Annotated in this window: 53 protein-coding genes (2 of these 53 cut by a window edge); 28 read left to right on the top strand and 25 right to left on the bottom strand. The window is 62.0% G+C overall.

The features are described from left to right. Positions 1–32: the final stretch of a TonB-dependent receptor gene (locus tag HKD31_RS06660; protein WP_194265339.1), read on the top strand. Its footprint begins 2,623 nt before the window's first position; only the last 32 of its 2,655 coding nucleotides appear in the window; the start codon falls outside the window, past its left edge; its stop codon occupies positions 30–32. A gap of 6 nt (positions 33–38) precedes the next feature. Here HKD31_RS06660 and alr read toward each other — a convergent pair whose 3' ends face one another. Continuing rightward, entirely contained in the window at positions 39–1,142 is a 1,104-nt protein-coding gene (gene alr / locus HKD31_RS06665; RefSeq protein WP_194265340.1) for an alanine racemase, read from the bottom strand. A gap of 296 nt (positions 1,143–1,438) precedes the next feature. Between alr and HKD31_RS06670 the strand changes: the two genes are divergently transcribed. The 5 genes from HKD31_RS06670 to spt all read left to right on the top strand — a co-directional run bounded on the left by HKD31_RS06670 (position 1,439) and on the right by spt (position 7,246). Beyond that, positions 1,439–2,749, top strand: a complete 1,311-nt coding sequence (locus HKD31_RS06670; protein WP_228120313.1) for a lipopolysaccharide biosynthesis protein — start codon at positions 1,439–1,441, stop codon at positions 2,747–2,749. Beyond that, a complete protein-coding gene (locus HKD31_RS06675) occupies positions 2,746–3,876 on the top strand; it encodes a hypothetical protein (RefSeq protein ID WP_062496722.1) in 1,131 nt (376 codons plus the stop codon). The genes HKD31_RS06670 and HKD31_RS06675 overlap by 4 nt, the downstream gene beginning before the upstream one ends. Then, on the top strand, positions 3,876–5,687 hold the full coding sequence (locus HKD31_RS06680) for a fatty acyl-AMP ligase (RefSeq protein ID WP_194265342.1): 1,812 nt from the start codon (positions 3,876–3,878) through the stop codon (positions 5,685–5,687). The genes HKD31_RS06675 and HKD31_RS06680 overlap by 1 nt, the downstream gene beginning before the upstream one ends. Positions 5,688–5,801: 114 nt before the next feature. After that, entirely contained in the window at positions 5,802–6,056 is a 255-nt protein-coding gene (locus HKD31_RS06685; protein WP_011253570.1) for an acyl carrier protein, read from the top strand. Next, a complete protein-coding gene (spt, locus tag HKD31_RS06690; protein WP_062496726.1) occupies positions 6,053–7,246 on the top strand; it encodes a serine palmitoyltransferase in 1,194 nt (397 codons plus the stop codon). The genes HKD31_RS06685 and spt overlap by 4 nt, the downstream gene beginning before the upstream one ends. A gap of 40 nt (positions 7,247–7,286) precedes the next feature. Here spt and HKD31_RS06695 read toward each other — a convergent pair whose 3' ends face one another. Together HKD31_RS06695 and HKD31_RS06700 are read right to left on the bottom strand one after the other, a co-directional pair. Beyond that, positions 7,287–8,225, bottom strand: a complete 939-nt coding sequence (locus HKD31_RS06695; protein ID WP_194265343.1) for a hypothetical protein — start codon at positions 8,223–8,225, stop codon at positions 7,287–7,289. Beyond that, positions 8,218–9,165 carry a diacylglycerol kinase family protein gene (locus HKD31_RS06700; RefSeq protein WP_194265344.1) on the bottom strand — a complete coding sequence of 316 codons (948 nt, stop codon included), beginning with the start codon at positions 9,163–9,165 and terminating at the stop codon, positions 8,218–8,220. The genes HKD31_RS06695 and HKD31_RS06700 overlap by 8 nt, the downstream gene beginning before the upstream one ends. Positions 9,166–9,304: 139 nt before the next feature. Here HKD31_RS06700 and HKD31_RS06705 point away from each other — a divergent pair, with 139 nt between their 5' ends. The 6 genes from HKD31_RS06705 to HKD31_RS06730 are packed head-to-tail and all read left to right on the top strand — an operon-like array spanning position 9,305 to position 15,113. Next, the gene (locus tag HKD31_RS06705) at positions 9,305–10,225 is read left to right on the top strand and encodes a metallophosphoesterase family protein (protein ID WP_194265345.1); all 921 of its coding nucleotides are present in this window, start codon (positions 9,305–9,307) and stop codon (positions 10,223–10,225) included. Continuing rightward, positions 10,222–11,376, top strand: a complete 1,155-nt coding sequence (locus tag HKD31_RS06710; RefSeq protein WP_194265346.1) for an LptF/LptG family permease — start codon at positions 10,222–10,224, stop codon at positions 11,374–11,376. The genes HKD31_RS06705 and HKD31_RS06710 overlap by 4 nt, the downstream gene beginning before the upstream one ends. Then, on the top strand, positions 11,373–12,482 hold the full coding sequence (locus tag HKD31_RS06715; RefSeq protein ID WP_228120316.1) for an LptF/LptG family permease: 1,110 nt from the start codon (positions 11,373–11,375) through the stop codon (positions 12,480–12,482). The genes HKD31_RS06710 and HKD31_RS06715 overlap by 4 nt, the downstream gene beginning before the upstream one ends. Continuing rightward, positions 12,479–13,294 carry a sterol desaturase family protein gene (locus HKD31_RS06720; protein ID WP_041112243.1) on the top strand — a complete coding sequence of 272 codons (816 nt, stop codon included), beginning with the start codon at positions 12,479–12,481 and terminating at the stop codon, positions 13,292–13,294. Before HKD31_RS06715 ends, HKD31_RS06720 begins: the two co-directional genes overlap by 4 nt. Continuing rightward, positions 13,291–14,046, top strand: coding sequence for a nucleotidyltransferase family protein (locus HKD31_RS06725; RefSeq protein WP_194265348.1), 756 nt, complete (start codon positions 13,291–13,293; stop codon positions 14,044–14,046). The genes HKD31_RS06720 and HKD31_RS06725 overlap by 4 nt, the downstream gene beginning before the upstream one ends. Then, positions 14,043–15,113, top strand: a complete 1,071-nt coding sequence (locus HKD31_RS06730; RefSeq protein ID WP_194265349.1) for a glycosyltransferase — start codon at positions 14,043–14,045, stop codon at positions 15,111–15,113. Before HKD31_RS06725 ends, HKD31_RS06730 begins: the two co-directional genes overlap by 4 nt. A gap of 21 nt (positions 15,114–15,134) precedes the next feature. Here the strand turns inward: HKD31_RS06730 and HKD31_RS06735 are convergent, their stop codons facing one another. Then, positions 15,135–16,025: a glucosamine inositolphosphorylceramide transferase family protein gene (locus tag HKD31_RS06735; protein WP_194265350.1), complete on the bottom strand. Its 891-nt coding sequence runs from the start codon at positions 16,023–16,025 to the stop codon at positions 15,135–15,137. A gap of 82 nt (positions 16,026–16,107) precedes the next feature. On the opposite strand from HKD31_RS06735, the gene HKD31_RS06740 reads away from it, so the two are divergent. From HKD31_RS06740 to HKD31_RS06750, 3 genes are all read left to right on the top strand, one after another. Continuing rightward, a complete protein-coding gene (locus HKD31_RS06740; protein WP_194265351.1) occupies positions 16,108–16,647 on the top strand; it encodes an MmcB family DNA repair protein in 540 nt (179 codons plus the stop codon). A gap of 9 nt (positions 16,648–16,656) precedes the next feature. Continuing rightward, entirely contained in the window at positions 16,657–17,445 is a 789-nt protein-coding gene (locus tag HKD31_RS06745; protein ID WP_194265352.1) for an inositol monophosphatase family protein, read from the top strand. An 88-nt stretch (positions 17,446–17,533) separates the two neighbouring features. Then, positions 17,534–18,412, top strand: coding sequence for a lipid-binding SYLF domain-containing protein (locus HKD31_RS06750; RefSeq protein ID WP_194265353.1), 879 nt, complete (start codon positions 17,534–17,536; stop codon positions 18,410–18,412). Positions 18,413–18,446: 34 nt separating this feature from the next. Here the strand turns inward: HKD31_RS06750 and mltG are convergent, their stop codons facing one another. The 7 genes from mltG to HKD31_RS06785 form a co-directional block, all read right to left on the bottom strand. After that, on the bottom strand, positions 18,447–19,496 hold the full coding sequence (mltG, locus tag HKD31_RS06755; RefSeq protein ID WP_194265354.1) for an endolytic transglycosylase MltG: 1,050 nt from the start codon (positions 19,494–19,496) through the stop codon (positions 18,447–18,449). A 17-nt stretch (positions 19,497–19,513) separates the two neighbouring features. Beyond that, a complete protein-coding gene (fabF, locus tag HKD31_RS06760) occupies positions 19,514–20,800 on the bottom strand; it encodes a beta-ketoacyl-ACP synthase II (RefSeq protein ID WP_194265355.1) in 1,287 nt (428 codons plus the stop codon). Between the two features lie 124 nt (positions 20,801–20,924). Continuing rightward, positions 20,925–21,164, bottom strand: coding sequence for an acyl carrier protein (locus tag HKD31_RS06765; RefSeq protein WP_011253554.1), 240 nt, complete (start codon positions 21,162–21,164; stop codon positions 20,925–20,927). Positions 21,165–21,386: 222 nt separating this feature from the next. Then, positions 21,387–22,127 carry a 3-oxoacyl-[acyl-carrier-protein] reductase gene (fabG, locus tag HKD31_RS06770; protein ID WP_062496756.1) on the bottom strand — a complete coding sequence of 247 codons (741 nt, stop codon included), beginning with the start codon at positions 22,125–22,127 and terminating at the stop codon, positions 21,387–21,389. Between the two features lie 12 nt (positions 22,128–22,139). After that, a complete protein-coding gene (fabD, locus tag HKD31_RS06775; RefSeq protein WP_194265356.1) occupies positions 22,140–23,084 on the bottom strand; it encodes an ACP S-malonyltransferase in 945 nt (314 codons plus the stop codon). A gap of 72 nt (positions 23,085–23,156) precedes the next feature. Beyond that, on the bottom strand, positions 23,157–23,903 hold the full coding sequence (locus tag HKD31_RS06780; RefSeq protein WP_062496758.1) for a hypothetical protein: 747 nt from the start codon (positions 23,901–23,903) through the stop codon (positions 23,157–23,159). 41 nt (positions 23,904–23,944) lie between these two features. Then, entirely contained in the window at positions 23,945–24,823 is an 879-nt protein-coding gene (locus HKD31_RS06785; RefSeq protein ID WP_194265357.1) for a class I SAM-dependent methyltransferase, read from the bottom strand. 248 nt (positions 24,824–25,071) lie between these two features. Between HKD31_RS06785 and HKD31_RS06790 the strand changes: the two genes are divergently transcribed. Next, a complete protein-coding gene (locus HKD31_RS06790) occupies positions 25,072–25,851 on the top strand; it encodes an acetoin reductase (RefSeq protein ID WP_194265358.1) in 780 nt (259 codons plus the stop codon). Positions 25,852–25,893: 42 nt separating this feature from the next. On the opposite strand, the gene HKD31_RS06795 is transcribed toward HKD31_RS06790, so the two are convergent. From HKD31_RS06795 to HKD31_RS06810, 4 genes are all read right to left on the bottom strand, one after another. After that, positions 25,894–26,619 (bottom strand): glycine betaine ABC transporter substrate-binding protein, encoded by a 726-nt coding sequence (locus HKD31_RS06795; RefSeq protein WP_194265359.1) that lies wholly within the window; start codon positions 26,617–26,619, stop codon positions 25,894–25,896. Between the two features lie 75 nt (positions 26,620–26,694). Then, positions 26,695–28,791 carry a M13 family metallopeptidase gene (locus HKD31_RS06800; RefSeq protein ID WP_194265360.1) on the bottom strand — a complete coding sequence of 699 codons (2,097 nt, stop codon included), beginning with the start codon at positions 28,789–28,791 and terminating at the stop codon, positions 26,695–26,697. Between the two features lie 71 nt (positions 28,792–28,862). After that, entirely contained in the window at positions 28,863–29,498 is a 636-nt protein-coding gene (locus HKD31_RS06805; RefSeq protein WP_194265361.1) for a Dabb family protein, read from the bottom strand. Between the two features lie 99 nt (positions 29,499–29,597). Further along, positions 29,598–30,419 (bottom strand): acyl-ACP desaturase, encoded by an 822-nt coding sequence (locus HKD31_RS06810; protein ID WP_194265362.1) that lies wholly within the window; start codon positions 30,417–30,419, stop codon positions 29,598–29,600. A gap of 103 nt (positions 30,420–30,522) precedes the next feature. Here HKD31_RS06810 and bioB point away from each other — a divergent pair, with 103 nt between their 5' ends. The 4 genes from bioB to HKD31_RS06830 all read left to right on the top strand — a co-directional run bounded on the left by bioB (position 30,523) and on the right by HKD31_RS06830 (position 35,286). After that, complete coding sequence (bioB, locus tag HKD31_RS06815) at positions 30,523–31,563, top strand: biotin synthase BioB (RefSeq protein WP_194265363.1); 1,041 nt, start codon at positions 30,523–30,525, stop codon at positions 31,561–31,563. Between the two features lie 123 nt (positions 31,564–31,686). After that, positions 31,687–32,988 (top strand): Hsp70 family protein, encoded by a 1,302-nt coding sequence (locus HKD31_RS06820; protein WP_194265364.1) that lies wholly within the window; start codon positions 31,687–31,689, stop codon positions 32,986–32,988. 275 nt (positions 32,989–33,263) lie between these two features. Beyond that, on the top strand, positions 33,264–34,847 hold the full coding sequence (locus tag HKD31_RS06825) for a carbohydrate porin (protein ID WP_194266170.1): 1,584 nt from the start codon (positions 33,264–33,266) through the stop codon (positions 34,845–34,847). Positions 34,848–35,004: 157 nt separating this feature from the next. Next, entirely contained in the window at positions 35,005–35,286 is a 282-nt protein-coding gene (locus tag HKD31_RS06830; protein ID WP_228120317.1) for a hypothetical protein, read from the top strand. 59 nt (positions 35,287–35,345) lie between these two features. Here the strand turns inward: HKD31_RS06830 and HKD31_RS06835 are convergent, their stop codons facing one another. From HKD31_RS06835 to HKD31_RS06855, 5 genes are read right to left on the bottom strand one after another with little or no spacing between them, the layout of a single operon-like run. After that, the gene (locus tag HKD31_RS06835; protein WP_194264809.1) at positions 35,346–36,248 is read right to left on the bottom strand and encodes a tetratricopeptide repeat protein; all 903 of its coding nucleotides are present in this window, start codon (positions 36,246–36,248) and stop codon (positions 35,346–35,348) included. Continuing rightward, positions 36,245–37,201 (bottom strand): MlaD family protein, encoded by a 957-nt coding sequence (locus HKD31_RS06840; protein ID WP_011253539.1) that lies wholly within the window; start codon positions 37,199–37,201, stop codon positions 36,245–36,247. Before HKD31_RS06840 ends, HKD31_RS06835 begins: the two co-directional genes overlap by 4 nt. Beyond that, a complete protein-coding gene (locus HKD31_RS06845; RefSeq protein ID WP_062496774.1) occupies positions 37,201–37,920 on the bottom strand; it encodes a P-loop NTPase family protein in 720 nt (239 codons plus the stop codon). Before HKD31_RS06845 ends, HKD31_RS06840 begins: the two co-directional genes overlap by 1 nt. Beyond that, on the bottom strand, positions 37,913–38,737 hold the full coding sequence (locus tag HKD31_RS06850; protein WP_062496776.1) for an MlaE family ABC transporter permease: 825 nt from the start codon (positions 38,735–38,737) through the stop codon (positions 37,913–37,915). The genes HKD31_RS06845 and HKD31_RS06850 overlap by 8 nt, the downstream gene beginning before the upstream one ends. Next, complete coding sequence (locus tag HKD31_RS06855) at positions 38,734–41,052, bottom strand: cache domain-containing protein (RefSeq protein WP_194264808.1); 2,319 nt, start codon at positions 41,050–41,052, stop codon at positions 38,734–38,736. Before HKD31_RS06855 ends, HKD31_RS06850 begins: the two co-directional genes overlap by 4 nt. Positions 41,053–41,328: 276 nt before the next feature. Here HKD31_RS06855 and ygfZ point away from each other — a divergent pair, with 276 nt between their 5' ends. Together ygfZ and hisI are read left to right on the top strand one after the other, a co-directional pair. Further along, the gene (gene ygfZ, locus HKD31_RS06860) at positions 41,329–42,141 is read left to right on the top strand and encodes a CAF17-like 4Fe-4S cluster assembly/insertion protein YgfZ (protein WP_194264807.1); all 813 of its coding nucleotides are present in this window, start codon (positions 41,329–41,331) and stop codon (positions 42,139–42,141) included. Beyond that, the gene (gene hisI, locus HKD31_RS06865) at positions 42,138–42,548 is read left to right on the top strand and encodes a phosphoribosyl-AMP cyclohydrolase (protein ID WP_024716786.1); all 411 of its coding nucleotides are present in this window, start codon (positions 42,138–42,140) and stop codon (positions 42,546–42,548) included. Before ygfZ ends, hisI begins: the two co-directional genes overlap by 4 nt. On the opposite strand, the gene HKD31_RS06870 is transcribed toward hisI, so the two are convergent. The 3 genes from HKD31_RS06870 to HKD31_RS06880 are packed head-to-tail and all read right to left on the bottom strand — an operon-like array spanning position 42,536 to position 45,263. Further along, positions 42,536–43,300, bottom strand: a complete 765-nt coding sequence (locus HKD31_RS06870) for a ribonuclease T2 family protein (RefSeq protein ID WP_194264806.1) — start codon at positions 43,298–43,300, stop codon at positions 42,536–42,538. The genes hisI and HKD31_RS06870 overlap by 13 nt on opposite strands. Then, a complete protein-coding gene (gene fghA / locus HKD31_RS06875; protein ID WP_338085546.1) occupies positions 43,297–44,145 on the bottom strand; it encodes an S-formylglutathione hydrolase in 849 nt (282 codons plus the stop codon). Before fghA ends, HKD31_RS06870 begins: the two co-directional genes overlap by 4 nt. 2 nt (positions 44,146–44,147) lie before the next feature. After that, positions 44,148–45,263 (bottom strand): S-(hydroxymethyl)glutathione dehydrogenase/class III alcohol dehydrogenase, encoded by a 1,116-nt coding sequence (locus HKD31_RS06880; protein WP_194264805.1) that lies wholly within the window; start codon positions 45,261–45,263, stop codon positions 44,148–44,150. Positions 45,264–45,443: 180 nt separating this feature from the next. On the opposite strand from HKD31_RS06880, the gene HKD31_RS06885 reads away from it, so the two are divergent. The 5 genes from HKD31_RS06885 to HKD31_RS06905 all read left to right on the top strand — a co-directional run bounded on the left by HKD31_RS06885 (position 45,444) and on the right by HKD31_RS06905 (position 49,982). Beyond that, complete coding sequence (locus HKD31_RS06885; RefSeq protein WP_194264804.1) at positions 45,444–46,319, top strand: bestrophin family protein; 876 nt, start codon at positions 45,444–45,446, stop codon at positions 46,317–46,319. 76 nt (positions 46,320–46,395) lie between these two features. Further along, entirely contained in the window at positions 46,396–46,983 is a 588-nt protein-coding gene (locus tag HKD31_RS06890; protein ID WP_024716784.1) for a CarD family transcriptional regulator, read from the top strand. 173 nt (positions 46,984–47,156) lie between these two features. Continuing rightward, positions 47,157–47,957: an SDR family NAD(P)-dependent oxidoreductase gene (locus HKD31_RS06895; protein ID WP_062496788.1), complete on the top strand. Its 801-nt coding sequence runs from the start codon at positions 47,157–47,159 to the stop codon at positions 47,955–47,957. Between the two features lie 6 nt (positions 47,958–47,963). Then, positions 47,964–48,344 carry a response regulator gene (locus tag HKD31_RS06900; RefSeq protein ID WP_062496790.1) on the top strand — a complete coding sequence of 127 codons (381 nt, stop codon included), beginning with the start codon at positions 47,964–47,966 and terminating at the stop codon, positions 48,342–48,344. A 9-nt stretch (positions 48,345–48,353) separates the two neighbouring features. After that, on the top strand, positions 48,354–49,982 hold the full coding sequence (locus HKD31_RS06905) for a tetratricopeptide repeat protein (RefSeq protein ID WP_194264803.1): 1,629 nt from the start codon (positions 48,354–48,356) through the stop codon (positions 49,980–49,982). 3 nt (positions 49,983–49,985) lie between these two features. On the opposite strand, the gene HKD31_RS06910 is transcribed toward HKD31_RS06905, so the two are convergent. Continuing rightward, entirely contained in the window at positions 49,986–54,131 is a 4,146-nt protein-coding gene (locus tag HKD31_RS06910; protein ID WP_194264802.1) for a translocation/assembly module TamB domain-containing protein, read from the bottom strand. Further along, entirely contained in the window at positions 54,131–56,296 is a 2,166-nt protein-coding gene (locus HKD31_RS06915) for an autotransporter assembly complex protein TamA (protein ID WP_228120318.1), read from the bottom strand. Before HKD31_RS06915 ends, HKD31_RS06910 begins: the two co-directional genes overlap by 1 nt. Positions 56,297–56,588: 292 nt before the next feature. Here HKD31_RS06915 and HKD31_RS06920 point away from each other — a divergent pair, with 292 nt between their 5' ends. Continuing rightward, positions 56,589–57,052, top strand: the 5' end (the start) of a protein-coding gene (locus HKD31_RS06920; RefSeq protein WP_194264800.1) for a lysophospholipid acyltransferase family protein. 493 nt of this gene lie beyond the right edge of the window; the window shows 464 of its 957 coding nt (coding positions 1–464); it begins with the start codon at positions 56,589–56,591; its stop codon lies off the right edge, out of view.

Below are 57,052 nucleotides of genomic sequence, written 5' to 3' on the forward strand. Positions count from 1 at the left end.
CCATCTCGTTTTCCATCCGCAAATCGGTTTGACCCGGCTCAGCCACCCGACACATAGACGCGGTGGAAACGGCTTCCCAACGCCGTCAGGACCTCGTAGCCGATCGTCCCTGCCGAGCGCGCCAGCGCATCCACATCCTGCGCCGGCCCCAGCACCGACAGCACGTCCCCCGCTTTCAGACCGGCAGGCGCATCGGTCAGATCAACGGAAATACTGTCCATCGAAACACGTCCGATGACCGGAAGCCGGGTCTGCCCATACCAGACAGCACCCCGCCCCGCCTGGGCCCGGAAGAACCCGTCCGCATAGCCAAGCCCCAGCGTGGCGATCCGTGTGGGCCTCGTGGCTGTCCAGCCCAGCCCGTACCCGACGCGGTCTCCAGCCTGCACCGTCCGGATCTGCACGATCCGCGCATCGAGCGAAACGACAGGCTTCAGGGCGCGGCTCCCTTCGAAAGGCGCGATCCCATAAAGGGCGGCACCCGGACGGATCAGTTCAAAATGGTAGTCCGGGCCAAGGAAAATCCCCGAAGAGGCCGCTAGGGACCGGGGCACGCCCGGAAAGCCGGCGGCCATTTCCACGAAGCGCTTCCGCTGCATCCCGTTGGCGGGATTGTCCGGCGTATCCGCGCAGGCCAGATGGCTCATCACCAGTTGCAGGTTCAGCCCCTCAAAAACCGGACGATCCTGAAGGTCCTCGGCAGTCAGGCCAAACCGGGACATCCCCGTATCGAACTGGAGCGCTGCGGGAAAGGCACAGCCCTTTTCCCCGCAGAGCCGCTGCCAGCTTCGAACCTGTTCAAGATCGTTGAGGACGGGAATCAGGCCATGGGCCTGCATGCTGCCTTCACAGCCGGGCATGAAACCGTGCAGCACGAAAATGCGGGCTTCGGGAAGGGTGACTCGCAGGGCGATCCCTTCGTCAAGATGTGCGACAAAGAATGTCTTTGCGCCGCGGGCCACAAGAACGGGAGCCACCCGATCCGTCCCCAGTCCATAGGCATCGGCTTTGACGACGGCCGCACATTCCGCGCCGGCGCCAAGAGCGGCAACGAGATCGTAATTCCCGGCGATAGCCTGTAGACTGACGCCCAGCCAGGCTCCGGCCCGTGCAGATGCTTCGTTCTGAAAAACTGTTTGCATGTGGCTGCCCAAAAGACTGCAATGCTTTCTTATGGCACTCCAGTCTCATGAAGCAACGGCACGGCCCTCTTTTCACACCGGGCTTTTCACATCAGGAATTCTGCGCAACAAGACGCCATGCACTGCATGCGAATGCAATCTTCAGTCACAAAAAGTGAGTTCAGATTTCCGGGGAAACGCCTATTTCTGGTGCCCAACGGAGTTAACGGCAAGACTGTCACGAAAGTTTCCATAAATTGATGTCAGACGACTCATCGTCTTCTCAGGCTGTAAGACCAGGTGGTGTCCAGCGTGTCATGAGCAATCTGGGCGTTCTTCTGGGAGGACGCGCAGTCAATGCCCCGCTGAGCCTCATCCATATCTGGATGGCGACCCACCTGCTGGGGAGCTACAGCTTCGGACTCGTCGCGATGATGTATGCCTTCGCGCGAACGATGGGCGACATCGTGGATTTCCAGTCCTGGCAGACCGTTCTGCATTATGGCCTGCGTCCCCTGACGCAGGGCGACCGTCGGGGTTTCCAGAAAATCGTCTCCTTCAGTCTGCTGCTGGACAGCTTCGGCGGTCTGCTGGGTTTTGGCGGGGGCGTCCTCATCAGCCTTCTGGCCATGAATCTTCTGGGCTGGCCGCCTGAGATCCACGTCATCGGCGTCGTCTACTGCATCTCCATCCTTTTCATGGCATCCGCCACTGCAACGGGCCTTCTGAGGGTTTTCGACCGGTACGACCTGCTGGCCGTACAGGGCACCGTGGCCACCATCGTCCGCGTGATTGGTACGGCTTCGATGGCTCTGGGCTGGGCGTCGGTAACGGCGCTTGCCAGTGTCTGGATGGCCGCAGAAGTGACGGCCTGGGGTACGATCTTTTTCATGGCGACCCGCGAGATGTATCGCCGGGACCTGATCCGTGGCCTCTTCCATGAAATGCGCGGCATCCTGCCCGAGATCCTGAGCGGACAGTTTTTCCGCACCTATCCGGGGATCTGGCGTTTCGCGCTGAACACGAACCTCAATTCCACGCTCGCCCTCGCCTTCGGCCATATCGGCACCCTCGTGGTCGGCGCCTTCGTCGGCCCGACGAGCGCCGGCTACTACCGGATTGCAAGCCAGATCGCGGCCGGGATCGCCAAGCCCGCGACCCTGATCCAGACGACCGTCTATCCCGAAATGGCCCGGCTGTGGCGCGACAGGGCCATGAACCGGCTGTATCGCCTGACGGGTCAGATTGCCCTGATGGCTGGCGGAATCGGAACGGCCCTGCTCCTGCTCACGCTGTTCGCCGGACGTCCGCTCCTGCAGCTCTATATCGGCCACAAGGGGGCGACAGAAGCCCTTCCCGTCACGCTGTGGCTGCTGGCCGCTGAAGTAGTCACCGTCTGGGGCCTGCCGCTGGAGCCGCTGCTGTTCACGACGAACCGCTCCGGCGCCGCGATCGGTGCCCGTATTCTGGAATGTACCTTCTTCCTCCCGGCCCTGGTAATGATGGTTCGTCATTACGGGCTGAGCGGCGTCGGGCCGGCGACATTATGTGGCGTCACCCTTCTGATCACGATCCAGCTTGTCTTCGTGATCCGCACGGCCCGCAGTCCGCAGGGGCTTGCGGCATGAAGGTGGCATTCCCTCTCATCGGCCAGCGTCACCAGACCCTGCACGCCCTGCCCATCGCGCTGGAAGTTTCCGCGCGCCATCCGGACGTTGCGGTCCATGTCTCGTGCCTGACCGTGAGCCATCTCGAACTGGCACGCTCGCTGGCGACGCTCTATCCGGAAGCCCGGGTGCAATTCGATCTGCTCCCGATCTCCCCCAAGCTCCGCCGCCGGATCGAACTGCACGGGCTTCGGGTGGTGGATCGTCTGATCGGGCTTTTCGCCTCCAGGCATTATTTCCGGACCTTCGATGCGATCATCGTGCCGGAAGCGACGTCCCTGCAGCTCCGCCACATGGGCGTGCGGCGTCCGAAAATGATCTGGACGGGCCATGGCGCCGGTGACCGCGCGATCGGCTTTGCCCGGCATCTCGGAAAGTTCGACTTCCTGCTGGTTCCCGGACGCAAGGTGGAGCAGCGCATGCTGGAAAAGGGCATCATCCGCCCCGGCGCCTATCATCGCGGCACCTACGCCAAGTTTGATCTCGTGCGACGCATGGATGCGAAACGGCCGAAACTCTTCAACAACAACCGGCCGACGATCCTGTATAATCCGCATTTCCTGCGCCGCCTGTCCTCATGGCCGGAAATGGGGCATCAGATCCTGCAGTTCTTTGCCACGCAGGATCGCTACAACCTTGTTTTCGCACCGCATTTCCGTCTCTTCGACAATCATCGCGAAGAGGGGGAAGCCCTGAGGCGCCAGTATGGGCATCTGTCGCACATGCTGATCGACCCGGGAAGCCACCGGAGCATCGACATGACCTATACGATGGGGGCAGACCTCTATCTGGGGGATGTCAGCAGCCAGGTGGCCGAGTTCATGATCCGCCCGCGCCCTTGTCTCTTTCTCAACGCCCACCATGTCAAATGGCATGGAAATCCGGACTACCAGTTCTGGACGCTGGGGCCAGTGACGGAAAATGTATCGGATCTGGGCTCCAAGATAGAGAATGCTTTCGAAACGCATCCTCGTTTTCTTGAGGCACAGCGCCAATATGTATTAGAGACATTCGAAACACTGGGCGATGAGCCCACTGCTCCCGCTGCCGCGGATGCAATTGTCGATTTTCTGAAAAGGGCTGCCTGATGTCAGGTAATCCAAACGGAGCTAGTCCAGGTTTGACCGAGGCCAACCAGAACCCAACCGCCAATCCCGTTCCGACGCCAAGCCGTTCCGGCCTGGAAAGACGTTACGGAGATTTCCCCAGCTTTGCGGCCGCCCTTGATTACGCGGCCCAGGGCGAGAGCGGATTCAACATCTATTCCGGCCGGGGGCAGCTTCTCGAGGCATTGCCATACCGTCTGCTGCGCGAGCAGGCCCGTTCCATGGCCTGCCGCCTACTGGGTCTTGGTCTGGTCCCGGGCGATCGCGTCGCGATCGTGGCGGAAAGCGATGGTGACTTCGCCCGGATCTTCTTCGGCTGCCAGTATGCAGGCCTGGTCCCGGCGCCGCTCCCCCTGCCGGTCGCCTTCGGCGGACGCGAGGGTTATGTGACGACGCTGCGCGGCATGATCCAGAGCGCCGCAGCCCGCGCCGTTGTGGTGCCTGACGTGATCGGAAGCTGGACGGCGGATATTGTGGATGGCCTCGACCTGGTCTTCGGCGGCTCGCCCGCTGACTTGTACCGTCACGCCGAAGCCCGTGTCGAACTGCCGGAAATTGCCCCGACAGCCCTGTCCTATCTCCAGTTTTCCTCGGGGAGCACACGCTTTCCGATGGGCGTTTCGGTCACGCAGGCGGCCGGCATGGCCAATGCCCGCGCCATCGCCCACGACGGTCTTCACGTCTACCCGGCCGAAGACCCGCGCGATGACCGCTGCGTCTCCTGGCTGCCGCTCTATCATGACATGGGGCTGGTCGGCTTCTTCCTGACGCCCCTGACGTGCCAGCTTTCCGTCGATCTGCTGCCCACCCGCGAATTCGCGCGTCGTCCGCATGTCTGGCTGGACCTGATTTCCCGCAACCGCGGCACGATCGCCTACAGCCCGTCCTTCGGGTACGAACTCTGCGCCCGCCGCAGCGGTCAGGCCGATCTGGACCTGTCGTGCTGGCGCATTGCCGGCATTGGCGGTGACATGATCCGCCATCATATCCTCGAAGGCTTTGCCGAGCGTTTCGCCTCCAACGGCTTCCGGGCCACCTCTTTCGTCGCGAGTTACGGCATGGCTGAGGCAACACTCGCCATCAGCTTCGCCCCGCTCAACACCGGCATCCAGACCGACACGATCGATCTGCGCCGCTTGGAGAAGGACGGTATTGCCGAGCCTTCCAACGATCCGTCCCATCCGCTGCGGACCTTTGTCCTGTGCGGCGAGGCCCTTCCCGATCATCAGATCGAAGTCCGCGACGCCGCAGGACATGATCTGGCGGACCGGCAGGTTGGCACCGTTTACGTGCGTGGACCGAGTCTCATGTGCGGCTATTTCCGCCGTCCCGATGAGACCGAAGCCGTCCTCGATGCGGATGGCTGGCTGAACACGGGTGATCTTGGCTATCACCTCAATGGCCAGATCGTCGTCACCGGCCGCGCTAAGGACCTGATCATCATCAACGGCCGCAATATCTGGCCGCAGGATCTGGAATGGTCCGCCGAAAGCGAGATCCCCACCCTGCGGTCGCGTGACGTGGCCGTCTTCTCCGTGGATGGCGACGAAGGCGAGAAGATCGTGGCACTCGTCCAGTGCCGCGCGACCGAGGATGAGAGCCGCAACCAGCTCCGCGACGAGGTCACGAGTCTGTTCCGCCGCCAGCACGGCGTGGATGTCGACGTCATTCTTGTGCCGCCGCGCACGCTTCCCCAGACCTCGTCCGGCAAGCTGACCCGCGCAAAGGCCAAGACCATGCTGCTCTCCGGTCAGTTCGAACAGCAGCCAGAAACCACGTCTTCGGTCGCCTGATCCCGAACCGGCTCCATCTGCCCTGCTGCCTGAAAAGGCAAAGGGGTGGCGAAAGGGGCCGGTTTGGAGCATAAGGCTTGCCCAAGATTGCATAGACACCGAGAGTTGAAGTCCATGACTGACAGCGTCGCCGGTATTTCCGGAATGATCATTGAGAAACTGCTTGCTAATCCGAAAGTTCCCCGGGACATCGATGGCAACAGCAAGATTGTCGAAGACCTGGCCTTTGACAGCCTGGCCGTCATGAACTTCGTCATGGAAATCGAAGACGAACTCGACGTCTCCGTCCCGCTCGACAAGCTGGCCGATATCCGCACTATCAACGACCTTGCCGGCTGCCTGCACACGCTGAAGGTCGCCCACGCGTGACCGATATTTTCGCCAAGCACCAGGGGCTGCGCGAAGCCTATGAGGGCCTGACCGCAGCGTCGCCCCGGAACCCGTTCGAGGTCGTAATCGAGCGGCCGATCTCCGCAAGTGTCGGGATTATCGAAGGGCGCGAAACGCTGCTGTTCGGGACCAACAACTATCTTGGTCTCAGCCAGTCGAAGAAAGCCATCGAAGCAGCCGTGGAAACGGCCGAGACGATGGGCGTCGGCACGACGGGCTCCCGCATTGCGAACGGGACCTTCGGTCTGCACCGCAAGCTGGAGGCAAAGCTCGCCGAGTTCTTCCGCCGCAAGCACTGCATGGTGTTCTCGACCGGCTATCAGGCCAATCTGGGCACGATCTCAGCTCTGGTGAACAAGGACGACGTCCTGCTGCTCGATGCGGACAGCCATGCCAGCATCTATGACGGCGCCAAGCTGTCCGGCGCACAGGTCATCCGCTTCCGCCACAACGATCCGGTCGATCTGGAAAAGCGTCTGGCACGCCTGAAGGACCACACGGGTGCCAAGCTCATCATCGCCGAGGGCATCTACTCCATGACGGGCAATGTCGCCCCGCTGGACAAGTTCGTCGACATCAAGACGCGCCACGGCGCGTATCTGATGGCTGACGAAGCCCATTCATTCGGTGTTCTGGGTGCGCATGGCCGTGGCGTTGCGGAAATGCAGGGCTGCGAGGACGGGATCGACTTCGTGGTCGGGACCTTCTCCAAGTCCCTCGGAACCGTGGGCGGCTACTGCGTCACGAACCATGACGGCGTGGACCTGATGCGTCTGTGCTCGCGTCCCTACATGTTCACGGCGTCCCTGCCCCCGGAAATCATCGCAGCCACCATGGCGGCGCTTGAAGACATGCAGGCCCGCCCAGAACTGCGGACAAAGCTTCAGGAAAACGCAGCCCGCCTGCATGCGGGGCTCCAGAAGGTCGGCCTCAAGACGGGCGAGCACGTCTCCCCGGTGGTCGCCGTGACGCTGGAGACCGTGGATCAGGCCGTGGGTTTCTGGAACGCGCTGCTGGAAAACGGGGTCTATGTGAATCTCTCTCTCCCCCCGGCCACGCCTGACAACCGGCCGCTGCTTCGCTGCTCGGTCATGGCAGCCCATTCCCCCGAGGAAATTGACCGCGCCGTTGCAGTCTTCGGCGAAGTCGCCAGACATTTCGGGCTGTAATCCATAAAAAAGGGGGATCCACCGGATCCCCCTTTTTGATTCAGGCTTTCGAACGCGCCAGAAGTCCCCGCGCGCGCCACAGAAGCCGGGGCAGCATCACAAGCGGATGCCGGCTCTCGAAGGGCGAGAGCTGCATGTCAAAACCCGTATGGCGCTGGATCTTCCAGGCCAGATAGGACGCGCCGTTTTCAAACGTAAAGGCGGCCTTCAGCAGTCTGGCCACATTGCGTGGCCGTCCGGATGTCTGGATCAGCGCCCAGCGACGGGCCGCTTTCCGACGAAGCTCCTCGTGAATGACGGGTTCAAGCCTGTCGCCATGAGCCGAGAACTGAAGATGTCCCCGCGCCCACCCCAGCGTCAGCAGGGCAGCGTAACGTGCCTCCTGTCCTTCCAGAATACTGTTGCCCCGGCCCTTTTTCTCGACCCGAAGCTCGGACGCATAGGTATGGGCAAAAAGAGTCTGCCAGAACTCCACCGCCGTCATGGACGCCTGACCCAGAAGCGCCGCCCAGCAGGCCGCCGTCGTCACACAGCCCGCGATCAGTGACAGAATGGCATCCGCGCTTTGCGGATCCCGCACCCAGACCAGCCGCACGGGCTGACAGAACCGCGCCCAGATTGTTGTGTCGAGCGCGCCGAGCCCCGTTCGGGCTTCGAACTGCGCCTGTGACAGTACTGCGATCTTTGCTCTCAGAACCTGGCCGTCATGACGGAATTCGGAATAACGGACATTGGGCGGCAGGACGAGATTACCGGTCCGGGCCACCAGTCCGCCCGCAAAGCCCGCGGCGTTTTCGGTAATGATGTAGAAGTCGAGAATACCGTCCGGATCAGCTTTACGCAGGAGCGAGCCGTAGAACAGCACCCCCAGGGGCAGAACGGGACAGGCACGGGCCAGCGCATCGGCAAAAGCGCCCACGCCTGGATCGACCGGCGTCGTCAGTTCGCCGATCAGGCGCTGTTCGAGCGCATCAGGCATGAAGGAACCGGAAGCGCGATGCCTGCTCCAGACGCAGGACACCGCCCGGCGCCGCGCTGAAGACCTCGCCATCGAGCACGAAATCGCTTTCCGTCACCAGCGTCATGTCGTCCGTCCGGCCACTGACATAATCCGGGTGACGACGCAGCCAACGCGGTGCACGTCCGCACAGAAGGGCGACTGTCGCCCGGAGCAGACTGTCCGGCCAGGCGCTTACATCCAGATAACGCAGCCCTTCGACATTGGGCTCTGCATCCCAGAAGGGCCAGATCCCGCGGGACAGGCGCGAAAGCCCTGTCGTCAGGAACATGAAGCTCTGTCCGTCATAGACATGGCCGCCGGTCTCGATCCTCAGCGGATCACCCCGGAGCCACTCCTCGCGGCTTTTGCGAAACATGAGGCTGACGAATGTCGAGAGCAGCGTGATGCCGACCGCAAGATCATGGGGCGCGAAACGCAGGACGGTCGGCGAATGGGCAATCCGGACGGCGCGTGCATATCCCGCGCAGCCCCCGAACAGGCCAAGCACGGGCATCCGGTCGGTTCCGGGCCAGGACAGGCGGATCGGGGTTCGCACGCTGGAGCGCAGGCCGCCCTGCCGCAGACGCTGGATCGCCTCCATCCCGCGCAGGCCGAAACCGACATCCCCGGCAATAAGGTTCGTGTTGCCAGACGCCAGGACCACGATATCCGGGAGCCTGTCCGCAGGATAAGCGCGCGCGATGGCGGTCAGGGCCGTGCTGACCGTCCCGTCGCCGCCATCGATGAGGATGGTGTCGATCCCACGCTCACAAAGCTGGCGGACATGTTCGGTTGTCCCCTCCCGACTATCTGAAGGCACGAAATCCTTCCCCAGAAGGGCCTGGGCCTCGACAGCAAAACTGGAACCGTTCCGGCGGTTTTTCCGGCTACGGGCATTATGGATCAAGGCAATGCGCACTAGGTGAGGCAATCTTCGTATGGCGTTCGGCTATGCGGGCGGGTCTAGCACGGCTATGATGGAACTGCCAGAACATGGCATCCCGGCACGCCCGGATGCCGGCTTCTGACGTGGATACTGACAAGGCCCTTTTCTGATCATGACCCCTGACCTGCCCGCAGATCCCCTCTCGTCGCGGCAAACGTCCCCTGTCACCCCCACTGTCACACTGGCCCATATTTCGGACCCGCACCTGCCCCCGCCCCCGGTTCACTGGCGTGAGGCGCTCAACAAGCGCGCCCTGAGCCTTCTGTCATGGAAGAAGCACCGCCGGTACGTCCATCTCGAACAGACCTGCACAGCCCTGGTAAAAGATATCGGGCGCTCGGACGTGGACACCATCCTCGTCAGCGGGGACCTGACCAATTTCGGAACGCCCGACGAGTTTGCCGCGGCTGCACGCTGGCTCGATGCCCTGCCGGCTCCTGCGCTCGTGATTCCCGGCAATCATGACTGCATGGTCCGCCAGCCGGCCTCGGCCGGTCTGCACCAGTGGGAACGCTGGTCCGCGCGGCAATATCCGTATGTCCGCATCCAGAACGGGGTTGCGATCGTCGGCGTCAATTCCAGCATTCCGACAGCGCCTTTCATGGCATGCGGGCGGGTCGGCCGCAGGCAGCGGGACCGGCTTGAGGCGCTTCTGGAAGAGCTGGGCAAAGAGGGGTTGTGCCGGGTCGTGATGATCCATCATCCGCCCCGGCGTGGACTCGTACCCTGGCGCAAATCCCTGCTCGATCACCGTGAAGTCGCCGCTGTTTTCAGGCGGGCTGGCGCGGAGATCGTGCTGCACGGGCACTCCCATAACGCAACGCTGACCCATATCGCCGGAACCGACATTCCACTTCTCGGCGTGGCGTCCGCCTCCCTGACGGATGAACGCCCACACCGGCAGGCCTGCTGGAATCACCTGAGCATCCACCCATATAGGAAGGGCTGGACAATCACTCTGGCACGTCACCGGCTCGATGGCTCCGTCAGTGAACGGGCGTCATGGAACCGTTCGGGAAGGACAGAGGCGTGAAACAGCGGGCCAACATTCTGGACCGTTATCTGCTGACGCAGATGGCGCCACCATTCGCCATTGCGCTTCTGGCAATGCTGGTCGCGCTGCTGCTGGAACGCCTGCTGTCTCTGTTCGACTATCTGGCTTCGGCCGGAAGTTCGCTTGGAACATGTATCGCGCTCCTGACGGATCTTCTGCCCCATTACTTCGGCATTGCCCTGCCCGCGGCGCTGTGTATCGCGGTGTTCCTCACCATCCGGGGCATGAGCGACAACAACGAGATCGACGCGCTTCAGGCCGGGCGGGTCTCGCTGATGCGAATCAGTCGCCCTTTCATGATCGTAGGGCTGCTTCTCGGGGCGGCGAGCGTGTTCCTGTACGGCTATATCCAGCCCGTGGCCCGCTATGACTATCGCGCGGGCTTCTATTTTGCCGAGCATACCGGCTGGGCCCCGCATCTTCAGGCGGGAATGTTCGCCTCCACGTCCAGCAAGGCCGTCATGACGGCCGACAGTGTCAGCCATGCCGGCACCCGCCTCAGACGGGTCTTCATCCGGGAAGTGAATGCCAACGGCGTGGCTCACATCATCACGGCCCGGACCGGCGCGCTGACCATTTCGGAAAAGACCCGCAGTACGCGCCTCGACCTGTGGAACGGGGAAATCGTGGATGATCCGTTCCAGGCCACCAAACCCCACAAACCGACTGTGACCCATTTCGAACATGTCGTCCGCGTTATCGACCGACCGAACAAGGAAACCTCTTTCCGCTCCCGCGGGACCGACGAGCGCGAACTGACCCTGTTCGAACTGGCGCATGACCTGCGTTATGGCCTGCCCGGCATCGAATACCGCACACTCCGGGCGGAAATGGATTTCCGTATGGCCCGCGCCATCGCCATCCCGTTCATTCCGCCGCTGGCGGTCGCGCTGGCCATCAGCGCCCGGCGGAGAAAATCCGTCTGGGGACTGATTGCGGTGGCCGTGATCCTGATCGGCTTCGACCAGACGCTCATGTTCGGCCACAGCCTCGCCTCGACCGGACGTCTTCCGATCTGGCTGGCGATCTGGGTACCGGAACTGCTGTTCTGCGTGGGCTGTCTGGCAGCCCTGCTGCGCCGTTCCCGAGGGTCATGGCGGCGACGCAAGCTCACAAGGGCACCAGCATGAGCGACTCCACACCTGCCATGCCCCGCCATGTCCTGATCAAGGCACTCAACCGCGCCCTTCTGGGGCGGTTCGCGCTGTGCGGGGCCGTCCTCGTCTCGCTGCTGGAAATCCTGGCTCTTCTTGAAAAGACGACGCCGATCCTGAACCGGCATCTCGGCTTTCGCGGTATCCTGACCTTCGCCTTCCTGCACCTGCCTGCCCTGAGCATCGACATCCTGCCGCTCGCCTTCATGGTGGGCACGCTGTTCCTGCTCACGCAGATGACCCTGTCGAGCGAAATCTCGGCCCTGCGGGCAGCCGGGCTTTCAACGCCCGCGTTGTACCGTCTTCTCCTGCCCGCAGTGCTGATCGCGGGGATCGGGGGAACCTGCGCCCAGTACTGGCTGGTCCCGGTCTGCGAGAACGCTCTCACGACATGGTGGAACCGCACGGACCCGCTCGCGGGGCAGGACGGGCAACCCGAGGACAATATCCTGTGGTTCCGCGCAGGCCCCACGCTGGTCCGGATCGGGCAGATCGCCCAGGGCGGCACGTTCCTGCGGGACGTGACGATCTATCACCGGGACAGCACGGGCCTACTGACCGGCACCGAACACACGAATGTCCTGACTTACCGTGACGGGCAGTGGCATCCCGATGGCGCGCAGGATCTTTCCCTGACCAATGACAAGTCGTTCGTAAATGTTACAAAGGGCGACAGCACCTTCGTCATTCCGGCCACACCCTCGGTCATCATGACGCTCTCGCAGAACGGAGCGACCGTCACGCCAGCGCAGGTCAGCGCCATTCTTCACAAGGGCGCACCCGCAAGTCTACCCCGGGCCACGTATCGTATGGCCCTCTTCAGCGGGATGATTTTACCTGTCGAAATTGCAGTAATGCTTCTATTGACGCTCCCGGTGATCTATATCCCTCCGCGTGCAGGACTTCGAAATCCACTGCCAGTTTATGTTCTGGCCGCTGGAATGGGTTTCGTCATCCTGCAGGGAATGATTTCCGCACTCGGAAACGCGGGAACGCTGCCAGCACCGCTGGCCGTCAGCGTCGGACCGCTCCTGGGGACCCTTCTCGGGCTGACCTGGCTTTTGCGGATGGAGGAACGATGAGCAACTTCAAGGCGCCCTGGCGCAACATGTCCGCCATCAGGACGGGTCGCAGCTTCGATCTGGGAAAGATGAACCTCCCGCAGCTGTGGTTCGCCTATCTGACCTATCCGACGATCCTGCTCTATTTCGCGCTGATCGCTGTGTCCGCCTGGGCCGCCCTGCATTTCTCGACTGCGCTGTGGGCGACGCTCATTCCCGTTCCCGTCGTGATCGTGGTCTATCCGCTGGCCTGGTATGCGATCCACCGCTTCATCCTTCACGGGCGCTGGCTGTACCGCAACCACTGGACCGCTTCGCTGTGGAAGCGCATCCATTTCGACCATCATCAGGACCCGCATCTGCTGGACGTGCTGTTCGGCTCCCCGCTGAACACGGTGCCGACCATGGCGATCATCACAATGCCCATCGGCGGACTGATCGCGGGATGGAGCGGTGCGTTCTGTGCGCTTTCGACAGCGCTGGTCATGACCTGCATCTACGAATTCTTCCACTGCATCCAGCATCTGGCCTACAAGCCGCGCTGGAAATGGGTGGCGGACATCAAGCAGCTTCACGTCCTGCACCATTTCCACGATGAGGACGGCAATTACGGCATCACGAACTACGTGCCAGACCGCCTGTTCAGCAGTTTCTACCGTGAGGCCCGTGACCGGCCCCGCAGCAAGCACGTCTTCAACCTCGGTTACGATATCGAGGAAGCCCATCGTTATCCGTGGGTCATGGATCTGACGGGCTCTCCCCCGCGAGACCGTCCCGACGGCGCACGTCCGGCCTCCGCCCGCGCGGCAGCAGACCGTAACCGCGCGGCATGACGCTTCCGGTTCTGGTTCTCGCCGGGTCCCGGGACGGCGAGAACGATGTACTTGCGAAACTCGGTCAGGTTTCCCACAAGGCACTGCTTCCCGTCGCCGGTCAGCCCATGCTGGCCCGCGTGCTCGATACGATTGCCCGCACGCCCGGCCTTGGGCCCGTCACGATCAGCATCGAAAACCCGGACTGCATCAGGGATCTCGCAGGTGACGCCACGATCCTGCGTTCGGCCCCTTCTCCAAGCGAGAGCGTGGCCGAAGCCATTGCCCGGATCGGCACGCCCTGTCTGGTGACGACAGCCGATCATGCGCTTCTGCGCCCGGAATGGATTCAGGAGTTCCTCGCCAAGGCACAGGGCTGCGATCTTGCGGCCGGCGTGGCGCTGCGTGCGACGGTTGAGCGCGACGTGCCCGGCACGAAACGGACCTATATCCATCTGTCTGACATGAGCTTTTCCGGCTGCAACCTGTTCCTGATCGGCACGCCGAAAGGACGGAATGTTATCGAACTGTGGAAGCGCCTTCAGCAGAACCGCAAACGCCCGCTCCGGATGGCCCTGACACTTGGGATCGGGACCCTGCTCCGGGCCATGACCCGTACGCTCGATTCCACGGCCCTGTATCGCCGTATCCGGACGCTGACGGGCGCAAATGTGCGTCTGGTGACGCTCTCGGACGGGCGCGCGGCCGTGGACGTGGACAAACCCTCGGACCTGACGCTGGCTGAAAAAATCCTGGCCCGGACGACACCATGAAAATCGCCTACATCATCAATTCCCTCGAATGTGGCGGCGCACAGCTTCCCATTCCGGATATCGTGTCCTTTCTGAAAGCCCGAGGCGGGGATGTGACCGTCTTCGCCCTGGCCCGCAAGGACGGCCTCGCCATCCCGCTGATCGAAGCCGCAGGCATCCCCGTGCGCGTCCGGGAAGGCACGACGCGGGACCATATCGCGGCCTATCGCTGGCTGCGGGACGAGATGGAGGCGTTTCAGCCGGACCTGATCTGGACGTCGCTAAGCCGCGCCACGCTTCTGGGACAACTGGTTGCCCTGCGCCACAAGACCCCGACGGTTCACTGGCAGCATTGCGGGCGTCTGAAGAAGGCCAACGCGTTCCTGCTGAGGCTGTGCCGCCCCTACACGACGCTCTGGGTCGCCGACTCCCAGTCCGTCATCACCTTTGCCGCGAAGGAACTCGGCCTTACCGACAATTTCGTCGCCTGGCCCATTTTCCGCGCCAATCCGGACGCTCCTGTGGCCACGCCGTGGAAAGACGGCGAAGTTGTCCGCGTCGGCTCGCTGGGACGCCTGAACCCCGTCAAGGCGTATGACATTCTGTGCGAGGCCGTGGCTCTTCTGAAAGACCATCCCGACCTGCCGCCATTCCGCCTTCAGATCGCAGGTGATGGTCCCGAACACGCAGCGCTTCAGGCCCGCATCACGGCCGGGAATCTGCCGATCGACCTTCTGGGCTACGAATCAAAGCCGTTTGATTTTCTGAAAACACTGCATCTTTACGTCCAGTCGTCGCACTGGGAGGGCATGTGTGTCGCGGGGCATGAAGCCATGTCCTGTGGCCTTCCGGTCGTCGCCACCCCTGCGGGTGAACTGCCATCGAGCATTCTCGACGGTGAGACGGGACGCATCGTGCCGTTCGACAATGCCCCTGCCCTTGCGGCAGCTCTGGCGGACCTGATCGGCAGACCGGCCGATCTCGCGGCCATGGGCGCCCGGTCCCGCAAACGGGTGCTGGAACGCTTCGGGCCTGAAGCGTTCGTTAGGCATGGCAATGCCGTGCTGGATCGTATCCCGGGCTTCTGAGCGCCCGGGGATACGCGCTTCTCAGGCGCCGAAGATCCGGCGCTTCAGATTGAGCAGGTCCCGCCTGGGGCCAATCCCGATTTTCTTGACGTCAATCAGCGTCACCTGCCCGGCTGCGGACAGGGTGTGCATCCCGTCCGGATACCGCTTCCGCAAAGACGCCGGGATGGAAATCGACAGGCCGAGCGTGACTTTCGGCAGCCCCCGTTCCAGCCCTTCAATTTCCAGCAGCCGGATCCCGCGACCATAGGTTCCGCGGCAGTCCTGCGTGGGCAGGAAGATCTTTCCATCCACGAGAACCGGCGTACCCCCGGGACGTGCCCCTGCCCGGTCGTTCAGGAAAAGCCCGAGGTTTTTCCATGACCCCATCAGGGTGTCGGCCACGGAAATGTTCAGAAGACTCTGCCGTTCGTCCTTGTTGCCCGCAGGCGTCCAGAACATCCACCAGCGATCGGCATACTGAAATGGCGTGGCATCGATCGCGGCTTCGGCGAAATCGAACGCCTCGACCCGCTCCCACTCACGCGGAAACGATTTTGCCCGATAGAGCGAAAGATGGCCCGAAGCGCTGGCCTCGGGCAGCATATAGACCTCGCCCTCATGCGCGAACACGAACGGGTAGGACAGATGCCAGGGCTCCTGCAGAACGGTTTCACGCGACAGCAGACGGCCCGTTCCGTCATAGATCAGGACCTCGATCGTTCCCGTGGGGTTGCGGTAATCGAAGGCCTCGGCAAAGACGTACAGCTTTCCGTCCCGCCAGAATCCGAACGGATCGGCCAGAAAACAGTGATCCCCGATATCGGGCAGAGTCGTGATGGGAAAGCCGTTCAGACTGGCCGCTTCGACCACCTCAGCCAGAGGCGCATGAACGATGGCGCATCGCCAGTGATCCGTTCGCAAAAATGGCATGAGGCACTCTCCCGTAAAAATACAGCTTCAAAAAAAGCATGCCGGGGCAGACGTAGAGCGCAGATCGGGGCAGGATGGAACCATGAGTACGGTTCTTGCCGAAAATCCCGCTGCAACATCCTGTGGCCTGCCGGAAACGCAACTGGCCATCCGGCGCGCCGTCCTCGGATTGTGCCGGACAATGAACTGGGCCGCCATCAATGAATTCGCCCTTCCCGCCGCGGGACGCCGCGCGGACATCATGGCACTCCTGCCCGATCATTCCCTGACCTGCATCGAGATCAAATCCGGCCTGCGCGATTTCCAGACCGATCAGAAATGGCCCGAATACCGGGACTGGTCCGACCGGCTGTTTTTTGCGGTGGATGACGGCTTTCCGCTGGATCTGATTCCGCCGGATGTGGGCCTGATCGTCGTCAGCGTCAGCGCCGTCCCCGCTGCCCTGCGCGACAGTATTCTGGCAGAATGCACGATCATTCGGGAGCCCGTGCTCCACAAGCTGGCTCCCGCACGGCGGCGCACGCTGCTGCATCTGTTTGCGACAACGGCCGCAAGCCGTCTCATGAGCCTTGAAGACCCCGCCATTACGGCATCCCTCCGCGCTGCACGGCGCACAGACTAGGACAGTTCCATGACCTTCGATCCGATTGCCGTCCGCCTCGAAGCCGCCCGTTCCGTTGTGCGCGATGCGGCCCGGCTGGCCCTCTCCCTGCGCCCTGCTCCGGGTGGTCCGACCGGGACCCTCAAGGGCCGGCAGGACTACCTGACCGAGACGGATGGCGCCGTGGAAGCCTTTGTCAGCCGCCGCATCCAGGAGCTTTTCCCCGAGGATGGCTTTCAGGGCGAGGAAAATGGTGCGACGCGTCAGGGCGGCTTCCGCTGGGTCGTGGACCCGATCGACGGTACCTCCAATTATGCACGCGGCCGTGACCGCTGGTGCGTGTCGCTCGGCCTGCTGGACGGAGACGAACCCGTAGCTGGCGTGATCGATGCTCCGGCGCTTGGCGAAGTCTTCACGGCCCAGAAGGGCAAGGGCGCGTTCCTGAACGGCAAGCCGATCAAGGCGTCCCCCATCACGAACACGCAGGAAGCCATGATCGAAATGGGCTGGTCCGCGCGCGTGACGACCGAGACTTTCAACGAGAAGATCGCCGCCATCATGGCGCTCGGCGCAATGCCGCGCTCCGGCGGCTCCGGTGCACTCGCGCTGGCGGACGTGGCGTGTGGCCGCTCCGACGGATATCTGGAAATCGTCATCCAGCTCTGGGACGTGGCGGCAGCACTCGTCATCCTTTCGGAAGCCGGGGCCGCGGTCTCGCCCTTCCTTCAGACAGGCGGCCTGACGGGCGGGGCAACCATTCTTGCCGCCGCGCCCGGCATTGCGAAGGCCCTGTCCGCCGCCGTTAACGTGGAAATCTGACATCCCTTCCGCCCCGCACTCGTGATTTGGCCGCATTTGGCGCATAGTGCGGGAAATATTCCTAAGATGACTGCAGAAGGTATCCTCCATGACCCTGTCCGGTCTCCTGCGTAAGACCATGCTCGTCGCTTCGGGCTGCGCCGCCCTGTCAGCCTGTTCCGATGCTCCCCAGACCACGGCCAGCCAGCAGCAGATCATTGTCGATCGCGCCACGCTGGCGGTTCAGGATCTCTTCACGGGAACAACAGCACAGTCCCGCTCCCAGAAGCTGCTGGCCGAAGCCAAGGCCGTCATGGTCTGCCCGTCCGTGCTGAACATGTCCTTCGGGATCGGCGGCTCGGGTGGTCGCTGCGTGCTTCTGAGCCGCGACGCCCGCGGATCATGGTCCGACCCGGCATTCTACCGCCTGGGCACGGCCTCGATGGGGCTTCAGCTTGGCGTGCAGAGCACGGAAACGATCCTGTTCATCATGTCCCAGCGCGGCATTCAGGCCATTCTGGACAGCCAGTTCAAGTTTGATGCCTCTGCGTCCGCCTCCTTCGCCAGCATCGGCTCGGGTCTGGAGGACAGCACGGCTGGCGCACACAACACCGACATCTACGCCGCCCAGAAGAACGAGGGCCTGTATGCCGGAGCTGCGCTGGGTGGTTCCAAGCTGACCGTCGATAGTGGCGCCAACCGGGCCTATTACAACCAGACCGTCGGCCCCGAGGACATCATTGTGACGATGCGTGTCAACAACCCGTCTGCCGATCCGCTGCGCCGCGCCCTGATGTCCGTGGCGAAGCTGCCCGTCAGCAGCACAGCCACATCCCGCGTGTCACAGGCGGTCACCGCCGCGCGCACGACCGCCACGCAGGACGTCGTCGGCAACAACCCGTATCCGACAACTTACGATTCAACGCGCCCGTATTCCGCACAGGCGTCCAGCGTGCAGAGCCAGACCCTCGCCCCGCTGAAGCATTGAGACAACCCTGCCGTCCTCTCCGGAGGACGGGGGTTCAGTTCTGGTTCTGAGGTGTCGCCGACAGATGCGCGCGATAGGCGCGGATGTTTTTATCCTGATCGGCGAGCGTCTCGGCGAAATTATGCCCGCCCGTCCCCGTCGCCACAAAATACAGCATCTTCCCGTCAGCCGGATGCGCTGCGGCGTCCAGTGAGGTCGGTCCCGGCGAACAGATGGGGCCGGGCGGCAGTCCTGCCTGAAGATAGGTGTTGTAAGGTCCCGGGGTCTGCAGATCCTCATGGGTCAGCGGTGCGTCCAGCGTTCCTGCGCCATTGCTGAGCCCGTAGATCACGCTCGGATCCGTCTGAAGCCGCATACCCAGTTTCAGGCGGTTCAGAAACACGCGTGCCACCATCGGCCGCTCGGACGGCACGGCCGTCTCACGCTCGATCAGCGATGCGAGAACCAGCAGTTCCTGTGGAGACTGGATCAGCCCGTCCAGCGCCTCGACATTGCGGCCGTCCCAGGCTGCGGCGAGCTTGGCCGCCATCATTTTTTGCAGTTTCTCGGCCAGAGTCTGCCGCGTCTTCCCCCAGACGTAAGAGATTGTCTGCGGGAAGACGCTGCCCTCGGCAAGCGTGGGCACTTCACCGCTCAGCGCCGGAGCCTTGTTCAGAATGGCCGCGATCCTGAGGGCCGTCAGCCCTTCGGGCACCGTCAGCTGATGGGAAACGGGCTTGCCGTGACGCAGGATTTCAAGGGTATGCGCGACCGAAACCCGGGCCGGAAACTGCAGTTCCGCAGCGTGGATCTGGCCATCACGATGCGTCAGGAACGCGGCAATCCGGAAAAACGTACCGGATGCCCAGGTCGGGGAGAGGATCCCGTCGTCCTGGAGCGCCTTTGTCACACGGGCATTGTTGCCATGCGGAATGACGAAAGTCTTCTCGTCCTGCAGCGGTCCGGGATCGGTGTAGTGGCCGTAACCTGCGGCCAGTCCTGCGACGAGGAGCAGTGGCGCCCCGAAGAGCGCCAGCTTGCGGCCAGCCTTCGGCGGAAGAACAAGCTTCCGCGGTTCCTCGCCGTCCGGCTGACCTTCAGACATTGAAAACGAACCCTTCCTCAGTCCTTGAAGCGCTTGAGGATGATGCTCGCATTCGTGCCACCAAAGCCGAAGCTGTTGGACAGGGCAACGTCGATCTTGCGCTTCTGGGCCACATGCGCCACACGGTCGATGACGCTTTCACGCGCAGGATTGTCCAGGTTCAGCGTGGGCGGCACGATGCCGTCACGGATGGCCTGAAGGCAGAAGATGGCCTCGACCGCACCGGCCGCCCCCAGAAGATGCCCAATTGCCGACTTCGTGGAGGACATGGCCAGACGCTTGGCATCATCGCCAAAGAAGCGCTCGACGGCATCAAGCTCAAGGTCATCCGCCATGGTGGAGGTGCCATGAGCATTGACGTAGTCGATATCGGCCGTCGTCAGGCCACCACTGTTGCGCAGCGCAGCCTTCATGGCACGGAAAGCGCCGTCATGGCCTTCGGCAGGAGCCGTGATGTGATACGCATCACCAGACATGCCGTAGCCGCCGATCTCACCATAGATCTTCGCACCACGGCGCTTGGCATGCTCAAGTTCTTCAAGCACGACCACACCGGCGCCCTCACCCATGATGAAGCCGTCGCGGTCCTTGTCCCAGGGGCGCGAGGCCTTGGTCGGATCGTCGTTGGAAGCCGTGGACAGCGCACGCGCCGAACAGAACCCGGCAATACCGAGCGAGCAGATCGCAGCTTCCGCACCGCCCGCCACCATCACGTCGGCATCGCCATACTGGATGAGGCGCGAGGCATCACCGATGGCATGAACGCCGGTCGCACAGGCCGTCACGACAGCATGGTTCGGTCCCTTGAATCCGTAGCGGATCGAAAGGTGACCGGAAATCAGGTTGATCAGGGCCGAGGGAATGAAGAACGGCGACAGACGGCGGGCCTTACCGCTCGAAACCGTCAGGGAGCCGTCATAAATCGTCTGGAGACCGCCGATACCCGAGCCGATCATCACGCCTGTGGCGCAGCGATCATCCTCGTCCTCAGGCTTCCAGCCTGAATCCTCGACAGCCTGAATGGCTGCGGCAAGGCCCAGATGGATGAAACGGTCCATCTTCTTCTGGTCCTTGACCGGCACCCAGTCGGACAACGTGAGACCGCCTTCCGCCGTCGGGCCATCCGGAACCTGTCCGGCGACCTGGGCAGGAAGTTCGGAGGGATCGAAATGCGTGATCCGGCCAACGCCGGACTGTCCTTCGATCAGCCGCTTCCAGGTCAGTTCCGCGCCCACAGCCAGTGGGCTGACAACACCGATACCGGTTACGACGACACGCCGCCCGTTAGTTGCAGTCCCGCTCATCGATGCCTCTTGTCTCACGTTATGTCCGGGTCTTGCAGCCGGGCCTCAGGAAAAGGCCCGGCTGGTCTTCCGCCTCGTATGACGAGACGGGAATCCGGAGCCGGAAAACCGGCTCCAGTCAGCCTCAGGCTGCCTTCTGCTTCTCGATGTAGTCGATGGCATCCTTGACGGTTGCGATCTTCTCGGCTGCATCTTCCGGGATCTCGACGGAGAAGGCTTCTTCGAAAGCCATGACCAGCTCGACCGTATCGAGGCTGTCAGCGCCCAGGTCGTCGATGAACGACGCGTCCGGCGTTACCTTGCTTTCGTCCACACCGAGGTGCTCGACAACGATCTTCTTTACCTTGTCAGCAATATCGCTCATCTGTTCGTTCCTTCTGCCCATCCGGGACCCTTTTGCCCGTCCGGTGCGTTACATCAAAACTCGTACTGCCATCTGCCAGTCCGGAAGCCCGGAGGTTCCTCCAGCGCAGGACCGCCCCCTTCGCAGGGGAGGCGTTGCCGCCGGAAAAACCGGACATCAGCCTTCAGCAGGCCGGGCAAAGCAGCGCGCGATTAGCATGCTTTAACCAAAAAGGCCAAGCATTCAGACCATCGCCATGCCACCATTGACGTGCAGGGTCGTACCCGTGACCCATGCCGCCTCATCGGAAGCCAGATATACTACTGCGGACGCCACGTCACCAGTATTCCCCATCCGGCCGAGCGGAATGGAGCCAATCAGCTTCTCGCGCACGGTCTCCGGCAGCACATCCGTCATCGGCGTTTCGATGAAACCGGGGGCCACGACGTTGACCGTGACGCCACGCGGACCGGCTTCCTGCGCCAGCGACTTGCTCATGCCCACGATGCCAGCCTTGGCGGCGGCATAGTTGGCCTGACCGGCATTGCCCGTCGTGCCCACCACGGATGCGATGGAAATGATCCGTCCTGCACGGCGGCGCAGCATGCCCTTGAGCGCAGCGCGGGCCAGACGGAACGGGCTTTCCAGATCCACGGTCAGAACCTGCGACCAGTCGCTGTCCTTCATGCGGATGGCAAGCGTGTCGCGCGTCAGGCCGGCATTGTTGACCAGAATGTCCAGCGGCGCGCCCGCAACGGCTTCGGCCTTGGCAACGAGGCCATCAGCCTCGGCCGGGTCGGACAGATTGGCGACGGCGATATGGGCGCGCTCGCCCAGGCTGTCAGCCAGTTCCTGAAGAGCGGCTTCGCGCGTGCCGCTGAGCACGACCGTCGCACCCTGTGCATGAAGCTGACGGGCAATCGCAGCGCCAATGCCGCCGGATGCACCCGTGACGAGAGCAGTCTTGCCGGAAAGAGAGAACATGAACGGTTGTCCTTACAGGGTCTTGAGCAGGGCTTCGATTTCAGCGGGCGTCCCGGCATTGCTGGTCGCCAGTTCCGGAGCGATGCGACGGGCCAGACCGCACAGGACCTTGCCTGCGCCAAGCTCGTGCATGTTCGTCACACCCATGGCCACCATCGTCTGCACGCTCTCGCGCCAGCGTACCGTGCCCGTCACCTGCTTGACCAGCAGTTCGCGGATCACGGCAGGGTCAGTCACCTTGGCAGCCGTGACGTTGGCGATGACGGGAATGGACGGAGGATTGAGGGTCGCGGTCGCCAGCGCCTCTTCCATTTCGCGGGCCGCCGGAGCCATCAGCGACGAATGGAACGGTGCGGAGACCGGGAGCTTCACGGCGCGCTTGATGCCATGCTCCTTGGCGACGACAATGGCGCGGTCAATGGCGCTCATCACACCGGAGACCACGATCTGGCCTCCGCCATTGTCGTTGGCAATTTCCAGCGTCTCGCCCTGTGAGGCTTCATCGCAGATCGAACGGGCCTGTGCGGCGTCCACACCCAGAAGAGCGGCCATACCGCCCTCACCCGCCGGAACCGCACGCTGCATGGCCTGTCCACGCAGACGCAGCAGGCGCGCGCCTTCGGCAATTCCCAGCGTACCAGCGGCGGCAAGCGCGGAATACTCACCCAGCGAATGACCGGCCACCAGAGCCGCCTTGTCCGCCAGTTTGAAGCCACCTTCGCTTTCCAGAGCGCGCACGGCGGCCAGCGAGACCGCGAACAACGCCGGCTGGGCGTTCTCGGTCCGCGTCAGTTCATCCGCATCGCCGGAGAACATGAGGCGCGACAGATGATCGCCGAGCGCCTCGTCCACTTCCTGAAAAACGGCGCGGGAGGATGCAAAAGCCTCATTCAGGGCCTGACCCATCCCGACGGACTGGCTCCCCTGTCCCGGAAAGACGAACGCGTGAACCGACATGGATCCCCCTGCTGGCAGTGAAATTAAGGTTTCGGGTGATGCGTCCTTGCGGGCCATCTGTCAAATCCCGTGTCATTTTTTCCGTTTGAGCGTAAAGAACTCGTTGGTCGGCACCTTCACGCGGATCATGGAAAACGGCCGGTCGGAGCGGAATACCGTCCCGTCCTGATAGTCCTGCGGCCGGAGAATGAAGGTGTAGGGCACGGCTCCCTGATTATCGACCAGAAGCCGCGCCGTCCCGTTCTCCACCGCTTCAAAACGCGCCCCCGGAGCAACATCGACCTTCAGGCGATGGGCGTCCGGGGCCAGAAAGGCGAGGATCACGCCAAAGAAGTCCCGGATGGCGGCGTTGATCTCCCCCATCCAGACCCCGGCCTGCTCTTTCGTGAAAGAGGGCGTGGGCAGAGGAGCCACCTCGATCGCCAGTTCAAGCTGGACTTTCCGGTCGGGCGGCAGGGTCAGCAGAACGGGCGGATTTTCGGCCAGAAGCGCATCGGAACGGGGAAAATGCATGTCCCGGTCCTGCCCTACGAAGAGCGGAATATCGCCGCCTTTGGCATGGAGCACGACATGCGCTTCGGACGGCACGGCATGATCCGGCAGGATATCGCCCAGAAAATGTAACGACAGGTCCTTCCGCGCACGTTCGGGCAGACGGTCGAACCGGTCATAGACCCAGTGGATGCCCTTGTAGCTGCCGACGCGCATCGCATGCTGCCCTGTAACAGTCACAGTCTCCGTTGTCTGGGCAGGTGCAGCGGAGAAAGACATGAGCACAAGAGCTGTGAACAGGGCCACACCGATACTGGCTTTTCTCAAACCTCTCTCCTCACATCCCGTCGCTTCATGACAAATGATGACTATCCGATCTTCTGCATCACGATCAGGACCTGTGGCAACCGCACGGGGTTGTCCATGTATTCAACCAGACGGAACAGACCGCCCCAGGCCTTGATAATGTAATTGCGCGGAATGATCGCCTCGCCATAATGCGACTGGGGCTGCGGTGGTTTCGAGGACGCCGCATGCAGGAAGCGCCCGGCTTCGAATTCTGCATTGGCGCGGGCCTCGTCGATGAAACTGTCCGCACAGACTTCATGCCAGGGATGCTCAAGCCGGATGCCGGACGCGCGCTTGAGCCTTTGCTCGGCACAGAAGGCGATGAACCTGCGGCTCTGCGTCGTCATGACCAGCATGCCACCTGGCTTGAGCAGGCGATGGAACTCCCGCACCCAGTGCCCGGCGAGAAATTCGTCCAGATGCGAGAAAACAGACCATGACGTGATCAGGTCAAAGCTTTCGGACGTCAGGAGCATCGGCGGCACAAGACCGCAGCCCAGAAAGTTGAGTGCGGGATTGGCCCGCCGCGCGGCCATAAGGAAGCGGTCCGTGGTCTCCGCGCCATACAGATTGGACGGACGGACATCCTTCATGAACAGCCGTGCAATACGCCCCCAGCCGCAGCCAAAATCCAGCAGCGTTGTCTCGGGGCGCACCGGTCGCCCGGCATAGGCACAGTACGCCTTGATTTCCCGGAAGAAGACATGCGCCTCATGGATGGAAATTTCCCCATGATGTCCATGGATTTCCCGCTGAAGATCGTCCGGCGGAAAGGTCGGCATCCTCACGCCCTGAATTTCCGGGATATGGACGGACGACACCAGGACCTGAAGCCATTCCTCGTCGCTGATGCCACCAAAGGTCTCAAAAACGGCGCTAATGCTGTCCGGGTGGTTCATCAATTCCTGCCGAGGCTTCTTCGTAACGTTTATTTAACGCATCCTCGCAGGCCCGGAAACAGATGACCAGAGCAGGTTTATGAAAATTACAGCCCCGCTCCGGACAGTTCCCGTCCCCTTTGACACATTCCCGTGTCACTTTTGAGAAATGGGCGATTTTTTGTGGAAACCACAAGACAAAGGGTCGATGGTTCCCGCCGTCATGGCAGTCACATGCCGATGACGGACAATCGAAGGATCTTTTTTCAATGTCCCTTTCTGGAAAAATCGCCGCAGTCACGGGTGCAGCCCAGGGTATCGGCAAGGCCATTGCGCTTCGTCTGGCCAGGGATGGCGCGGATGTCATCCTGCTCGACGTCAAGCAGGAAACGCTTGCCGAAACCGCAAAGGAAGTTGAAGCCCTCGGCCGGCGCGCTATGGCCCTGACGGCCGATATCAGCAACCGCGACCAGTTCCGCAGCACACTGGCCGATGCTGCGAAGACGCTCGGCGGCCTGGACATCATGGTTAACAATGCGGGGATCTGTCAGGTCAAGCCGATCCTGGACATCGAGCCTGCGGAAATCGAGAAGATCTTCAGCATCAACGTTCAGGGCGTGCTCTGGGGCATGCAGGCGGCGGCGGCCCTCTTCAAGGAGAAGGGCACCAAGGGCAAGATCATCAATGCCTGCTCGATCGCCGGTCATGAAGGCTATCCCCTTCTGGGAGCCTATTCCGCGACCAAATTCGCCGTCCGCGCCCTGACGCAGTCGGCCGCCAAGGAACTCGCGTCCTCGGGCATTACCGTCAATTCCTACTGCCCCGGCATTGTCGGAACCGACATGTGGGTCACGATCGACAAGCGCATGGCCGAAATCACCGGTACGGAAATCGGCGCGACCTACAAGAAATATGTCGAAGGAATCGCTCTTGGCCGCGTGGAGACGGCGGACGATGTGGCGGGCTTCGTCGCCTATCTGTCCAGCAGCGACGCCGATTACATGACGGGTCAGTCCGTCCTGATCGACGGTGGTCTCGTTTTCCGCTGAGGCCATAAAAAAAAGGGGCCGGTTTCCCGCGTCCCCTTTTTATCAGCGACCGATGAGACGGCCGCGCTGCCAGGCTTCGGCAGCCCCTTCCGGGTCCTGTCCTTCAACGGAAATGACATAGTCCAGGGCGCTCATGACCTTATTGCCCAGCATCATTTCCGAAAGCTCGTCGAGCAGATCGCTGTCCGCCTGACGGGCCACGTCTTCACGCATGATCATCCGGGCCGACATTTCGCCGCCCAGCAGATGGGCCGGATCCTCGATTACGGTCAGCAGATCCGTATGGAAGACCGCATGAGGCTGTGTCGCCACGACCAGCGGCTTCTCTCCGGCATCGCGGGCCTTTTCCAGACGCTCGATCAGCGCCCCTTCCCCGATGCTTTCGACAGGCAGTACCGAGAGGGCTGGAAGCTGCTTGAGGGCTTCTTCCAGAGCGTGACGGCTGTCATCGCTGACGATGATGCGGTCCACATCCGCGGATGTCAGCGTCCCGACGGCACCCAGCGGCGACAGGGCCGCAAAACTGACGACAGGCTGGTACAGATCGCCCAGAACCCGACGCCCCGGACCGGCAAGCTTTTCGTCCCGCGGAAACCAGGCGGAGACGAGAAGATCGACTTCCGCCCCTTCGAGAGCGTCCTCGATATCATCGGGGTCCAGATCGACATATTCGACCTCGACCTCGTAAGCCTCAAGAACGCGCGCGACCGCGCTGGCACAGCCCGCATGCAACGAGGTGTACAGATGGCCGATCGTCATTTGCGTCATGAGAATGGGTCCGTCAGGTAGAAAAAGTGAAACGTGAGACCGTGATTAGGCCCCACGTTCCGATTTGTCACGACCTTACCAGATCTTTACGCGCTGATCCGGTGCCAGATAGAGCTTCTGGCCGGGCTTCACGTCGAACGCATCATACCAGGCATCGATGTTGTGAGCCGGGATGTTGACGCGCGTGATGGCCGGAGCGTGCTCGTTCGACAGCATCTGCTGACGCAGCGCATCCGGCCGATCCTTCTCACGCCAGACCTGGGCCCAGCCGAGGAACACGCGTTGGTCACCGGTCAGACCGTGCACGACCGGCGCAGGCTTGCCGTGCAGCGAGTCATGATAGGCCTGCAGACCGAGGTTCAGCCCGCCGGAATCCGCGATGTTTTCGCCCATGGTCATCTTGCCGTTCACATGCGCGCCCGGCAGGACTTCCTGTGCGTCGTACTGCGCACCCAGCCGATCGGCCAGCTTCTGGAAGGCGTCCGTGGACGCCTTGCTCCACCAGTCGCTCAGGCGACCATGCTCGTCGTAATGACGGCCCTGATCGTCGAAGCCATGGCTCATCTCGTGACCGATCACGCCACCGATGGCACCGTAATTGACGGCAACATCGCCCTTGGGATCAAAGAACGGCGGCTGAAGGATCGCGGCCGGGAACACGATCTCGTTCATCGTCGGATCGTTGTAGGCGTTCACCGTCTGCGGCGTCATGCCCCACTCGTCACGGTCGACCGGCTTGTCGAGCTTGTCCAGGTCGTGCTGCCAGTTGAACGCCACGCCACGCACGGCATTGCCGTAGACGTCGCCCTTGCGGATCTCGAGCTTGCTGTAGTCCCACCACTTCTTCGGATACCCGACCTGAATGGCGAAATGATCGAGCTTGTTCAGGGCCGCCTTGCGGGTCGGCTCATCCATCCAGCCGTTGTGCTCAAGGCGTTCGTGGAACGATGCTTTCACTTTCTGCACCAGATCCGTGATCTGGGCCTGTGCGGAAGGCGGGAAGTAACGCGCGACATATTCGCGGCCCAGGGCCCAGCCCAGCGCACCATTCGTCACACGCACAGCGCGCTTCCAGCGCGGGGACTGCTGCGCCACGCCAGACAGCGTATGGCTGTTGAACTCGAAGGACGCATCATAGAATGTGCTGGACAGATAGGCCGCAGCATTGTCCCCGAGATGGAATGCGAGCCAGGCACGCAGCGTTCCAATATCCGCCCCCTTCAGCACCGTGGCCATGGCCTTGATTCCGGCCGGCTCACGCACGTCGATCTTGCGGTTTTCCAGCCCTTCGGCCGGCAGACCGGCACTGATCAGGAACGTGGCCCAGTCGAAGTCTGGCGCAAGCTTCTGAAGCTCGGAAACCGGCATCGGATTGTAGGTCTTGAGCGGATCGCGGGTCTGGTCACGCGGGACCTCGACCTTGGCCAGCGCGGTTTCAAGATCGACGACGGCCTGAGCGTTCTTCTCGGCGTCCGGCCAGCCCTCAAGCGTCAGCATCTTGGCGATATAGGCCTGATAGGCCTTCTTCTTGTCCGCGAGCTTGGGGTTTGTATAGTAGCTCGTATCCGGCAGGCCGAGACCGCCGCCAACGCCGATGCTCATGCCCTGATCGAGCATCAGCATGTAATGCTCGGGGTCCTTCTGGTCCTGCTCCACGCCGATCTGGAATGTCGTGAAGGCCATGGATTTGAGCGATGATCCGAATGCCGCGGCCAGACCCTTACCGTCATTGACGTTCCGGATGGTTTCAAGGTCGGTAGCAAGCGGCTTGCCACCCAGGCGGTCAACGGCCTTCTGGTCCAGGAAGCTGGCGTAATAGGTGCCGATCTTGCCCATATCGTCCGTCGGCTGGTCAGCAACCTTCTTTGCGGCTTCATCAAGAATGGTCTTCTGACGCGACAGGGACAGCTCATAGAGGATACGGAACGGGCCGTAGCTGCTCATATCGCCGGGGATCTTGAGGTTCCTGAGATAGGTGCCGTTGGCATACTCGAAGAAATTGTCGCCCGGCTGGACGGCGCGGTTCATCCCGGCTTCGTCAAAGCCCCAGCCCGCGCTGTACCCGGCAGCCTGCGCGCCAGAGACCATCAGTCCTGCTGCCAGGGCAAACAGGCTGGCTCCGTGTTTCAGAGCATGTCGTGACGTAAGGAATCGTTTCACATCAAACCTCATTCCAGAGTGGTGCCCCAGAATGAGGTATAAAATATCATTTCGTCAAAAGGACGGTTAGGTCAGTTCTATAATCAGCGGGAGTGACGCGTCTTTTTCGCCTTCGGATCGGCCCCGGTAGATGTAACGGCAGCCGCAACCGTATAATCGAAAGCGACAACTTTCTCGAGATACGGAGCAGCGAATTCCTTGAAGGCCTCGTGGGCCGGATCAAAAAACGCCGGGTCCGTCAAGACCGGCTTGCCGACATAATAGTTCCGGTCACCTTCGGACCGGAACGTCACGAGAAACGCCTGCTGCAGACCGGCATCAGCCCCTTCCCCGCTGCTCTGGAAACCGGTTTCAATACTGGCGACGACCGGCTTTCCGTCAGCGCGACGGCTGTCCTGCACCAGATGCAGGAAACGGCCCGACACTTCCGCGCGCTGGGCGGTGGTTGAGTCCTTGGTATAGCGGAACATCACCATGTGCCGGACCAGACCGACACGCCAGTCGGGCGCGGTGAACTGCGCGTAGCCAATCTGCTTGGCAAGCTGCTGGGCAGACAGGGTGGCAGGACTGAGCATATCGGTTTTGACCGGCCCGGATGAGGCGATCGGCAGGGAATAGGGGTCCGCCTTTGCGGCCGGAAACTGATACAGCCCGACGGCACAGAGTGCCAGGGTGGCCCCATAGACGGCACGACGGGAGAAAAGGGCGGAAACGGTCATCTCGATCTCCGGACGCAGGGTGAAAAACTGCTGCCTTTCATGGCACAACCGCCCCGTTTCGTCTCGTTTTTTCAGTATCCCAATGTTTCGTTTCCGGACTCAGGCTTCCACGGCCTTCTGGAAGACCTTCCGGCGCCACTGCATCAGACGATAGACCAAGTTTGCAGCCAGCTTCTGCCAGCGCGAATGCGGCGTGAAACCGATGGTCTTGAAGATCATCGCCGTCACCCGATCGATATGTCTGGGCTTGTAGAAGCCCATGGCCTTGGACATGTAGGCCGCGATACAGCGCTTATGGTCATAGGCCATGCCCGGCGGCTCGTTCGTCGTGTGATAGGCCGAGGCCAGCTCGTCGTCCTCGCTCTCGGTCACGCGGCCCAGCGCAATCCGGGTCCGTGCCCAGACGCCCAGCTTCTCGCGCTTCAGATAGCGGCGCATGTGATCGTAGAACAGCTTGAAATGCCGGTATTCGTCGGCCGCGATCTGCTTGCAGATGGCTTTGAGCAATGGCTCGTCCGTCGCATCGGCCAGAGCCGTGTAGAAAGACGACGTACCGGTCTCGACCATACAGCGTGCAATCAGTTCACCCGTGCGGGAGCCACGGATCGAGGCGTCCACATCCGCATCAATCTTGTACGACGCGCGATAGCGGTCGAACGCCTTTTCATAATCCCAGGACGGATCCGCCAGCATGGCCCAGCGACCCAGCGCGTCCCCGTGCTGAACTTCCTCGACGGCCCAGTTCTCGGCCGCCTTGCTGAAATCCGGATCCCCCACGAAGACGCGACGGAGATACTGGGCGTAGTCGAGACCATTCTTTTCCACCACGGAAGCCGCCTTCACGAGGGGGATGATCTCGGGATCGACGCGGGAAGGATCAAAGGAATTCCAGTCCATCTGATCGATATGCCAGTGTTTCATTCTGCGACCTCGTCCGTTTTCCGGCTCATCAAGAGTGACGATGAGATGACACGATGGGACAATTTTGGGTAGGTGTGATGCAGCAACCCTTGGAGATTGATCCGTGACGGCCACCACCATGACCAAGCCAGACGTCCGCCACGACTGGACCCGCGACGAAGTCGAAGCCCTTATCAGCCTGCCTTTTCCGGAGCTGATGTACCGCGCACAGACCCTGCACCGCCGGTACTTCGACCCCACGAAAGTGCAGATTTCCACGCTTCTTTCGATCAAGACGGGCGGCTGCCCGGAAGACTGCGCCTATTGTCCGCAGAGCGCGCTGCACGAAAAAAGCGTCAAGGCCGAACGCCTGATGGCCGTGGGGTCCGTCATGAAGGAAGCACGGGCTGCCAAGAAGGCCGGTGCGGGCCGATTCTGCATGGGAGCAGCCTGGCGCACACCGAAGGATCATGACCTCGACACCGTCTGCGAGATGATCGAAGGCGTAAAATCCCTGGGGCTGGAAACCTGCGTCACACTCGGAATGCTCGACGCGCAGCAGACCGAACGTCTCAAGAATGCGGGGCTGGACTACTACAACCACAACCTCGACACGTCCGAAGAGTTTTACGGCTCCATCATTTCCACCCGCACCTACCAGCAGCGCCTCGATACGCTCTCGAACGTGCGCGACGCGGGCATCAATGTCTGCTGCGGCGGAATCGTGGGCATGGGCGAGGACCTGTCCGACCGTGCCGGCCTGCTCATGACGCTCGCCAACCTGCCCAAGCACCCCGAAAGCGTGCCGATCAACCTGCTCGTCCGCGTCGAAGGCACCCCGCTGGGTGAGGCCGAAGCCGTCGATCCGATCACCTTCGTCCGCATCATCGCCACGGCCCGCATCATGATGCCGGAAAGCCATGTCCGCCTCGCCGCAGGCCGCGAGAACATGACGGACGAAGCCCATGCGCTGTGCTTCCTGGCAGGGGCGAACTCGATCTTCTGTGGCGAGAAGCTCCTGACCACGCCGAACCCGGCCGAACACCGTGACCGGCAGCTCCTGTCCGCGCTCGGCATGTCGCCGATGGTGCAGTCCGAAGCCGAGATGGGCACGATGCGCCCGGCCGTGACGGAAGAAGCCGTCTGCGAGATGGCCGTCTCCTGATCTTCGGTCCACGTCTGAAAGGGGAAGCGTTCGAAAGGGCGCTTCCCCTTTTTTATGCTTGGCCTTTGCCAGCTTCTTCCCTAAACCCACGCCCTTTGCCCAAACCGGAAGAAAGCAGAACCAATGACGGCGTCCGGACACAACCAGACCAAAATCCGCGTCGGAATTGACTTCGGCACCACCAACAGCGTGGTCGTGATCGCCGATGAAAACGGTAACACACACCCTGCCCGCTTCGTCTTCACGGACCACACCACCAGCGAAACCTGTCGCACACTGCTCTGCCTGTGGATGGATCAGGACGGACGCCGCCGCGTCATGAAGGACGCGATCGGGCTGGATGCCATTGAGGCCTATCTGGACGATCCGGCTGAGAGCCGCCTCATCATGTCCATGAAGACCTATCTCGCGCAGGGGTCTTTCCGTGAGACGCGGGTTTTCAGCAGCGTCATGACGCTCGAAGCCTTGATTGCGCGCTTTCTGACGTCGCTCATGGACAAGGCCGGACTGAACCCGGGCGATGTGAGTGCTACGATCGGCCGCCCCGTGCGCTTTGCAGGCGAGCTGGCCGATGATTCGCTCGGTGTGGCCCGTCTGCGCGAGAGCTTTCTGGAAGCGGGATTTCCCGAGCCCAATATCGTCCTCGAACCCGAGGGCGCAGGCTGGCGCTTCATGCAGCGTCTGGACCGCCCGGCAACCGTTCTCGTCGGGGATTTCGGCGGCGGTACCAGCGATTTCTCGGTCATGCGTTTCGATCCGCAGGGCAGTCCACGCGTCACCACACTCGGCCATTCGGGTGTAGGAATTGCGGGCGACCAGTTCGATTACCGTATCATCAGCCATGCCGTCGCCCCGGCACTGGGGCGCGATGCGACCTATCGCGTCATGGGCGGCCAGCCCCTGCCCGTCCCTGCCGAATGGTTCGCAAGCCTCGGCCGCTGGCACCGCCTGTCCCTGATGCGCACGCCCCAGACCCTGCGGGACATCGCCGACGTGGCCAAGACATCGTCCGAGCCGGAAAAGCTCCGCAGTCTGCTGCGCCTGATCGAGGATCAGGAAGGACAGAACCTCTATCGCGCGGTCGGACAGGCCAAGAGTGACCTGTCGCGTCAGGACAGCACCGTTCTGCGCTTCATTCACCGCGATCTGAAGATCGAAGAAACCATCACCCGCGCGGATTTCGAAAGCTGGATTGCGCCTGATCTGGCGCAGCTGGACGACGCCATCGAAGACGCCATGGTTCAGGCCGGGCTTGGGCCGGACGATATCGACCGGGTCTTCCTGACCGGGGGCACGTCCTTCGTGCCTGCTGTCCGCGATCTGTTCGACCGCCGTTTCGGGGCGGAGCGTGTGGACGGCGGATCAGAATTCGTCTCGGTCGCCGAAGGCCTGGCCCTCATCGAGCGCGAGCGCCATCAGGCCTGAACAGGTCCTGATCCAGTCAACAGCATCCTGAATCCGTACCAATTCGGTCTTCGGAAAAGTTGTTTCAGCCATCCTTTAAGTTGCGAAACAGCCGCGTAAATTCCCGACAATAAATTATACTTTTTTATTTAGTGAAGAAAATTCCGGATTATGTGATTGGGAATTTTCTTCATTAAGGACTTTATCTTTCCATGAAACGCTACAAACACACTCTGCACGTTCATTTTTCTTTCTGTTTTCGTGCACTATATTTAAAATAATACTCCATATTTACTATGATCTCAGGAAAGAATACCAAAATGTCTTGTAAGTATTTTTTAAAAATATTCCTGCAGATTAATATTCTTTCAGCTATTGGCACCCTTCCACTGACCGTTCATGCTCAGGATACAGCAGCGACTGCTCCACAGAACGTTCTCCCTGCGACGCCCCGCCAGTTGCCCTCCACGGCATCGGCCGTCGCGCTACCACCAGCCCAGAAAGCCCCGGCCCACCATCCGCATCCGCCCGCGCCATCTGCCGATCATCTGGGCGCGATTTTCGACACGGAGAGCATTTCGTCGCTGCTCAACCGCAATGATGATGCCCTGCGGCGCAGCGATCTTACGGCCGGTTATTACGTGCCAGCAGAAGCCTTCGGTCATATTGCGCCCCAGCTTTCGCCCTACCGGAACTGGCTTGCCGAGCGTGGCTTCAGCTTCGAGTTCTCCTACAAGGGAGAAGCCATGGCGAATGTGGGCGGCGGCATCAGCAAGGGCATGTCCTACGCCCATGAACTGACCTTCAATACGCGATGGGATCTGGGGCGGCTGCTCGGACTGGATGGCTGGATCCTGCATGCGGTAATGATGGAGCGCGCGGGCCGCGAAGTGTCCTACGACCATGTCGGGGATCACCATATCCTGCTGAGCGAGGTCTACAGCCTCTCGGGTCATGCGGCGGCCCATCTGGCGGACATCTATCTTGAAAAATCGTTTTTCAACAACCGCCTCAACATCAATATCGGCCGCATCACGCTGACGCATACCTATGCGACGTCCGTGCTGCTCTGCACGTTCATGGTTCAATGCTCCGCCCCCCCCGCCATCAAGGCCGATGAGGGCTGGAGCGTCTATCCGAAAGCCAACTGGGGCGGCACTGTGCGTTTCAAACCCACACGGGACCTGACCCTGCGAACCGGCGTCTACAGGGTCGGCGCACTGACGGAAAATCCCAGCGGCTGGGCCTGGGGCAGTGAAAAATCGACGGGCATCATGCTTCCGATCGAACTGACCTGGGAGCCCTTTATCGGTCCAGATAACCTGCCAGGCCATTACAAGCTCGGCTTCGCGCACGACACATCCCCTTATGCGGATCGGCTCGGGACCATTCCGGCAATGTTCGCGAAAGAGGTCTTCCATGACGCCACCAAACCGCGCGACACGTTCTATATCGAAGCGGACCAGATGGTGTATCGCAAGGGCGGACAGCACCAGATGGCGGGCGGATACATCCTCGCCGGTTATGTACACAACACGCCCAGCGTTTCGACATTCTCGGATCAGGTCTATGTCGGCGCATCCCTGCTCGGCATTATCCCCCACAGACCGTTCGACCGTTTCGGCGTGATGTATTCCTATTATCAAATGAGCCCCGCCATCACGCTCGGCCAGCGCCTGAGACAGCTTGCGGGCATGTCCATGGGAGCGTTCGTCAACGGCCCACAAACCCATTCCGCCATTCTGGAAGCCTATTACGGCGTGCCCATCCGGCCGGGTCTCGTGTTGCAGCCGGAATTTGAATACATGATGCGCCCCGGCCAGACCTCGGTCATTCCGAACGCAACACTGGTCGGCCTCAAGGTCCTCGGAAACCTGTAAAGCAAAGTCACCGATGACAGATCTGTTACTTGTGATTTAACAGAAACGTTATTCCACAATTCAAAAATTACCCGTTCGTGATTTGAGTATAAATATTCATTTACATAACCTGAAAGCCCACAAGGATTACAGCCAAGGGACTTTCCGCATGAAAACGATGCTTGCTTCTTTTTTCGTTCTTGGACTTCTGGGCGGCACAGCCCTCGCGCAGGAGCCCAAGGTTGAAAATGCCGTCGCCAGCACGACTTCAGGCGAGAAAACCCAGGTCACACAGGCAGCAGACCGCACGAACAGCGAGACCTGCAATCAGGTCTGGGTCAACACCGCGACGCATGTCTATCACGTTCAGGGCAGCTTCTGGTACGGCGCTACGGCCCATGGGACGTATATGTGTGAAGAGGATGCCAAGCGTGCAGGCAATACCCGCGGACAGTTCTGACAGACGTTACCAACAGGCGTCAGACCCCATGGACTATGAGTTCTGACGCCTGTGCTCATTCAGTTGGATGCGCCGAGACCTGACTGATCGACCGGAGTTCCACGAACCTGCACCGTAACCTTTCCGGGTGCCGGTTTTTCAGACGCACTATCCTTGGGCGCTGACTCATCGCCTCCAGCCTGCTTTGCCGCCACCTGCTCGCTGATTTTTTCCTGCTGCCGAAGGGCCGCAGCCTGTGGCTGATGCCCCGCCGCCTCGGCCGCATCCGCCGCCAGAGTGAGCGCACGGCGCATCCCGCGATAATCCAGCGCGTCACGGCGGCTTTTCACAACCGACAGGGCCTCGCTGCTGGCCAGTTCAGGCTGACCGCGCAGCAGGTTCAGACGGGCCGTCAGTTCCTGCTGGTCAACCTGCGCGCTGGTCTCACGAAAGGCGGCCAGATCATTCACGCGCTGGGCCAGAACCGTATCCTGCCTCAGATCCGCTGCGATCAGACCTGACAGGTAAAGCGCCCGTTCACGGATTCCCATATCCGGAGACTGAAGCGCGCGGCCCACCGCCTGCGAGGCGAACACCGTGTCACGAAGCCTGTACAAGGCGGCCGCGCGGATCACGGCCAGGTCGGATGTATCCGAAACACCACGCAGACTGAGCGCGGCTTCGGTCTCGCCAAGACTTTGCAGGGCTTTCTGCGGCTCGTCTTCCGCCAGCAGGACTGTCGCCAAGTTGAAACCGGCCTCGTGAATGGACGGCGCATCATCGCGCATCAGGGCACGGTCCATCGCGGTCCGGTACTGGGCCTCGGCCTGTGTGGCCTGACCGATCCCATAGACGCTCTTGCCGGTATCCATGGCGTCTTCATAAGGCTGATCGGGCTTTGGCCCCTTCGTTGCGGTCGAGGATGAGCAGCCGCCCAGCGTCAGGACCATCAGGCCCGTGCAGGCCAGAAGAACGCGCCTCATGGCCGCACCGCCTGCGCCGGCAGACGACGCGAGGGCTCCTGCTTGCTGCCTCCACCGCCCAGCAGCCACAGCCCGCGCAGTTGATCCGTCAGCTTGCGCAGGCTGCTCGCACTGGCCTCCGCCTGAGCCAGAAGGGCTGGAAGCTGCGCCGTAGCCGTATTGGCATGGGCCACGGTCTGCTGCACCTGAGGCATGCTCTGACGCAGGCTTGCCGTCGCGGCCCTGGCATTGGCCATCGTTCCATCCACCTTCGTCATGACGCCACCTGCCTGTTTTTCAATGGGTCTGAGATCAGCGATGACAGCATCGAGATGAGCCAGCGCAGCATTGGCCTTGTCGAGCACGTCATCCTTGACCAGCAGTCCGCCGATCGTGCCCTGCCCTTTTCGCATGTCGGTCAGCATATCGTTGACCTGCGTGGTAATGAGCTGGACGTTGTTCATGGCCGGTACGAGCTTGTTGCGCAGATCCATGACGGTCTGGGTGATCACATCCGCCGGGTTGGCCTCGACCGTCGCCTGAAGGACCGCATAATCCCAGTCGAGCGGCTTGCCCTTGCCACGGCCCAGCTCAATGTAACTTGCGCCCGCCACGATCAGGCGATGGCGGATGATGGCCGTGCTGTCCTGCCGGATGAAATTGGCGAACTGCGGGTCCAGATCCCCTTCCGCATACATCCGGCCCGTCTCATTGAGCTTGAGGCGCCGGATTTCGCCCGCGTGGACGCCCATGACCTCGATATCATTGCCGATCGCAAGTCCGGCCACGCCGCTTTCGGGCAGCACGAAATGCAGCTTCTTCTCCGGCGTCAGCCACTGGCGCAGGAAACCGGCTTCCACGACGGCCACCGAGAACATGACGATCGCGGCAAGGACAAGCAGCCCGACCCATTCATCCGCATAGCGGTTCTGAAAGAGCGGACGGGCGGTTTCGGTCTGGCGTACGCGAAACATCAGGAACCTCGCATCGAAAACAGTCCGTCATCATAAAGGCGCAGGCGGATGGTGGCGTCGGACGCATAATCCCCCCACCCGCTTTCATCCGGAGCCATCCACACAACCGCACATCCCCGGTCCCGCAGATCAGTCACGAGAGACAGGAACGCATCCATCAGACTGACCGAGGCCCCTTCCATCGGATGCTCCAGCAGCAGAAGCGCCGGCTCGCCCATCATGGCCCGCACACAGGCCGCACGCTGGCGGTCCATGGCCGACAAGCGGTTCGGCGGGATCACCGGAAGGCCCGGCAGCCCGAGCCGGACGGCAAGATGCACGGCCTGCGACTGAAGCCTGTCGATCGGGATGCGTGTATGGTGCAGTTGTGGCCACAGGATGTTCATATGGGTCCCGTACAGGTCCACCCATCCACCCGTCATCACGACCCGCCCGATCCGGCCCCGCAGCGCGTTGCTGCGCCGTTCATCAAGATCGGCCCAGTCCAGCCCCATGCAGCGGACATGACCATCGCCCAGCGGAATGAGACCAACGCACATATCGGCAAACAGTGCCGCCTGTCCCATATCCCGGCACTCGATCAGGGCACATTCGCCAGCGTTGAGACGCAGGTTGTAGCGGCTCGACACCAGACCGCTCTCATCGAACTGCGGCTTGGCGTCCAGCAGCTCCAGCCGGGCATCCAGGGAGTTGGGGAAAACGTCGTCAGTCTCAGCCATCGAAGCACACGCTGAAAACGACGTTGATGACCATGATGGACAGCATCCCGCGCGCAAACCCGCGCGGCAGCATGCTCGACAGGTCGTCCTCGGTGGTGACATCCATGCCGGACAGGCACGAGCATACGCCCACGGCATAACCGCTGAAAATGAACTTGGCCGGGATCACAAAATAGTCGATCGGCTTCACGCTGCTGACCACCTGATCCAGAAACGCCCAGATCGGCATCGTGATCGCATCCTCGACACGACAGACGGCATAGCCGACCAGAAGGGCCGTCATGCTGAAAATAACACCAAGCGTGAAGCCGCTGATCGTCATGGCGAGGCTACGCGGCACCAGGAACGAGATGAACGGATCGATCCCCATCCCCGTCATGGCACGCATCTGCCCACCCGTCGTGAGCGTACCGAGTTCGGTCAGCATCAGCATCCCCGACCGGCCCAGCAGGATCACACCCACCAGAACCGGGGCGATCTCACGCACCAGAACCGTGGAGAGGATGGAGCCCGTCATCTGTGCCATGCCCGCAAAGCCGAGCCAGTAGACAGTCTGCGCCACGATGCCGAAACCCGTCAGCGCCGCCGTCACCAGCGTGCTGAGAATGCCACCGCCCACGGCCTGATGCAGGGAGGCCCAGAATTCGATCCGCACCGTCCGCCGCCAGGTCGTCAGCCGCGTCGCCTCGCGCATGATGCCCCAGCCAGCACCGATCATCATGAGCGTAAAGCGCATCTGCGTGCGGGAGAAATATCCCAGATGCACCAGCATGCTCCGGACCATCGTGATCCGGTCGAGATTGCGCAGCACTTTCATCGACGGCCTGCCAGAATGAAGCTGCGGGTAATCCCGCTATGGGGCAGGTAGAACATTCCCCTCTCACGGAAGAGGAAATGTTCACGCAGGATCATATAGGCCTGTTCGGACACCTGGATCGTCCCCGCATCCGGCGAACTGCCGGTCAGCAACTCGGCACCATTGAGTGCATCGCCCCAGATGTTGAAGACCGAAGGCCCTTCTCCAAGTTCCGAAGCCATAACCGAGCCGACATCCATGCCGATCCGGAACACGGGGTCCAGATCCGCCGCGGCCAGCGAGGACAGGCAGGCTTCACGGATCGACACCGCCGCATCCGCCAGCCGCACAGCCGCGGACGGGTCCGGCGTCTGCGAGCATCCGCCCACGAGGACGAGCCGGTTGCTTACGACCTGAACGGAGAACAGTCCGCTGTCACGCGCGATTTTCTGGATTTCCAGGCTGAGCGTGCGGATGACGTTCATGGCACGCGCGATGCTGTCACGGTCCGGCGCATAGGGGTCCACGAAGGAAATGACCATGACCGGAACCTGCGGATACACACCCGCCGCAACCGGATCACCGGCCGTGGCCGACGGCTCCAGAAGAAAACCCTCGTCAAACCGCGTGTCATGCTTTTCTGCCGGTATCGCCAGACCGGAATGACCCTCGCCCGCCGCCGCATCGAACGGCTTGGCAAAGCGCAGGGCCACGATGGAGCCCACGATGGCGATGATGTGCTCCATCGTCTCCGGCTGTCCCGGATCTTCCAGCACGATCGCGCCAACGGTCTTGTGCGCATTGCGGACCGGCTGGAACAGCAGCGTATTTGCCCCCACGGCCCGCATGATGACACGCTGGAAGTTCTGGGTGCGCTCGTCCTGGGAAGCATCCGCGATTGACAGGGTGTGCCCCTCGTCCAGAGCCTCGAACAGCTTGCCGTTGTCCCGCCGGCTGATCTCGACGCCCGTACTGTGCACGTCGCGCGACGGATCGAACGCATCCTCGCAGAGCAGACGGTCCCCGTCCGGCAGCAGGCGCCACAGACTGGCACGCCGTGCGCTGGTCCGCGCCGTCAGGGCCTCTGTCAGGATCGGGACTTCATGCGCGGGATCGAACAGGTCCGGCGTGCTGGCAATTTCCAGCAGCGAGGCATTCTCCGCCTTGACCTGATCCCGCCCCCGCTGGAGCCGCTTACGCAGACGTTCCACATGTCGCCCCTGCGCGACCAGCGCGAGCGCCAGCACCGAGGCCAGTCCGACGACCAGCAGCGAGAACCCGATATTCTGCCGCCGGGCCGTCTGGGCAAAATCGGCAAAATCACTTTCCGGCGCATTCAGCAGCAGCACCCAGTGCCGGTGCACAAACGGCAGTTCGGAGGCGATGGTGACGTAATTCTTGCCCCGCGCCTGCACCACGCCCGTGCCCGGCCCCTTGATACGGAAACGGTTGAGCGCATGGATAAAGACGGGCTGCGTCTTGGGATCAAGGAACACATTCCCTGGATCGAAAGTCTTCGGATCCTGCCCGACCGCGACATTGTGCCCGGCGATGATCTGGCCGTGCATGTCCACGATCACCGCCTGTCCGCTGCGCCCGACCTGAAGTTTATTGAGGAACGAGGTCAGCTGGTTCAGCGAAATGTTGATCGCAAAGACCGATTTGTGCCCGTCATGTCCATCAAAGGCGAGCGAAGCCGTGATGATGAACTGATGCGTCGAAATATAGGCGTAGGGGTCGGTCCAGTGGAGCTGCCGTTCCGGGTCGTTCTGATGCTTGACGGCTTTTGCGAACCACGGGCGCGTGACGACATTATAGCCCTCTGCCGGATCCGAGCTCTCGCCCGTAACGTTGCCGTCCTTGTCCGTATAGACGTGATGATAGACCTGCTTGCCGTCATCGGTCTGGAAATGGGTCTGCTCGAACCCGTCCTGACCGTGGCGCGTGATCATCCAGAACTGGCCCTGATCGTTCGCGATATAGAAGCTGTCCACCTGCGGCGTATGCGTCAGGATGGAGCGTCCGTAGAGCATGAACGTGTCAGGCGTGACGTTGGTCAGCGGATCGCGGAACATGTCCTGCGCGATCAGGGCACCAATGGAGGCCGGGGCCAGATAGTCACTGACCTCCTGCGTCACGTAGCGCTGTTGGCTGCGCAGAAGATCGTTGGAGAGCGAAATCGCGCCCTTGCGGGTCGTCTGGTAATTGTGAAGGCTGATGCCCGTAATCGCCGCGATGACCAGAAGCACGCCCACGAGCGGACCCAGGATCTGGAAGATCCGGCGGCGGTCGCTGGCAGGGCTCTGGGTGGGGTCCACGATTTCTGCGGCTGACAACGTTCTTTCACTCCGGACAGAGACGGGTTCGCGGAACAGGGCCATACTACCGCGATAAAACAATATCCTCCGACTATTACCAGACTGCAACCCGCAGCCACGAACTGAAACATGCCCTCACATCCGAAATTTACCGTTTTCACATGATCCGTGGGAGGGCTTCCCAGTCATTCCGTCCCGACGCAGAGATGGCGGATGACGGATTTGCCCGCTATGGTCGGGCGCTTTTCCAGCAGGGTGGTTTTGCTGGAAGCTGTCGGAACAGCGGTGTCTCATATGCACGAATATCTTTCTCACCGCGCCGTCCTGTCATTTACGGGAACGGACCGCGCCAGCTTTCTTCAGGGGCTCGTCACCAATGACGTCCAGAACCTGACGGACACGACAGCCGTCTGGAGCGCCCTGCTCACGCCGCAGGGACGCTGGCTGAGCGAATTCTTCCTGTATGCCACGCCTGACCGCATCCTGATGGACTGTCCGGCCGATCACGCGGAGATGCTCGCCAAGCGCCTCTCCCGCTTCCGTCTGCGCGCGGACGTGCAGATTGAGAACACGCCGTTGCAGATCATCACGGGCGCTGAAGGCCGCGCGGTTCCGGAAACCGTCCTCACGAGTGCCCCAGACCCACGATGCGAGGGGGCTGGATGGCGTGCGGTCGTGACGGAACCCGCTCAGGGGGATGAGACGCCTGCCGAATTTCTGGAACGGCGTCTGACGCTGGGTCTGCCGGACGTCATGGATTTCGAGAGCGAGCAGACACTGGCGCTCGAAGCCGACATGGACCTGCTGCACGGCGTGTCCTGGAAAAAGGGCTGCTATATGGGGCAGGAACTCACCGCCCGCACCCATTACCGCGGCCTCGTCAAGCGCCGTCTACTGCCCGTTGCCCTGTCGGAGGGCACGTTCCCCGACGAAGGCGGCGTCATTATTTCCGGCGAACGCGAAGTGGGCGACATCCGCTCCCGCAGCGGCAATCGGGCGCTCGCCATGCTGCGACGTGACGCCTGGTCCGCATCGGACCTGACATGCAATGGACAGCCGCTTTCTGTAGTCTGGCCCGTCTGGTTTCCTGAGGAGATGCGTTCGTGACCTATGTTCCCCCCGCCCCGTCCATTGTCGATGACATCATCGCGCAGGTGAAGTTCGACGCGAACGGTCTGATTTCCGCGCTCGCACAGGCACCGGACGGCGTGGTGCTGATGCTGGCCTGGATGAATGCGGATGCCCTGCGCGAGACGCTGCTGACGGGCCGGGTCTGCTACTGGTCCCGCAGCCGCCAGAAGCTGTGGCGCAAAGGGGAGACCTCGGGTCAGCAGCAGAAGCTTATTGAAGCCCGGCTCGACTGCGACATGGATGCCGTTCTCATGATTGTCGACCAGACCGGCGTAGCCTGCCACACCGGTCGCCGGAGCTGTTTCTATCATGGGGTGACGCCGGACGGGCTGCGCGACACCTCGCAGCCCGAAATCAGCGCCGAAGAGCTTTACGGCCGCTGATCAGCCGCAGACGGCGCCGTCCAGCCCGGCACGAGGAACGTGGCCGGGCAGCCGTTCTGGTCGTCCGGTGAGGACAGATAGGCGCCTTCATACGGGAAGCGCGAGAGCTTCTTCGGATCCAGCGTGAACCAGAGCTGCGTCAGCACCATCTGGCCGTTATGGGCCGGTTCGCAGCGGACCTGAAGGGCCCGGCTGTCACGAACATTCATCAGACGCACGAAGGTAGCCAGCATGTCATCGCGGTTGACCTGAAATCCGGACTGTTGCGCCAGCCACAACCCGAAGGCCGAAGCCGCAAACCGGTCGCGCATTTCCATGGACGTGATGAAGAAGCGGTCCGCATCATAGCCAAAGCAGCGCGCATGCTTGGTGTATTCATGCACGTAAAGCGGCTTCTTCAGATGCGGCACGACGCCACGCAGCGCCTCAACCGTTGTCGGCAGAAGCTGCGGCGGCGTGTCATTATGATCGTAGAGATCACAGCCCTTGGACCACCATTCCTGCACCGGCACGCCCTGTGCTTCCAGAGCATGCGGCTCGGACGCCCACAGCCCGTGCAGACCGATCGAGATGCGATGTGTCTGGTCCCATTCACATCCGCCGCCCGTGGCGCAGAAACCCGGCTGCCAGGTCAGGGCGAGCGTGTCATGCCGGAAATCGGTATGGGCCGTGGGCGTGATCGAAGGGCCGGTCGGAACCTGCGAGACGCAGCCCCCCAGCAGGAAAAGAGCGGCAAGAACGGAACGCTTCACGCAGAAAGCCCCTTGGCATGGTGAGTCAGATGGTCCGCGATGAAACTCTGCACGAACCAGTAGGAATGATCATACGCGGCATGACGACGGAGTTCGAGGGACTGTCCGCCTTCCTTTGCGGCCCCCTCCAGCGCGTCGGGACACAGATCCGCCAGATACTGGTCCATCAGTCCCTGATCCACGAGAATGGTGGACGGATGGGTATGCTTCGCGCGCAACAGAAGTGTCGGGTCGCAACTCTGCCATTTCGCTGGATCGCCGCCGAAATACGCATCGAAGGCCTTCTGCCCCCAGGGCACAATGCTTGGATGGCAGATCGGCGCAAAAGCTGAGACGGTCTTCCAGCGATCGGGATATTTCAGAGCCTGAAGCAGCGCCCCCATCCCGCCCATGGAATGTCCCATGATGCCGCGCCGGGTGCCGTCCAACGGATAGAGCCGCTCCGTCAGAGCGGGCAGTTCCTCGCCAACATAGGTCTCCATCCGGTAGTGATGGCTCCAGGGTTCGGACGTGGCGTCGATATAGAAGCCGGCACCCGATCCCAGATCGTAACTGTCATCCTCACCTTTCGTACCCGTATGGCGCGGGGACGTGTCCGGGGCGACGAGCGCGATGCCATGTTCGGCGGCAAAGCGGATGGCGTTGGCCTTGATGAGGAACGTTTCCTGCGTCGCGGTCAGCCCGGCCAGCAGATGGATGACGGGGACTTTCTGCCCCACAAGCGCCTCTTTCGGCAGGAAGATCCCGAACGTCGCGGGAACACCAAGCGCCTGCGAATTGTGCCGGACAAACCGCAGGGAACCGTCGAAACAGGCGTGATGCGCCAGAACCTCGATGTCGGACACGCTCAGTACTCCACGACGGTGCGGATGCTCTCACCGCGGCTCATCATGTCGAAGCCCAGATTGATGTCAGCGAGCTTGAGCTTGTGGGTGATGAGATCGTCGATATCGATCCGGCCTTCCATGTACCAGTCCACGATCTTCGGCACATCGGTCCGTCCACGCGCTCCACCGAATGCCGAGCCGATCCAGCGGCGTCCCGTGACGAGCTGGAACGGACGTGTGCTGATTTCCTGTCCCGCCCCGGCCACACCGATGACACAGGACACGCCCCAGCCACGATGCGCGCTCTCCAGCGCCTGACGCATCAGGGTCGGATTGCCGACACACTCGAATGTGTAGTCCAGGCCACCACCAGTCATCTCGATCAGATGCCCAACAAGGTCGCCGTCCGGCCCCAGGTCCTTCGGGTTCACGAAATCCGTCATGCCGAACTTGCGGGCAATCGCCTCGCGCTCCGGGTTGATATCGATGCCGATGATCCGGTTGGCGCCGACCATCTTTGCGCCCTGAATGACGTTGAGGCCGATGCCACCCAACCCGAACACAGCGACCGTCGATCCGGGTTCGACCTTGGCCGTGAACAGCACGGCGCCAATGCCGGTCGTCACGCCGCAGCCGATATAGCAGACCTTGTCAAACGGCGCGTCGGGGCGGATCTTCGCCAGTGCGATTTCCGGCAGAACCGTAAAATTCGCGAAGGTCGAGCAGCCCATATAGTGATGGATCGGCTGACCTTTATAAGAGAAGCGGGATGTGCCATCCGGCATCACGCCCTTGCCCTGCGTGCTGCGGATGGCCGTACACAGATTGGTCTTGCGCGACAGGCAGGACGGACATTCGCGGCACTCCGGCGTATAGAGCGGAATGACGTGATCGCCGGGCTTGAGATGCTTCACCCCGGCCCCGACTTCCCGGACGATGCCCGCACCCTCATGCCCGAGAATGGCCGGAAACAGCCCTTCAGGGTCCTGACCCGAGAGCGTGTACTTGTCGGTATGGCACAGCCCGGTCGCCATGATCTCGACCAGCACTTCCCCGTCGCGGGGGCCTTCAAGCTGAACCGTGTCGATTTCCAGCGGTCTGCCGGCTTCGAACGCAATGGCGGCGGTCACGTCCATAACATCACTCTCCTCTGAAACGGTTCGGACAGGGTGTCGTATTAAACGGCATGGCGGCAAGAGGCCGCTGCAAAAGAAAGTAAAGTGACAGACACCCTTTGGTGTTGGCCGGGGACTAACTTCGCCGCTACGCTTCCGCACAACTTCCCTGCACATCCCGTCATCCGAGGAGACAGCCGTTTGATCGTCAACCGTCCACATGGACTGGCCATTCTTTTCCGGGAATCCCTTCCCCCCCTGATCATCCTGACCCTGTGGGACTTCGTCGTGGTCGTCCTGTTCCAGATCTTTCACCAGGACTGGATGGAGCAGCCGGCACTTCCGATTTCCCTGATGGGTTCGGCGCTCGCGATCTTCCTGAGCATGCGCAACAACGCGGCCTATAACCGCTGGTGGGAAGGCCGGACGCTGTGGGGCGCGATCACCAACAACTGCCGCTCCTTCGGCCGCGAAGCCGCGACCCTTCTGGGCGGACGTGCGGATCTGGCCCGCGCCATGGCCGCCTATCCGCATGTCCTGCGCGCGGCGCTGAGGGGCGATCCGCCCAACGAGGACACCAGGAGACTGCTGACGCCTGAGATGTACGAGAAGGTCTTTTCCTGCTCGAACACGGCCAACATGCTGCTCTACCAGATCGGCCTGGGGGTCCGGGACGAAGTCGAACGCAAGGGAATCGACGGCGCTGTGCATGGCACCGTGGACCGCATCCTGTCCGACATCGCCAACGCACAGGGCGGCCTGGAGCGGATCAGGAACACCCCGCTTCCCGCGCAGTATTCCCTGCTGCCCGAAATCGCGACGCATCTGTTCTGCATCATCCTGCCGCTTTCGGCCGTGCAGACGCTCGGCTGGATCACGCCTCTGGGCTCCAGCATCATCGGCATGCTGTTCCAGATGCTCGACCGCAGCGGACGCGACCTGCAGGAACCGTTCACGAAGAGCGTCCACGCCCTGCCCATGCTGACCATGGCCCGCACGATCGAGCGCGACCTCCTGCAACCGATCGGGGATCTCCCGCCCGATCCCATCCAGGCCATCCACGGCGTTCAGCCCTGACGGACACAGGAGCCCCCGGTTGCCCCCTTGCGATCAGACAAGACAGCAGGGGGTTTTTCTGCTATAAGCCGGGGCTATGAACACGTTCAAAAGCCCCCAGAAGGGCGGCATGACCGATGAAATGGCTCGTGTCGCAGCCAACAACACTGCCCGTCAGACCGATCCGGAACACGACGCGGACCCGTTCCGCGAAGGTGACTCCATTGTCTACGCCGCGCATGGCGTCGGACGCGTGGACAAGATCGGCATGGTCGAAGTCGCCGATACCGTCATCGAGATGATCCAGATCTCGTTCCCCGGCAACCAGATGACGCTGCGTATCCCGCTGGCCAAGGCCCGCAAGGCCGGCCTGCGCAAGATCGTGACGCGCGACATCGTCGACAAGGCGATGACCGTCATCAAGGGCAAGCCGCATGTCAGCAAGGGCATGTGGGCCCGTCGCGCCGTGGCCTATCAGGAAAAGATCAACTCCGGTGACCTGATCCAGATTGCCGAAGTGCTGCGTGACCTGCGTCGCAACGTCGACAGCCTCGATGGCAGCTTCTCCGAGCGCAAGCTGTTCGAAGCCGCGCAGGAGCGTTTCGTGGCCGAGGTCGCCGTTCTCGAAAACGTCGACCCCGCACAGGTTCTCGAAAACCTGACCAAGACCATGAAGGCCGCCTGAAGCGCGGTCAGGAGCGCAGTTTGAAAAGGCTGCGCTTCTCCAATATGGATCAGGCTGTGGTTTTCTTCGCATCCCGGACGGGGTCTCTCGCGTTGGCGACACGAGAGATCTTTTCCGTGATGCGTTTTCAGTCACGGTTTCAAACCTGCATTCACAAGGAGAGGTGAGGCCAGATGCCTGCCCCTTACAAAGACCGTTTCGCCGGCAAGAAAGTCCTCGTCACCGGGGCATCCCAGGGAATTGGCGAGGCCACCGCGCTTCGTTTTGCCGAAGAAGGCGCGCAGGTCGCCCTCAACGGCCGCAAGGAAGACAAGCTGATCGCCGTCCGCGAGAAGCTGCCCAAGGTCTCCGGCGGAGAGCACCCGATCGCCACGGGTGACATTTCCAAAGAAGATGACGTCAAGCGTCTGGTCGCCGAGAGCATCAAGGCCATGGGCGGTCTCGACGTTCTGGTCTGCAATGCGGGCTATCAGATCCCCTCCCCGTCAGAAGATATCAAGCTCGAAGATTTTGAAGGCGTGATGGCCGTCAACGTCACGGGCGTGATGCTGCCGTGCCGCGAGGTCCTGCGCTACTGGCTGGAAAACGGCATCAAGGGCACGATCATCGTGAACTCCTCCGTTCACCAGATCATCCCCAAGCCGCATTATCTGGGCTATTCCGCGTCCAAGGGCGCTGTCGGCAACATCGTCCGCACGCTGGCGCTCGAATATGCCAGCCGCGGCATCCGGGTGAATGCCGTGGCGCCCGGCGCCATCGTGACGCCGATCAACATGTCCTGGATCAACGATCCCGAACAGTACAAGGCCGTCTCAAGCCACATCCCGATGAAGCGCCCTGGCGAAAGCCGCGAAATCGCGGATGCCATCACTTTCCTTGCCGCCGAGGACAGCACCTACATCACGGGTCAGACCCTGTATGTCGATGGTGGCCTGACGCTCTATGGCGATTTCGAAAACAACTGGTCCTCGTAACTCTTTATGGCCCCTTCCCTTACCGTTCTGCTGATCGAGGATGATTTCCTCATCCGGACCTGCCTGGCGGAGTTCCTGCTCGACAGCGGCCTGACGGTCAGGGAAGCGGACAACTGCGCCGAAGCCCGCGCCATCATCGGCGCGGAGCCGAGGCTCGATGCCCTCGTGGCGGACATGACCCTCCCGGACGGGGATGGCATGACCCTTGTCCAGCCGGCCCGTGAACGCTGGCCCGATCTTCCGGTCATCTATATCAGCGGCCATGGTGACCTGCGGCGTGACGAGACCTCCGGCGATCCCGCGCGGGACCGTTTCATCTCGAAGCCTTATACGCTAGCAAGCATTCTGGAGGCCCTTCTGGAAATGACATCGGCGGCCTCGGACTAGGAGATCCGCATGTCTGCCAGTCTGGACAGACCAGCCCCTGAAGATCCGGCCCCAGCGACCGAAAACGACCAGGCCAGCCCCTCCGCTCGCCTGACCTGGGCACAGCATGCCCTCGCCCGTAAAGACGCCGAAGAAGCGCTGGCCATCGCGGGCGCCTCCACGGACGATACGACTGAAATCCCGGCCCTGCATTATGTCCGGGCCCGCGCACTGTTTCACCTTTACCGCTACGCCGAATGTGCGGAAGAGCTTGAAAAAGCCAGCGCCAATGTCGGCCCCCATGCCATTGCGCTGCTGCTGGACGAAGCCGTTTCCATGCGGCGGCGGGACGATCTGCTGCCGCTGCTGGAAATCTGCCGCAGGCGCAAACCCGATGATGCCCGGCTGATGGATGCCGAAGCGACGGTTCTGATCCAGCTTGCACGCTTCGACGAGGCGGAACTCCTTCTGCGCCGGAGTCTGCGCCACCGTCCCGGCAACCGCGGCACGCTCAACCTGCTCGCCCTTCTCCTGACGGAAACCGGCCGTTTCGAGGGGGCACTCGCAGTCATGCACGATCTGCGCGAAAGCGATCCGCAGGACTGGGAACCGATCTGCAACATGGCCTGCATCCTCAGCAGCCTCGGGCGGATGGAAGAAGCAGCCAATCTGTACCGGCAGGCGGTTCCCATGGCGCCCAAAGACCCGCGCCTGCGTCTGAACCATTCCATCACCATGCTCAAGAGCGGGCGCATGGCACAGGGCTGGGCCGAGCATGAATGGCGTTTCGGCCTGCCGGGCCATACCAGCATGCCGCTGGATCGGCTCCTGCCCAACATTTCCCCATCGCTGGACCTGAAGGGCAAGCGCGTCCTCGTCACGCAGGAGGAGGGTCTGGGCGATACGCTGATGTATCTGCGCTACATCCCGCCCCTCGCCCGCACAGGGGCTATCGTCCATATCTGGGGCACCGAGACACTGGCGGCGATCTGCGAACGTGTCGCCGGGGTTACGGAAGTGCAGTTTGGCGGCGAAACGCCGGAATACGACTATCACTGCCCCTTCATCAGCCTGCCCCGTGCCTTTTCCGGAACGCCGGACGCGATGGGAGCGCCTGTTCCCTATCTCAGCGCGGACCGGCGGAAAGCCGAGATGTGGCGTCAGCGCCTGCAGGATGATCGCAGGTTCCGGGTAGGTCTGGTCTGGGCTGGGGCAGCGCGGCCTGAAGATACGGCGGCGCTCATGGTGGACCGCCAGCGGTCCATGCCGCTTGCCGCACTTGCCCCTCTGGCCGACATTGAAGGCGCGAGTTTCTATTCCCTGCAGAAAGATCGCCCGGCCGAACAGATCCCCGATTTCCCGGGCGAACTGATCAATTTCATGCCCGAATGTCACACGATGGACGACACGGCGGCGCTGATGGTGAACCTGGACATCATCGTCTCGGTCGATACGTCAGCCGTTCATCTGGCGGGCGGACTGGGCAAGCCTGTCATCATGATGGACCGCATCAACAACTGCTGGCGCTGGCTGCACGGGCGTGAGGATACGCCCTGGTATCCGCAGATGACGATCGTCCGTCAGACCCGTTTTGGGGACTGGTCGGACGTCGTGGAGCGTGTGAAACAGCGCCTCGAAGACGCCGTTTCCGCCCATTAGAACTCAGTAGCTGTAGCCGTAGGACAGACCGATGCTCGATCCCGGATCGTTTTCCGGTGTCGTGAATCCCGTGACCTGACCACCCGTGCCGACCGTCGTGTTGAACTTCAGGCGTTTCGTCAGGTCAATCTGGACCTGCGCCTGCGTGCCGGAGCCGGATGTCGCCTGCTTGGCGCCGACATAGACGCCCTTCATGACGTATTTCCCGGCCTCGACACTGGTGCCCCCATTGTCCACACCGCTGCCGCCACCCACGGCCAGACGGTCCAGGCCCAGCAGGTTGCGGACCTTGCTCAACGGATCGAAGGCCGAGCCACCCGCAAGCTGCACCACCGCCGCGCCAAGTTCAGCAAGCTGCGTCGTGGAAAGCGAATGGCTGTCGGTGCCGAACAGCAGGATGGACAGAACCTGATCGCGCGGCAGGCTTGGCGTGGACGCGAAGTCGATCTTCGGCGCGCTGGCATAGCCCGTCACCAGAAGGCTCGCGAGCGTGCCGCTGGCGTTGCGGTCGGCACGGAAATCCAGCGTCGGATCAAGCTTGTGGTTCACGCCAGAGCCGTTGAACGCCACACGCCCGTTGGTGAAGTTGAGGTTGATGCCGCCCAGATTGAAATTGCCCCGCTTGAGATCAAAGCCACCGCTGACCGCAGGTTCCGCGCTTGTCCCGCGCACGCGCAGACGGCCCTGCATTTCCGCGAAGACGCCATGACCGCGCACGAAAAACTCACCCGGCGAAATCACATCCACGCCCAGCCCGATGATCAGGCTCGAGCTGGAACTGGACGGCGGTTTCTGCCCCGGACGGATAACATCGAGCTGCGGGACGGAGGCCGGCATGGAGTCCGGAATGTTGATCGTGGCGTTGGGAATATTGACTTTCCCGTCCACATCCAGCCGCGTCGTGGCCTGCCCGTGGATATGCAGATCGGTGTTGATCGTCGCGGTCAGCAGGTCGCTTGAAACCGGCCGGGCTTTTTCGGACGTGATGTGCAGATCAACCGGAAGATCAGGCCGGAAGGCTCCGACTGTTCCTTCCAGCACGATCGTCCCCGGGCCCGCATGAGCGACGATGTGGTTGACGGCAATGCTGTCTCCCGACGCGACAAGCGCGCCATTAATATGATTGAGATGCACACCCTGCGCGTAGTGGTCGAAGGAGGCGTTCTCCAGCGTCACCTGTCCCGTCGCCCGTGGCTGCGCGGCCGTTCCGGCGACATTGAGATTGATGCCAACCTTGCCGGCCACTCCCATGCCACTGGCGCCCAGGACGGCATTGCCCACGGACAGGTCAACATGCCCCGTGGTCGCAAGCGCCATCGCGCCCGTGCTGGAAAGCGGCGCTGTGCCCCGCACGGCCAGCGCGACGGACGGACCGGCGCCCAGAGTCGCATCAACCTTCGCGGAACTGCCGGCGAGACCCACATTGGCCAGGATCTGCGCGGCCGGAAGGGACGCCGCAGGGCCGGTCCGCATCCGCAGGTCACGCCCGGTCAGCGAGACCGTTCCGGTTGGCGCGGCGAGGGTTCCGCCGAGCTTGGCATTGAGCGAAATCGCGCCCGTGGCCGACAGGTCCGGCGCGAAAGGTTTGGCGATCGCAGGCGTGATGTGATCCAGACGCGCCGTGAGCGAGAGCGCCGGTTTCAGCGTTCCCGCCACATCGATGGTTGCAGGCGCGACACCCTGCGGGGCCACCGTTGCCAGAAGATGATCCACACCCATCGTCTTGCCGAAGGACACCACGGCCGGACGGCTCAGACGCAGGCTCTCGCCCTTGGCCAGAGCCGTCAGTTGTCCGAGGCGCACCGTCTTTTCAGGTACATTCAGAACAAGTGCGGTGTCGATATTAGCCGGGGCATCCATCACGTTCTGGAAGGCCGCGTTCAGCGCAATGGCCATGGCGGTCTGCGGACCCTTGATCGTGGCATGCGCCTTGCCCGTCATGGCCTGATAGCGCATCCCGGCCAGATCCAGCACCAGCGCGGGTTCGGGTGCGTCGATCGGATTGGTGATGGTGCCGCTGACCTTCAGGGACTGGACGGCGGCCTGCGCCATCGACAGCATTCCGTCCAGTCCAAGTTTCACGACAGGCGGCGCATTTTCAGCTTCCGTGGTGTGCAGGCCCAGCGTCAGATGACCTGAAATTGCCTGCCCGATCAGACGCTGGAAATCGCCCAGATTGCGGATCGAGACGTCCAGATCCCCCAGCGGAACTTTTGCCCCCTTGGGCAGACGCAGCCTGCCCTTCCCGGTCAGGCTGTTCCAGCCCAGCGTGTTGAGATCCAGATGGTACGCGCCCGCATCATCCTGCTGAAGCGCCGTATCGAGCACGAGTGGCGCGTGATCCAGGGTGCCTTTGGCCGTCAGCGTTCCATCGGGATGGGACGGCAAGTGCTGGAAATCCGCATGAAGCGTCACCGGCCCTTTCGCAACTTCCTTTGTCCCGAAATCCCCGTTCAGGTCGGCCTTGACCGCGAGATCATCCGTCGGGCCATCGGCCGTGGCGGTCAGCGTCGTATTGCCGAGGATGGCGGGGCTGGCCTTTGCGAGATCGGGCAACTGGACGGTGACCTTCGTCTGCATCCGGTTGCCATGGGCCATGTCGATCACGGACGACACCAGCATGTGCAGGGCCGCGCCATCCAGTCCGAAGCTTTTCAGCGTCAGGACATTGGCGGGCGATTTCGTCAGATCCAGCGAGAACGTGCCCGTCTTGCCGATCAGGTTCACGGCCTGTGCCTGACCGCCCGTGATCGCGAGCGTCCCCGTGCTTTTCAGCGTCAGGTCGTCGCGTTTTGTGACCGGCATGGCGAAATCGGCATGTAGCCCCGCACTGCCCTTGAGGTCCGTACTGCCCATCGCCGCAAGTGAGTGCAGATCCGGCAGGTCGAGATCCAGATGCCCTTTCGCAGCTGGCTTCAGATCCGCTGTCGCCGAAGCATGAAGCAGCGGATGATCCAGCTTCGCCACGATCGGCGCGGACGGTGCCAGCGGATGCGCCAGAACATCCAGCGTCAGAGGAGCTGCGGCCAGAAGCGTGGGCTGGGAGCCCGGGATTCTCAGCCCATCCAGAGATGCGGTCAGATGACCCGTCGCATCATTAGGCTGATCGCTCTCGACGCCCTCGAACTGCGCATGCAGATGCCCGATCCCAGCACCCGCCGCCGTCAGCGCGTCGATATCCAGAACGCCCTGCCCGTTCGGCGCCGTCAGCGGCCCATGCAGGTCCGTATCCAGTGCGATCGTGTTCCACGCAATGCCCGGACGCAGCGTCATGGACGGCGCATTGGCCTTCACATGCAGGTCCCCGACACGGGTCAGCAGGTTCATCGTCCCGCTGGCGGAAGCCTTGATCGGCCCTGCACCCAGACCGAAATCCAGTACCGCGGCCGTACGCGGCCCGTTGAGGTTCAGGTGCAGATCCAGCGGGTCGAGCTGCGGCATCTGTCCGAGGGTGGTGGCAAAACCGTTATCGCCTTCCTGAAACCGCACCCCGACTGCAATGCGCTTCTTCGGCGTCTGGACGTTCAGTGTCAGACTGCCCAGCTGATCGAGCCGCTTCAGGGCCAGCGCCACATCCATGACCGGCAGAGTCTTCACCGTCACGCCATCCAGGAACGGCGCGATGCTGTGGATATGGGCGTGACCGTCCAGCGAGAAAGCCGTCGGCGTGACGGTATAGTCCGGCCCGATTTCCAGCCGCCCGACATGCAGGGATGCCAGATCGACGCGCAGATGCAGCTTCGACGGTGCCGTGCTGGTTGTCGTGGGCTTTGCAGGCGTCTTTTCGGGCTCGGACACCATCTTGCGCAGGACGGCGACCCGGGAGGCACTCAGATTGGTGATCTTCGCATCCAGATGCAGCAGGGACAGCGGCGACCATTTCAGGTCGGCATTATCCAGCTCGATCCAGGGGCCTTTCGTATCCTTGATGAGCAGTTTCGCCACCGCCAGATGATGCGGCAGGAAGCCCGAAAGTCCGGAAATTTCGACCATGCCCCCCGTCAGCGGGCCGATCTTGCGCTCGATCAGACGCTGGCCGGGCGAGATGTTGATCCCCACAAGAACGCCCGTAACCGCCACGGCCACAAGCCCCACGGGCACGACAACCAGACCGGCTGCGACACGGAGAAGAAACCTGCGAACACGCATCAGAACGTCTCCCCGAGGCCGAAATACAGTTCCCATTTATCGCCGTAAGCCGGACGGTTCATCGGCAGCGCCACATCCACGCGGATCGGGCCGATCGGCGTGAAATAGCGCACGCCACCACCATAACCGACCCGCAGCGTGCCCTGCCCCGGCCGTGAACCCGTGCCCACCTGACCGGCATCCACGAACCCGGCGAAACCCAGATTCATCGGCAGGCGCTGGCGGAACTCGACACTGCCTGCATCCATGGACGTGCCGCCGATGCCGTATTTCGTCTTGCCGTATTGCGGCCCGACACCCTGATAGCGGAACCCGCGCACCGTCGCCGGGCCACCGGCATAGAGACGCTGATCGGGCGGGATCTGGTAGGTGGACGCGCCCTGCACCGAGCCTACGATGCCACGCACGGCAATCACGCTGCGTCCCGGGCGGGAAATGCCCAGATGCTTCAGATCGAAATAGGTCGAGACCTGGGCGGACAGCAGCGTGAAGAACGACGATCCGCTCTCAAGCGATTCCGAGGGCGTGACCGAAAGCGAAGCGCGGACGCCATGCGTCGCCGGGTCGATCGGGTTGGAAAGCTGGGTGTTGTCGAATGTGGCGTTCAGGGGGGCGGCGATAATGAAGTAGCTCCGCGTATCGCCGAACTGCTGGATCTGTTCCTGCTCCCCCATCACGCCGCCCGAGACGTTCCAGTATTTTCCGACATGCCGGTTCAGCCCCGCGCGGCCGATGATGGCGGTCTGGTGATAGGAATAGAGAAGCTGGCGGATGCCTTCGAGACGCACGCTGAGGTTCTGCCCTTTGGACAGGAAATCCGGCTTCATGAAATCCGCGTAGACGTCATAACCCAGTCCCTGCTGGGCGGAGCCGCCAAGGCCGGTGATCAGGGCGGTCAGACGCAGTTGCTCGGCATTACCCAGCAGGTTGTGATGCGTCCAGCTCACACCAACGCGCCCACCGAGATCGGTCGAGTATCCGATTTCGGCAGACAGGGTCCGCCGCTTGGCTTCCTTGAATCCGAATTCGATCGGCATGGCCTGAAGGATGCCGGGCATGAGGGTGCGCGAGGGCGGAAGGGTAATGATCGGCGGGGCATTGCGGACCTGAACGGACGCAAAAACGCCCGTACTCGCCAGATCCTGCCGTGCGGCTTCGATCCGGGAGGGGCGGTAAAGCTCGCCTTCCTTCAGTTCCAGCCGGTTCATGAGATAGCGCTGTTTGGTATGCGCCAGCCCCGTCATGCTGATCGGGCCGATCACGACCTTTGGCCCGCGGTTCACCCGGAACACGATATCCAGCGTATGCGTCTGGGGCTTCAGATAGGCCAGAGGGGTCGAGACAGTCGCCGTGGCGTAGCCTTCTTCCTGAAGCTGGTTGAGCAGGCTGTTCTGTGCGGCCAGAACGTCTGCCGCCACGGCAGGCTGCCCCGAAGACAGGCCGAACGCCTTGCGCTCTTCAGGCAGAAGGCTGACCGGCTGGGCCTGTGCGATCGCCTGCTCCGAGGTCGCCGCGACCGCAGCAGCGGGTGGCGGGGTCAGGACGGATTTTCCGTCAGAGGGCGCTTTCCCCGCGGGGGTTTTTGCGGCCACCTTCGCAACAGGCGCCTTCGCGGTCGGGTCCTTCATGGCAGGCGCCGTCGCCGTGGGAGTCGTTGGCGTAGGTGCTGGAACGGATGCGGCGGGAGCTTCCTGTGGCGGCGTGGTCAGCGCCACATTTCCCAGACTGAACCTCGGCCCGATCGTAGCCGAAATCGTGATCGCGACCTTCTGGCTCCTGCCGAGCGCCTTGAGAATATCCGGCAGGGACGGATCCTTGCCATCCACGGTCCGTGCGCCCGCCTTGACGCTGATTTTCACAGAACCCGCGTAATATCCCTGTGATTCAAGCGCGCTGTTGACGCGGTCATAATCGCTGCGGATCCGCCCGGCGAGCGCATAGGCTCCGACGGTGTGGGACGTCTGAAGGGATTTGAGCTGCGAGGATGCGGTGATCGCGGCGTCCAGATCCGCCTGTTTCGTCGGCGTCAGCGTCACGGCATAGGGAATGGCAGGATCGGACGTGCCATCCGTCACCGGCTTTGCGTTGGCCGCCGCTTTCGACGCCTTCGCTTCTGCTGGCAGAGGCGCGCAGAACACCGTCACGATGCCCAGAATGCAGGACATCGAAGCAACTGACACAGAAAGAGAAACTGGGCTGCGGCCTGACTTCACCGTGCGTCCTGAAATCCGTCTTGAGGGCATTTCCGGCCTTGTGAAAACCGGAACACGAGATCGCAGACCGAACAAGGCGGCTGCTACCATCCGAGGAACCTTGCACGGCGCTCCCTGTCAAGTCCTCCCGGACAGGAGCAGTCCGGAAAACTGCCCTGCACCGGCGCACTCAGCAGGCAGCCCGACAAACAAGCCAACAAACAAGATTGTGTCCCCCCCGCGAAAACCGTATCACTCAGCACCCATGTCCCATCGTGATGCCAAGACCCCGAACGGCCGGCGCGGTCACAACCGTCCTGTCCTGGAGGGAAATGCCGATTTCCCGGCTTTCCAGCCGACAACGTCGTCCTCGCTGTACAGCCGCCTGCGCTGCATCAGGCGGCTGTCGCTTGTCCTGATCTGGGCATTCTGGGTGTGCTGCATCCAGGCCATCCTCATCCGTCTTCCCGGACGCCTGAAGATCCTGATGCCGCAGTTGCTCTGGAAAGGCGTGTGCCTGATCATGGGAATCAGGACCACCGTCATCGGCCAGAGCGCTGGCGGCGTGCGGAGTGCAAAGGATGTCCGCAGCGGGCAGCGTCCGGTCGTGTTCGTGGCCAATCACTGCTCCTGGCTCGACATCATCATCATCGGCAGCGCCCTGCCCGGCGTGTTCGTCGCCAAGGGCGAAGTCGGGAAATGGCCTCTCATCGGCACGGCCTCGCGACT

This window comes from Gluconobacter potus (genome assembly GCF_015244705.1).
Lineage (GTDB): Bacteria > Pseudomonadota > Alphaproteobacteria > Acetobacterales > Acetobacteraceae > Gluconobacter > Gluconobacter potus.

Excerpts from the sequence above, each read along its gene's own strand:
- HKD31_RS06750 (WP_194265353.1), top strand. The coding sequence starts at position 17,534 with ATGACCCTGTCCGGTCTCCTGCGTAAGACCATGCTCGTCGCTTCGGGC.
- fabF (WP_194265355.1), bottom strand. The coding sequence starts at position 20,800 with ATGAGCGGGACTGCAACTAACGGGCGGCGTGTCGTCGTAACCGGTATC.
- HKD31_RS06695 (WP_194265343.1), bottom strand. The coding sequence starts at position 8,225 with ATGCCTGATGCGCTCGAACAGCGCCTGATCGGCGAACTGACGACGCCG.
- HKD31_RS06670 (WP_228120313.1), top strand. The coding sequence starts at position 1,439 with ATGAGCAATCTGGGCGTTCTTCTGGGAGGACGCGCAGTCAATGCCCCG.
- mltG (WP_194265354.1), bottom strand. The coding sequence starts at position 19,496 with ATGTCTGAAGGTCAGCCGGACGGCGAGGAACCGCGGAAGCTTGTTCTT.
- HKD31_RS06850 (WP_062496776.1), bottom strand. The coding sequence starts at position 38,737 with ATGAAAGTGCTGCGCAATCTCGACCGGATCACGATGGTCCGGAGCATG.
- HKD31_RS06735 (WP_194265350.1), bottom strand. The coding sequence starts at position 16,025 with ATGCCATTTTTGCGAACGGATCACTGGCGATGCGCCATCGTTCATGCG.
- HKD31_RS06805 (WP_194265361.1), bottom strand. The coding sequence starts at position 29,498 with ATGACCGTTTCCGCCCTTTTCTCCCGTCGTGCCGTCTATGGGGCCACC.
- fabG (WP_062496756.1), bottom strand. The coding sequence starts at position 22,127 with ATGTTCTCTCTTTCCGGCAAGACTGCTCTCGTCACGGGTGCATCCGGC.
- HKD31_RS06890 (WP_024716784.1), top strand. The coding sequence starts at position 46,396 with ATGAACACGTTCAAAAGCCCCCAGAAGGGCGGCATGACCGATGAAATG.
- HKD31_RS06910 (WP_194264802.1), bottom strand. The coding sequence starts at position 54,131 with ATGCGTGTTCGCAGGTTTCTTCTCCGTGTCGCAGCCGGTCTGGTTGTC.
- HKD31_RS06675 (WP_062496722.1), top strand. The coding sequence starts at position 2,746 with ATGAAGGTGGCATTCCCTCTCATCGGCCAGCGTCACCAGACCCTGCAC.
- HKD31_RS06785 (WP_194265357.1), bottom strand. The coding sequence starts at position 24,823 with ATGAACCACCCGGACAGCATTAGCGCCGTTTTTGAGACCTTTGGTGGC.
- HKD31_RS06820 (WP_194265364.1), top strand. The coding sequence starts at position 31,687 with ATGACGGCGTCCGGACACAACCAGACCAAAATCCGCGTCGGAATTGAC.
- ygfZ (WP_194264807.1), top strand. The coding sequence starts at position 41,329 with ATGCACGAATATCTTTCTCACCGCGCCGTCCTGTCATTTACGGGAACG.
- HKD31_RS06790 (WP_194265358.1), top strand. The coding sequence starts at position 25,072 with ATGTCCCTTTCTGGAAAAATCGCCGCAGTCACGGGTGCAGCCCAGGGT.
- fabD (WP_194265356.1), bottom strand. The coding sequence starts at position 23,084 with ATGTCGGTTCACGCGTTCGTCTTTCCGGGACAGGGGAGCCAGTCCGTC.
- HKD31_RS06705 (WP_194265345.1), top strand. The coding sequence starts at position 9,305 with ATGACCCCTGACCTGCCCGCAGATCCCCTCTCGTCGCGGCAAACGTCC.
- HKD31_RS06895 (WP_062496788.1), top strand. The coding sequence starts at position 47,157 with ATGCCTGCCCCTTACAAAGACCGTTTCGCCGGCAAGAAAGTCCTCGTC.
- HKD31_RS06810 (WP_194265362.1), bottom strand. The coding sequence starts at position 30,419 with ATGAAACACTGGCATATCGATCAGATGGACTGGAATTCCTTTGATCCT.
- HKD31_RS06835 (WP_194264809.1), bottom strand. The coding sequence starts at position 36,248 with ATGAGGCGCGTTCTTCTGGCCTGCACGGGCCTGATGGTCCTGACGCTG.
- HKD31_RS06800 (WP_194265360.1), bottom strand. The coding sequence starts at position 28,791 with ATGAGGTTTGATGTGAAACGATTCCTTACGTCACGACATGCTCTGAAA.
- HKD31_RS06905 (WP_194264803.1), top strand. The coding sequence starts at position 48,354 with ATGTCTGCCAGTCTGGACAGACCAGCCCCTGAAGATCCGGCCCCAGCG.
- HKD31_RS06685 (WP_011253570.1), top strand. The coding sequence starts at position 5,802 with ATGACTGACAGCGTCGCCGGTATTTCCGGAATGATCATTGAGAAACTG.
- HKD31_RS06720 (WP_041112243.1), top strand. The coding sequence starts at position 12,479 with ATGAGCAACTTCAAGGCGCCCTGGCGCAACATGTCCGCCATCAGGACG.
- HKD31_RS06740 (WP_194265351.1), top strand. The coding sequence starts at position 16,108 with ATGAGTACGGTTCTTGCCGAAAATCCCGCTGCAACATCCTGTGGCCTG.
- HKD31_RS06900 (WP_062496790.1), top strand. The coding sequence starts at position 47,964 with ATGGCCCCTTCCCTTACCGTTCTGCTGATCGAGGATGATTTCCTCATC.
- HKD31_RS06680 (WP_194265342.1), top strand. The coding sequence starts at position 3,876 with ATGTCAGGTAATCCAAACGGAGCTAGTCCAGGTTTGACCGAGGCCAAC.
- HKD31_RS06825 (WP_194266170.1), top strand. The coding sequence starts at position 33,264 with ATGATCTCAGGAAAGAATACCAAAATGTCTTGTAAGTATTTTTTAAAA.
- HKD31_RS06830 (WP_228120317.1), top strand. The coding sequence starts at position 35,005 with ATGCTTGCTTCTTTTTTCGTTCTTGGACTTCTGGGCGGCACAGCCCTC.
- HKD31_RS06915 (WP_228120318.1), bottom strand. The coding sequence starts at position 56,296 with ATGTCCTGCATTCTGGGCATCGTGACGGTGTTCTGCGCGCCTCTGCCA.
- HKD31_RS06745 (WP_194265352.1), top strand. The coding sequence starts at position 16,657 with ATGACCTTCGATCCGATTGCCGTCCGCCTCGAAGCCGCCCGTTCCGTT.
- HKD31_RS06730 (WP_194265349.1), top strand. The coding sequence starts at position 14,043 with ATGAAAATCGCCTACATCATCAATTCCCTCGAATGTGGCGGCGCACAG.
- HKD31_RS06715 (WP_228120316.1), top strand. The coding sequence starts at position 11,373 with ATGAGCGACTCCACACCTGCCATGCCCCGCCATGTCCTGATCAAGGCA.
- HKD31_RS06725 (WP_194265348.1), top strand. The coding sequence starts at position 13,291 with ATGACGCTTCCGGTTCTGGTTCTCGCCGGGTCCCGGGACGGCGAGAAC.
- HKD31_RS06880 (WP_194264805.1), bottom strand. The coding sequence starts at position 45,263 with ATGGACGTGACCGCCGCCATTGCGTTCGAAGCCGGCAGACCGCTGGAA.
- HKD31_RS06765 (WP_011253554.1), bottom strand. The coding sequence starts at position 21,164 with ATGAGCGATATTGCTGACAAGGTAAAGAAGATCGTTGTCGAGCACCTC.
- alr (WP_194265340.1), bottom strand. The coding sequence starts at position 1,142 with ATGCAAACAGTTTTTCAGAACGAAGCATCTGCACGGGCCGGAGCCTGG.
- HKD31_RS06840 (WP_011253539.1), bottom strand. The coding sequence starts at position 37,201 with ATGTTTCGCGTACGCCAGACCGAAACCGCCCGTCCGCTCTTTCAGAAC.
- HKD31_RS06795 (WP_194265359.1), bottom strand. The coding sequence starts at position 26,619 with ATGACGCAAATGACGATCGGCCATCTGTACACCTCGTTGCATGCGGGC.
- HKD31_RS06845 (WP_062496774.1), bottom strand. The coding sequence starts at position 37,920 with ATGGCTGAGACTGACGACGTTTTCCCCAACTCCCTGGATGCCCGGCTG.